The organism is Streptomyces sp. NPDC002513 (genome assembly GCF_053595355.1).
Genome location: NZ_JBSFXK010000014.1, coordinates 57,672 through 112,180, shown reverse-complemented (window position 1 = coordinate 112,180; position 54,509 = coordinate 57,672). Strand labels below are relative to the sequence as shown.

54 protein-coding genes, 2 tRNA genes, 1 other RNA gene and 4 pseudogenes (2 of these 61 cut by a window edge) are annotated in these 54,509 nt (G+C 71.2%); 28 read left to right on the top strand and 33 right to left on the bottom strand.

Going from position 1 to position 54,509, the window contains the following annotated elements; genetic code table 11:
* A protein-coding gene (locus ACWD5Q_RS13040; protein WP_451427048.1) for an NUDIX domain-containing protein crosses the window boundary here: on the top strand, window positions 1-128 show its end. Its footprint begins 343 nt before the window's first position; 128 of the gene's 471 nt are visible here — the last part of the coding sequence; the start codon falls outside the window, past its left edge; its stop codon occupies window positions 126-128.
* 130 nt (window positions 129-258) lie between these two features.
* Here ACWD5Q_RS13040 and ACWD5Q_RS13035 read toward each other — a convergent pair whose 3' ends face one another.
* The 3 genes from ACWD5Q_RS13035 to ACWD5Q_RS13025 are packed head-to-tail and all read right to left on the bottom strand — an operon-like array spanning window position 259 to window position 1,813.
* The gene (locus tag ACWD5Q_RS13035) at window positions 259-681 is read right to left on the bottom strand and encodes an arsenate reductase ArsC (protein ID WP_451427047.1); all 423 of its coding nucleotides are present in this window, start codon (window positions 679-681) and stop codon (window positions 259-261) included.
* 29 nt (window positions 682-710) lie between these two features.
* A complete protein-coding gene (locus ACWD5Q_RS13030) occupies window positions 711-1,445 on the bottom strand; it encodes an aquaporin (protein ID WP_451427046.1) in 735 nt (244 codons plus the stop codon).
* Window positions 1,442-1,813 (bottom strand): ArsR/SmtB family transcription factor, encoded by a 372-nt coding sequence (locus ACWD5Q_RS13025; RefSeq protein ID WP_451427045.1) that lies wholly within the window; start codon window positions 1,811-1,813, stop codon window positions 1,442-1,444. Before ACWD5Q_RS13025 ends, ACWD5Q_RS13030 begins: the two co-directional genes overlap by 4 nt.
* A 105-nt stretch (window positions 1,814-1,918) precedes the next feature.
* Between ACWD5Q_RS13025 and arsM the strand changes: the two genes are divergently transcribed.
* Window positions 1,919-2,809 (top strand): arsenite methyltransferase, encoded by an 891-nt coding sequence (gene arsM / locus ACWD5Q_RS13020; protein WP_451427044.1) that lies wholly within the window; start codon window positions 1,919-1,921, stop codon window positions 2,807-2,809.
* 236 nt (window positions 2,810-3,045) lie between these two features.
* Here the strand turns inward: arsM and ACWD5Q_RS13015 are convergent.
* From ACWD5Q_RS13015 to ACWD5Q_RS13005, 3 genes and pseudogenes are all read right to left on the bottom strand, one after another.
* Window positions 3,046-3,231: pseudogene (locus ACWD5Q_RS13015) on the bottom strand (site-specific integrase); the annotation flags it as partial.
* Window positions 3,231-3,539 (bottom strand): annotated as a pseudogene (locus ACWD5Q_RS13010) (transposase); the annotation flags it as partial. The pseudogenes ACWD5Q_RS13010 and ACWD5Q_RS13015, both read right to left, overlap by 1 nt.
* Window positions 3,540-3,648: 109 nt before the next feature.
* Window positions 3,649-4,188 (bottom strand): hypothetical protein, encoded by a 540-nt coding sequence (locus ACWD5Q_RS13005; protein ID WP_451427043.1) that lies wholly within the window; start codon window positions 4,186-4,188, stop codon window positions 3,649-3,651.
* 195 nt (window positions 4,189-4,383) lie between these two features.
* Here ACWD5Q_RS13005 and ACWD5Q_RS13000 point away from each other — a divergent pair, with 195 nt between their 5' ends.
* Complete coding sequence (locus ACWD5Q_RS13000; RefSeq protein WP_451427042.1) at window positions 4,384-4,857, top strand: transposase domain-containing protein; 474 nt, start codon at window positions 4,384-4,386, stop codon at window positions 4,855-4,857.
* 1 nt (window position 4,858) lies between these two features.
* Here ACWD5Q_RS13000 and ACWD5Q_RS12995 read toward each other — a convergent pair whose 3' ends face one another.
* Window positions 4,859-5,689 (bottom strand): hypothetical protein, encoded by an 831-nt coding sequence (locus ACWD5Q_RS12995; RefSeq protein WP_451427041.1) that lies wholly within the window; start codon window positions 5,687-5,689, stop codon window positions 4,859-4,861.
* A 302-nt stretch (window positions 5,690-5,991) separates the two neighbouring features.
* Between ACWD5Q_RS12995 and ACWD5Q_RS12990 the strand changes: the two genes are divergently transcribed.
* The 5 genes from ACWD5Q_RS12990 (at window position 5,992) to ACWD5Q_RS12970 (ending at window position 13,244) form a co-directional block, all read left to right on the top strand.
* Window positions 5,992-6,858: a DUF2797 domain-containing protein gene (locus ACWD5Q_RS12990; protein WP_451427040.1), complete on the top strand. Its 867-nt coding sequence runs from the start codon at window positions 5,992-5,994 to the stop codon at window positions 6,856-6,858.
* Between the two features lie 245 nt (window positions 6,859-7,103).
* Entirely contained in the window at window positions 7,104-7,844 is a 741-nt protein-coding gene (locus ACWD5Q_RS12985; protein ID WP_451427039.1) for a response regulator transcription factor, read from the top strand.
* The gene (locus tag ACWD5Q_RS12980; RefSeq protein ID WP_451427038.1) at window positions 7,841-9,508 is read left to right on the top strand and encodes a HAMP domain-containing sensor histidine kinase; all 1,668 of its coding nucleotides are present in this window, start codon (window positions 7,841-7,843) and stop codon (window positions 9,506-9,508) included. Before ACWD5Q_RS12985 ends, ACWD5Q_RS12980 begins: the two co-directional genes overlap by 4 nt.
* 14 nt (window positions 9,509-9,522) lie before the next feature.
* Entirely contained in the window at window positions 9,523-11,016 is a 1,494-nt protein-coding gene (locus ACWD5Q_RS12975) for a glycosyltransferase (protein WP_451427037.1), read from the top strand.
* Window positions 11,013-13,244, top strand: a complete 2,232-nt coding sequence (locus tag ACWD5Q_RS12970) for a glycosyltransferase family 39 protein (RefSeq protein WP_451427036.1) — start codon at window positions 11,013-11,015, stop codon at window positions 13,242-13,244. Before ACWD5Q_RS12975 ends, ACWD5Q_RS12970 begins: the two co-directional genes overlap by 4 nt.
* A 121-nt stretch (window positions 13,245-13,365) precedes the next feature.
* On the opposite strand, the gene ACWD5Q_RS12965 is transcribed toward ACWD5Q_RS12970, so the two are convergent.
* The 4 genes from ACWD5Q_RS12965 to ACWD5Q_RS12950 form a co-directional block, all read right to left on the bottom strand.
* The gene (locus ACWD5Q_RS12965) at window positions 13,366-13,839 is read right to left on the bottom strand and encodes a PPOX class F420-dependent oxidoreductase (RefSeq protein WP_451427035.1); all 474 of its coding nucleotides are present in this window, start codon (window positions 13,837-13,839) and stop codon (window positions 13,366-13,368) included.
* A 51-nt stretch (window positions 13,840-13,890) separates the two neighbouring features.
* Window positions 13,891-14,712 carry a YceI family protein gene (locus ACWD5Q_RS12960; RefSeq protein ID WP_451427034.1) on the bottom strand — a complete coding sequence of 274 codons (822 nt, stop codon included), beginning with the start codon at window positions 14,710-14,712 and terminating at the stop codon, window positions 13,891-13,893.
* A gap of 111 nt (window positions 14,713-14,823) precedes the next feature.
* Window positions 14,824-17,373 carry an MFS transporter gene (locus tag ACWD5Q_RS12955; RefSeq protein ID WP_451427033.1) on the bottom strand — a complete coding sequence of 850 codons (2,550 nt, stop codon included), beginning with the start codon at window positions 17,371-17,373 and terminating at the stop codon, window positions 14,824-14,826.
* 22 nt (window positions 17,374-17,395) lie between these two features.
* Window positions 17,396-17,899, bottom strand: coding sequence for a MarR family winged helix-turn-helix transcriptional regulator (locus tag ACWD5Q_RS12950; protein WP_451427032.1), 504 nt, complete (start codon window positions 17,897-17,899; stop codon window positions 17,396-17,398).
* Between the two features lie 246 nt (window positions 17,900-18,145).
* Between ACWD5Q_RS12950 and ACWD5Q_RS12945 the strand changes: the two genes are divergently transcribed.
* Window positions 18,146-18,340 carry a hypothetical protein gene (locus tag ACWD5Q_RS12945; RefSeq protein WP_451427031.1) on the top strand — a complete coding sequence of 65 codons (195 nt, stop codon included), beginning with the start codon at window positions 18,146-18,148 and terminating at the stop codon, window positions 18,338-18,340.
* A 459-nt stretch (window positions 18,341-18,799) separates the two neighbouring features.
* On the opposite strand, the gene ACWD5Q_RS12940 is transcribed toward ACWD5Q_RS12945, so the two are convergent.
* The 8 genes from ACWD5Q_RS12940 to ACWD5Q_RS12905 form a co-directional block, all read right to left on the bottom strand.
* Complete coding sequence (locus tag ACWD5Q_RS12940; protein ID WP_451427030.1) at window positions 18,800-19,711, bottom strand: RNA polymerase sigma factor SigF; 912 nt, start codon at window positions 19,709-19,711, stop codon at window positions 18,800-18,802.
* A 246-nt stretch (window positions 19,712-19,957) separates the two neighbouring features.
* On the bottom strand, window positions 19,958-20,944 hold the full coding sequence (locus ACWD5Q_RS12935) for an RNA polymerase sigma factor SigF (protein WP_451427029.1): 987 nt from the start codon (window positions 20,942-20,944) through the stop codon (window positions 19,958-19,960).
* Window positions 20,945-21,115: 171 nt separating this feature from the next.
* Window positions 21,116-21,409 carry a Dabb family protein gene (locus tag ACWD5Q_RS12930; RefSeq protein ID WP_451427028.1) on the bottom strand — a complete coding sequence of 98 codons (294 nt, stop codon included), beginning with the start codon at window positions 21,407-21,409 and terminating at the stop codon, window positions 21,116-21,118.
* Between the two features lie 46 nt (window positions 21,410-21,455).
* Window positions 21,456-21,632, bottom strand: coding sequence for a hypothetical protein (locus ACWD5Q_RS12925; protein ID WP_451427027.1), 177 nt, complete (start codon window positions 21,630-21,632; stop codon window positions 21,456-21,458).
* A gap of 288 nt (window positions 21,633-21,920) precedes the next feature.
* Window positions 21,921-22,005 (bottom strand) — tRNA-Ser (locus ACWD5Q_RS12920).
* Window positions 22,006-22,074: 69 nt separating this feature from the next.
* Window positions 22,075-22,503, bottom strand: a complete 429-nt coding sequence (gene tadA / locus ACWD5Q_RS12915) for a tRNA adenosine(34) deaminase TadA (RefSeq protein WP_451427066.1) — start codon at window positions 22,501-22,503, stop codon at window positions 22,075-22,077.
* A 65-nt stretch (window positions 22,504-22,568) separates the two neighbouring features.
* A complete protein-coding gene (locus ACWD5Q_RS12910; protein ID WP_451427065.1) occupies window positions 22,569-23,093 on the bottom strand; it encodes a tRNA adenosine deaminase-associated protein in 525 nt (174 codons plus the stop codon).
* Window positions 23,094-23,383: 290 nt separating this feature from the next.
* Window positions 23,384-23,569 carry a hypothetical protein gene (locus ACWD5Q_RS12905; RefSeq protein WP_451427026.1) on the bottom strand — a complete coding sequence of 62 codons (186 nt, stop codon included), beginning with the start codon at window positions 23,567-23,569 and terminating at the stop codon, window positions 23,384-23,386.
* Window positions 23,570-23,745: 176 nt separating this feature from the next.
* Between ACWD5Q_RS12905 and upp the strand changes: the two genes are divergently transcribed.
* Window positions 23,746-24,381, top strand: coding sequence for a uracil phosphoribosyltransferase (upp, locus tag ACWD5Q_RS12900; RefSeq protein ID WP_451427025.1), 636 nt, complete (start codon window positions 23,746-23,748; stop codon window positions 24,379-24,381).
* An 88-nt stretch (window positions 24,382-24,469) separates the two neighbouring features.
* Here the strand turns inward: upp and ACWD5Q_RS12895 are convergent, their stop codons facing one another.
* The 6 genes from ACWD5Q_RS12895 to ACWD5Q_RS12870 form a co-directional block, all read right to left on the bottom strand.
* Entirely contained in the window at window positions 24,470-25,120 is a 651-nt protein-coding gene (locus ACWD5Q_RS12895; protein ID WP_451427024.1) for a LytR C-terminal domain-containing protein, read from the bottom strand.
* A 128-nt stretch (window positions 25,121-25,248) separates the two neighbouring features.
* Entirely contained in the window at window positions 25,249-25,545 is a 297-nt protein-coding gene (locus tag ACWD5Q_RS12890) for a type II toxin-antitoxin system VapB family antitoxin (RefSeq protein ID WP_004943146.1), read from the bottom strand.
* Between the two features lie 342 nt (window positions 25,546-25,887).
* Window positions 25,888-26,034, bottom strand: coding sequence for a hypothetical protein (locus tag ACWD5Q_RS12885; RefSeq protein WP_451427023.1), 147 nt, complete (start codon window positions 26,032-26,034; stop codon window positions 25,888-25,890).
* Window positions 26,035-26,096: 62 nt separating this feature from the next.
* Window positions 26,097-26,447 carry a hypothetical protein gene (locus tag ACWD5Q_RS12880; RefSeq protein ID WP_451427022.1) on the bottom strand — a complete coding sequence of 117 codons (351 nt, stop codon included), beginning with the start codon at window positions 26,445-26,447 and terminating at the stop codon, window positions 26,097-26,099.
* 84 nt (window positions 26,448-26,531) lie between these two features.
* Complete coding sequence (locus tag ACWD5Q_RS12875) at window positions 26,532-27,209, bottom strand: HdeD family acid-resistance protein (RefSeq protein WP_451427021.1); 678 nt, start codon at window positions 27,207-27,209, stop codon at window positions 26,532-26,534.
* A 101-nt stretch (window positions 27,210-27,310) separates the two neighbouring features.
* On the bottom strand, window positions 27,311-27,913 hold the full coding sequence (locus tag ACWD5Q_RS12870; protein WP_451427020.1) for an HhH-GPD-type base excision DNA repair protein: 603 nt from the start codon (window positions 27,911-27,913) through the stop codon (window positions 27,311-27,313).
* Window positions 27,914-28,165: 252 nt separating this feature from the next.
* On the opposite strand from ACWD5Q_RS12870, the gene ACWD5Q_RS12865 reads away from it, so the two are divergent.
* The 4 genes from ACWD5Q_RS12865 to ACWD5Q_RS12850 all read left to right on the top strand — a co-directional run bounded on the left by ACWD5Q_RS12865 (window position 28,166) and on the right by ACWD5Q_RS12850 (window position 33,672).
* Complete coding sequence (locus tag ACWD5Q_RS12865) at window positions 28,166-30,154, top strand: copper resistance CopC/CopD family protein (protein WP_451427019.1); 1,989 nt, start codon at window positions 28,166-28,168, stop codon at window positions 30,152-30,154.
* Between the two features lie 331 nt (window positions 30,155-30,485).
* Window positions 30,486-31,799 (top strand): ABC transporter substrate-binding protein, encoded by a 1,314-nt coding sequence (locus tag ACWD5Q_RS12860; protein WP_451427018.1) that lies wholly within the window; start codon window positions 30,486-30,488, stop codon window positions 31,797-31,799.
* Window positions 31,796-32,776, top strand: coding sequence for a carbohydrate ABC transporter permease (locus tag ACWD5Q_RS12855; RefSeq protein ID WP_451427017.1), 981 nt, complete (start codon window positions 31,796-31,798; stop codon window positions 32,774-32,776). The genes ACWD5Q_RS12860 and ACWD5Q_RS12855 overlap by 4 nt, the downstream gene beginning before the upstream one ends.
* The gene (locus ACWD5Q_RS12850; RefSeq protein WP_451427016.1) at window positions 32,773-33,672 is read left to right on the top strand and encodes a carbohydrate ABC transporter permease; all 900 of its coding nucleotides are present in this window, start codon (window positions 32,773-32,775) and stop codon (window positions 33,670-33,672) included. The genes ACWD5Q_RS12855 and ACWD5Q_RS12850 overlap by 4 nt, the downstream gene beginning before the upstream one ends.
* Before the next feature lie 90 nt (window positions 33,673-33,762).
* Here ACWD5Q_RS12850 and ACWD5Q_RS12845 read toward each other — a convergent pair whose 3' ends face one another.
* From ACWD5Q_RS12845 to ACWD5Q_RS12835, 3 genes are read right to left on the bottom strand one after another with little or no spacing between them, the layout of a single operon-like run.
* Window positions 33,763-35,883, bottom strand: a complete 2,121-nt coding sequence (locus ACWD5Q_RS12845; protein ID WP_451427015.1) for a xanthine dehydrogenase family protein molybdopterin-binding subunit — start codon at window positions 35,881-35,883, stop codon at window positions 33,763-33,765.
* Entirely contained in the window at window positions 35,880-36,869 is a 990-nt protein-coding gene (locus tag ACWD5Q_RS12840) for an FAD binding domain-containing protein (RefSeq protein ID WP_451427014.1), read from the bottom strand. The genes ACWD5Q_RS12845 and ACWD5Q_RS12840 overlap by 4 nt, the downstream gene beginning before the upstream one ends.
* Window positions 36,866-37,375 (bottom strand): (2Fe-2S)-binding protein, encoded by a 510-nt coding sequence (locus ACWD5Q_RS12835; RefSeq protein ID WP_451427013.1) that lies wholly within the window; start codon window positions 37,373-37,375, stop codon window positions 36,866-36,868. Before ACWD5Q_RS12835 ends, ACWD5Q_RS12840 begins: the two co-directional genes overlap by 4 nt.
* A 556-nt stretch (window positions 37,376-37,931) precedes the next feature.
* On the opposite strand from ACWD5Q_RS12835, the gene ACWD5Q_RS12830 reads away from it, so the two are divergent.
* Window positions 37,932-38,072, top strand: coding sequence for a hypothetical protein (locus ACWD5Q_RS12830; protein ID WP_451427012.1), 141 nt, complete (start codon window positions 37,932-37,934; stop codon window positions 38,070-38,072).
* Between the two features lie 6 nt (window positions 38,073-38,078).
* Here ACWD5Q_RS12830 and ACWD5Q_RS12825 read toward each other — a convergent pair whose 3' ends face one another.
* Complete coding sequence (locus ACWD5Q_RS12825) at window positions 38,079-38,477, bottom strand: ArsR/SmtB family transcription factor (protein WP_451427011.1); 399 nt, start codon at window positions 38,475-38,477, stop codon at window positions 38,079-38,081.
* A gap of 97 nt (window positions 38,478-38,574) precedes the next feature.
* On the opposite strand from ACWD5Q_RS12825, the pseudogene ACWD5Q_RS12820 reads away from it, so the two are divergent.
* Together ACWD5Q_RS12820 and ACWD5Q_RS12815 are read left to right on the top strand one after the other, a co-directional pair.
* Window positions 38,575-40,564 (top strand): annotated as a pseudogene (locus ACWD5Q_RS12820) (heavy metal translocating P-type ATPase).
* On the top strand, window positions 40,561-40,971 hold the full coding sequence (locus ACWD5Q_RS12815; protein ID WP_451427010.1) for a (2Fe-2S) ferredoxin domain-containing protein: 411 nt from the start codon (window positions 40,561-40,563) through the stop codon (window positions 40,969-40,971). The pseudogene ACWD5Q_RS12820 and the gene ACWD5Q_RS12815 overlap by 4 nt, the downstream one beginning before the upstream one ends.
* A gap of 113 nt (window positions 40,972-41,084) precedes the next feature.
* On the opposite strand, the gene ACWD5Q_RS12810 is transcribed toward ACWD5Q_RS12815, so the two are convergent.
* The gene (locus tag ACWD5Q_RS12810) at window positions 41,085-41,351 is read right to left on the bottom strand and encodes a hypothetical protein (RefSeq protein ID WP_451427009.1); all 267 of its coding nucleotides are present in this window, start codon (window positions 41,349-41,351) and stop codon (window positions 41,085-41,087) included.
* A gap of 421 nt (window positions 41,352-41,772) precedes the next feature.
* On the opposite strand from ACWD5Q_RS12810, the gene ACWD5Q_RS12805 reads away from it, so the two are divergent.
* The 4 genes from ACWD5Q_RS12805 (at window position 41,773) to ACWD5Q_RS12790 (ending at window position 44,766) form a co-directional block, all read left to right on the top strand.
* A complete protein-coding gene (locus ACWD5Q_RS12805; protein ID WP_451427008.1) occupies window positions 41,773-42,057 on the top strand; it encodes a hypothetical protein in 285 nt (94 codons plus the stop codon).
* Window positions 42,039-42,452 carry a DNA-binding protein gene (locus ACWD5Q_RS12800; RefSeq protein ID WP_451427007.1) on the top strand — a complete coding sequence of 138 codons (414 nt, stop codon included), beginning with the start codon at window positions 42,039-42,041 and terminating at the stop codon, window positions 42,450-42,452. The genes ACWD5Q_RS12805 and ACWD5Q_RS12800 overlap by 19 nt, the downstream gene beginning before the upstream one ends.
* A gap of 214 nt (window positions 42,453-42,666) precedes the next feature.
* Window positions 42,667-43,395 (top strand): hypothetical protein, encoded by a 729-nt coding sequence (locus tag ACWD5Q_RS12795; RefSeq protein WP_451427006.1) that lies wholly within the window; start codon window positions 42,667-42,669, stop codon window positions 43,393-43,395.
* Between the two features lie 39 nt (window positions 43,396-43,434).
* A complete protein-coding gene (locus tag ACWD5Q_RS12790) occupies window positions 43,435-44,766 on the top strand; it encodes a helicase-associated domain-containing protein (protein WP_451427005.1) in 1,332 nt (443 codons plus the stop codon).
* Between the two features lie 716 nt (window positions 44,767-45,482).
* On the opposite strand, the gene ACWD5Q_RS12785 is transcribed toward ACWD5Q_RS12790, so the two are convergent.
* Together ACWD5Q_RS12785 and ACWD5Q_RS12780 are read right to left on the bottom strand one after the other, a co-directional pair.
* Complete coding sequence (locus tag ACWD5Q_RS12785; RefSeq protein WP_451427004.1) at window positions 45,483-45,704, bottom strand: hypothetical protein; 222 nt, start codon at window positions 45,702-45,704, stop codon at window positions 45,483-45,485.
* Window positions 45,701-46,171, bottom strand: a complete 471-nt coding sequence (locus ACWD5Q_RS12780) for a hypothetical protein (RefSeq protein WP_451427003.1) — start codon at window positions 46,169-46,171, stop codon at window positions 45,701-45,703. Before ACWD5Q_RS12780 ends, ACWD5Q_RS12785 begins: the two co-directional genes overlap by 4 nt.
* An 80-nt stretch (window positions 46,172-46,251) precedes the next feature.
* On the opposite strand from ACWD5Q_RS12780, the pseudogene ACWD5Q_RS12775 reads away from it, so the two are divergent.
* Both ACWD5Q_RS12775 and ACWD5Q_RS12770 read left to right on the top strand, forming a co-directional pair.
* A pseudogene (locus ACWD5Q_RS12775) lies at window positions 46,252-46,467 on the top strand (hypothetical protein); the annotation flags it as partial.
* Between the two features lie 50 nt (window positions 46,468-46,517).
* Entirely contained in the window at window positions 46,518-46,868 is a 351-nt protein-coding gene (locus ACWD5Q_RS12770; protein ID WP_451427002.1) for a hypothetical protein, read from the top strand.
* Between the two features lie 64 nt (window positions 46,869-46,932).
* Here ACWD5Q_RS12770 and ACWD5Q_RS12765 read toward each other — a convergent pair.
* Window positions 46,933-47,020, bottom strand: a tRNA-Ser gene (locus ACWD5Q_RS12765).
* 73 nt (window positions 47,021-47,093) lie between these two features.
* Between ACWD5Q_RS12765 and ffs the strand changes: the two genes are divergently transcribed.
* The 5 genes from ffs to ACWD5Q_RS12740 all read left to right on the top strand — a co-directional run.
* Window positions 47,094-47,190, top strand: an RNA gene (gene ffs, locus ACWD5Q_RS12760) — signal recognition particle sRNA small type.
* Between the two features lie 132 nt (window positions 47,191-47,322).
* Window positions 47,323-49,641 (top strand): DNA polymerase III subunit gamma and tau, encoded by a 2,319-nt coding sequence (locus ACWD5Q_RS12755; protein WP_451427001.1) that lies wholly within the window; start codon window positions 47,323-47,325, stop codon window positions 49,639-49,641.
* Between the two features lie 88 nt (window positions 49,642-49,729).
* On the top strand, window positions 49,730-50,992 hold the full coding sequence (gene purD, locus ACWD5Q_RS12750) for a phosphoribosylamine--glycine ligase (RefSeq protein ID WP_451427000.1): 1,263 nt from the start codon (window positions 49,730-49,732) through the stop codon (window positions 50,990-50,992).
* Window positions 50,993-51,553: 561 nt separating this feature from the next.
* Window positions 51,554-53,320 carry a hypothetical protein gene (locus ACWD5Q_RS12745; protein ID WP_451427064.1) on the top strand — a complete coding sequence of 589 codons (1,767 nt, stop codon included), beginning with the start codon at window positions 51,554-51,556 and terminating at the stop codon, window positions 53,318-53,320.
* 333 nt (window positions 53,321-53,653) lie between these two features.
* Window positions 53,654-54,509, top strand: the 5' portion of a protein-coding gene (locus ACWD5Q_RS12740; RefSeq protein ID WP_451426999.1) for a N,N-dimethylformamidase beta subunit family domain-containing protein. The gene runs 644 nt beyond the window's last position; only the first 856 of its 1,500 coding nucleotides appear in the window; it begins with the start codon at window positions 53,654-53,656; its stop codon lies beyond the right edge, outside the window.

Below are 54,509 nucleotides of genomic sequence, written 5' to 3'. Positions count from 1 at the left end.
TTTCGGACGAGTCCACGGAGCTGAGGTTCGTCCAGCCGGAAGAGATCGATCAACTGCCGATGCACCACACGCAGCGGCTGCGGCTTCAGCACTTTCTGGAACATCGCGAGAAGCCGTACCTCGGCTGATGCGTAGACCCTGATGTTGGCAACGCTGAAGGCAGCGGCGGCACACGCCGACCCTGTCTGCGCCTGCCGACGATCACGGTAGGAGAGGGCGGAACTCGCACCTCGCCGAGTGGGCCCACGCAACAGTCCGTCATGCCCGTGTTGGGATCCCAAGTTCTGTGAGCAGGCCGCGCACGCGCTGCTCGATCTGGTCCCGGATGGGCCGCACCGCGTCGATTCCTTGGCCTGCCGGGTCGTTCAGCTGCCAGTCCAGGTACCGCTTGCCGGGAAAGAGCGGGCAGGCGTCCCCGCAGCCCATTGTGATCACCACGTCCGAGGACTGCACCGCCTCGGTGGTGAGGACCTTGGGTGTCTCGGCGGAGATGTCGATGCCGACCTCCGCCATGACCTCGACCACGGCGGGGTTGACCGCATCGGCGGGGGCGGAGCCAGCCGAGCGGACCTGGACCTGGTCACCGCCAAGATGCGTCAGGAACGCGGCGCCCATCTGGGAGCGGCCGGCGTTGTGGACGCAGACGAACAAAACCGAGGGGCGCGGGGCGGGGGTGCTCATGGCAGGCGTCTTTCGGGAGGCGGAGCGGATCAGGAGGAGGCGAGTTCTGGTTCGCCGTGTGGGACGACGGCCTTGTCCCCCGTGGGGGCGGGGCGGCCGTACACAGCGATGACGGCACCCAGCCCGAGCACGGCCCCGGCCAGTTGGGCAGCGATGAACGGGGCGACGGAGGCAGGGGCGATTCCGGCGAAGGTGTCCGTGAAGGCCCGGCCGATGGTCACTGCCGGGTTCGCGAAGGAGGTGGAGGAGGTGAACCAGTAGGCGGCTCCGATGTACGAGGCCACGGCCACCGGTGCGAGGGAGGCATTGCCGATGCGTTCAAGTCCGAAGATCAGCAGGATCAGCCCGGCCGTGGCGACCACCTCACCGAGCCACAGGTGAGAGGCGGACCGGTCGTGCGTGGACCACTGGACCAGCGGCTTGGCGAACATCGCGTCGGCCAGGATTGCCCCGCCAACAGCACCGGCGATCTGTGCAGGCACGTACGCGGCCACGTCCCGCAGGGAGAGGCCGTCAGCCTTGCGGCGGCCGGTGAACCAGGCAGCGAGGGTGACGGCCGGGTTGAAGTGCGCGCCGGAGACCGGCCCGAGCAGGGCGATCAGCACGCCCAGGCCGAAGACGGTGGCGAGGGAGTTGGCGAGCAGTTGCACGCCCACGTCGCGCGACAGCTCGGTGGCCTGGATACCGGAGCCGACCACCACCGCCACCAGCAGCCCGGTTCCAACGGCTTCAGCCGCGAGCCGTCGGCCCAGGGATGCGCTCACGCGGTGGCTCCGGCGGTCTGCGGCGCGGTCAGGAACGCGGCGAGCCGGTCCAGAACACCGGGCAGCACCCAGTAGTACACCCAGGTCCCGCGCCGCTCGCAGTCGATGAGCCCGGCCTGTCGCAGCAGCTTGAGGTGGTGGGAGATCGTCGGCTGGGACAGTTCGAAGGCCGGCGTCAGCTCGCACACGCAGACCTCGCCGCCCTCACCACGCGAGGCGATCATCGACATCAGCCGGAGCCGGACCGGATCGCCCAGAGCCTTGAACACCTTCGCCAGCTCGGCCGCCTGGTCCTCATCCAGCGGCGCGGACAGTCCCGCGCAGCAGGCGGCGTCCTGCCCGATCACCTCAAGCTCTTGTTTCGACATGCCTCTATGTTGACGTTTTTCGATTCAACGCGCAAGGTTGCATCAATGAACGTCAATACAGGCCGTTCCGGGATACCGCCATGCCCCGTCACCTGGGAGTGAGTCATGAGTGAGCAGTCCACTGACCTGCGTGAAACCGTCCGCCAGCGCTACGCCGCGGCGGCCGTGAAGGTGACCGAGGGTGGCGCCGCCTGTTGCGGGCCGGAGCCGGTCGAGGTCGACGAGAACTTCGGTTCGACGCTCTACGCCACCGATGAGCGCGACGCCCTGCCTGCTGAGGCCGTCGCCGCGTCACTTGGCTGCGGCAACCCGACCGCCGTCGCAGAACTGCGTGCGGGTGAACGCGTCCTCGATCTGGGGTCGGGCGGCGGCATCGACGTCCTGCTCTCCGCCCGGCGCGTCGGCCCCACCGGCAAGGCGTACGGGGTGGACATGACCGACGAGATGCTGACCCTGGCCCTGGCCAACGCTGAGAAGGCGGGCGCGACGAACGTCGAGTTCCTGAAGGGCACCATCGAGTCCATCCCGCTGCCCGCGAACACCATCGACGTGGTGATCTCGAACTGTGTGATCAACCTGTCCGTCGACAAGCCCGCCGTGTTCGCCGAGACCTTCCGCGTCCTCAAGCCTGGCGGTCGCATCGGCGTCTCCGACGTCGTCGCCGAAGACAGCCTCACACCCGAGCAGCGAGCCGAGCGCGGTGACTACGTCGGCTGCATCGCCGGTGCCCTGTCGTTCGCCGAATACCGCCAGGGACTGGAGGACGCCGGCTTCACGGAGGTCGAGATCACTTCCACCCATCCGGTTGCCGACGGTATGCACTCCGCGGTTGTCCGCGCCGTCAAGCCCAGCAGTGTGATCGAGGTGAACGGCTCCTCTGCAACCGCCGCCTGCTGCGGCGTGACCGCCTGTTGCACGTCCGGCGAGCAGGCCGCCGATCCATCGACTACCGTCGCCGAGGCGAAGGCCGCAAGCGGCTGCGGCTGCCAGAGCTGACGGCAACCCTGACGGCAACGACGGCACACAGAGACCGTTGATCGCGATCATCAGCGATCATCAGCGATCAGCCGGGAGGAAGGCGGGGCCCCCGCCCATAGCCTGCCCGATCCTACGGATCAGAAGGTTGCAGGTTCGAATCCTGCCGAGTGCACACAGGTCGAAGGCCCCGGAGAAATCCGGGGCCTTCGGCGTTTCAGGGGCGTACAGCAGCGAAGTACAGCAACGGGCCGAGATCAGCCGGTCCCGGCACCACCCATGGCATCGGACAGCTTTCCGAGCGCGGCCCGCACCTCTTCCTCGCTGGCTTCGGCCTAGACCTCCATCGTCATGGCGATCTGCGAGTGCCGCAGGATTCGCTGCGCGACCTTCGGGTGCACCTTCAGGGCGACGAGGAGCGAGCTGCACGTGTGCCGGGTGTGATCTCCACCGGACCCACGTCGGTCAGAACAGTCTTGGACCGGGTCCCGTTACGGCTGCTCCCACTGCCAGCACCGGCCGGGTCGTGCTTCTCGTAGCCGGGGTGGTCGGTGATCTCGCCTTCCAGGGCGGACTCCGGCACGCGCTTGGTCAGCCGCTGCAGCAGCCCGCCGTCGCCGGTCAGCTGCAGGCCGCTCGCGCGGGCTCGGTCGACCAACTGCCCGATCACCTGGTCATCCAGCAGGTCCGCCGGCAACTCGGCCGGCCGGATGTCTTCAACCGCCTCAGCAGAGACAGTCACGTCGCTCATCAGGAATTACTTCCATGATCGGGAGTTACACCGAAGACCGTACAGACCCCCAGCACGCTTTCCATGATCCGCCGGACAGCGTGGCAGCCTTGTCCCTGAGGCCGTGGCTTCAGACACCGCCCTCTGCCGGCACACGAAACACCGGGCCTCGGGCACCCAGCAGCCCGGGCACGGTCTGCCACAGGTCTGCTCCGTTCGCCCGCTCCCATTCCGCGGTCGCCCGGGACTGCGCCCACTGGGCCACGGCCACCGGAATCAGCATGAGGGGCGGCATCAGCTGATGCGATGCCAGGCCGATGAGCATCATCCAGCAGACCGATCCACCCACGAATCCGGCCGTGCGCCGTAGCGACAGCCGCTGCGCCGCGTCCTGGCCGGTATGCGGTTGTTCTCCGGCGCTGTCGATCCGCCCGGCATGCTCGTACGTGCGGCGAAGCCGGGCGGGGAGACGGAAGCGCAGCGGCAGTAGCACCAGGGACACAAGAGCCACCGCAACTGCTCCCACCAGGAGGGTCTCCAACCGGTGAGCCGTACCGATCAAGACCAGCAGCAACCCTTCGGACAGCACCGCGCCCGCGCCCATCATCAGTGCGGACGTCTGCCGGAAGTACACCACCCTTATCAGCCCGGGTCTGGCGTCCTCGGTCATCGTCCCCGCCCTCTGCCCGTACACCCGCGCGGGCGGAGACGATCCAACGCCGTGTGGAACGCGGCGTCAACAGGCCGCGTGTCAGAACGTCGCCAAAACTGTCAGGCCCCAGCTCCTGGGCGCACACAGAGCAGCCGTAGGCGTGGGTGCAGGGACGCTCTTCACGGTTGGCGCGGTCCTCACCGCAGCGGTGAGGTGAAGGCTCCGCTGTCGGGTCAGTCGGTCATTCCCCGCAAGATCGCGGCAGCCGCGGGTGTCCTCGCCCCAGGAGGCCTGGGCGAGTTGACGCGGATCGCGCCGTTCGAGTTGGTCGATGCGGTGCCGGCCGAGTGCGGGGCGGTGCAGCAGCGGCTGCGGAAGCTGCCGGCCCGGGTCGTGGTCCACCTGCTGCTGGCCGCCGCGCTGTTCGAGAAGTGCGGTTACCAGGCGGTCTGGGCCCGGTTGACCACCGCCCAGGGCTCATTGCCGATCCGGGGGTTATCGGCACCGCTCTGTGGCACGAGCGGTGCCGCCTCGGGGTCCGTCCGCTGCGGGCCCTGTTCGAGGCAGGCACGACGAACACGAACTCTCCATCTGGTCACAGAGCGTAGGGAACTCCGTGATCATCCAAGTCGTCTCCGTCGTGCCGTCCATTTCGACGCGTCCATGACCTACTGGCGGACGCTCTGACTCACTTCACGCCGACGTAGACACCCGTGGCGCTGACCGCCGGGGTCGTGGTGATACCGGCGAAGCTGTAGCGCCAGTAGCCGCTGGAGTTCGCGGTCGCGGTGGTCTTCAGGTTGCCGTACGAGTCGGTGGTCACCGTCTTGATGGTGGTGTAGGTGCTGGTGCCCGCCTTGCGGAACTGGAGCTTGACGGGCTGACCGCCGAGGTTGTTGTACGTGTGGTGCTCCCAGTCCGCGCGGGTCAGTTTGCCCGACACCGTGAAGGTCTTGCCCTTGTAGACGGACGTCGAGCTCACGGTGGTCGTCAGCTTGGAGTTGCGCTGGACCAGGGTGGTGCCGAGGCCGCTCTGATCCTTGTAGCCGACCTTGCTCATGTCGGGGTTGTTCGGGTCCTGGCCGTTGAAGGCGACGGCCTCGGCGGCCACGCTCCAGCTGCCGGCCCAGGCGTTCTTCAGGTCGCCGTCGGACGGGTAGATGTCGATGGAGCCCGTGCAGGTGGCCGTCGTCGACGAGGTGGCGGTGCAGGTCGCCGGGTTGTCGCCGTACAGCTCGGGGGCCGTGTCGCTGTAGGTGCCGTGGTAAAGGAAGACGTCCGTGTAGAAGTCCTTCGCGGCGATGTTCACGGTGGAGCCGTGCGTCAGCGTGTACGTGTACTTGACGCTGACCTCGCTGGTGGTCCCGACCTTGATCGACTTGGCGATCGAGACGTTGGAGAAGCTTGCGTTCAGCGTGTACGGCGCGCCCGAGTCGGTGGCGGCCTGCGCGGCCGGGACTGCGAGGGCGGAGAGCGCCAGGGCGCCGGAGACGGCGGCCACGGTGGCACGTATGCGCATGTGTGTTTCCCTGGAGGGAGAAGTGATCGTGGAGTCGGCTGACTCACGCGATCAGATCGGCGAGGGATGCGGCAGGTTGTACGGCCGTTGCCCCCGCGACGCAGATTTTATGCACGACTTACTGATCCATTGCACAAGTGAGAGACAGCGCCCCGGTTGTTTTCTGGCGCGGTGGCAGCAACAAGCGCGCCACGGCACCGGGCGCCCGGAGGCAGGGCCATGACGACCACTGGAACAGAAGGAGATCCGGGGCCTTCGGCGTTCGGGGGCGTTGTCAGTGGGGGCGCCTACTCTCGGTAGTGATGAGTCGGGTGTGGAGATGTACGGGGCTGTCGTGGGGCGACGGCGGGCCGACGCTGCGGTGGGAAGGGGGGCGGCGCAGTGGGCTGGAGCGGGGGAGGCGGGTGGCCTTCGGGGTCGTGGCGGGGAGCGTGCGGACCTGCGTGGGGGCGCGGGGGAACGGGTGCCCGGTGCGGGCCGAGGTCCCGGGGCGGAGCACCGGCGCGCGGTGCGAGGAGTGTGCGCGGCTCGACCGGGCGCACTCCGTGGCCGCAGACACCGTCGCCGATGATCCGCGGCCGTACCGGGTGTATCTGGCCTGGTTCGGGCCCGGCATGGTCAAGGTCGGGATCACCGCGGCCGAGCGCGGCCCGGCACGGCTGCTGGAGCAGGGCGCCGTCTCCTTCAGCTGGCTGGGGCACGGGCCTCTGATGGCGGCGCGCCGCACCGAGGAGCTGCTGCGGGCGGCGCTGGGGGTGCCGGACCGGATCCCGTACGCCGACAAGCGCGCGGTGCGGGCCGCGCTGCCGCCGGCCGGGGTGCGGGCCGCCGAGCTGGCGGAGCTGCATGCGCGGGCGGTGGAGCTCGCCGGCTGGCCGGAGTCGCTGGAGCGGGCACCGTTCTGGGCCGTCGACCACGGCGCGGTGTTCGGGCTGGAGGGGCTTCGGCGGGCGGACGGTGTGGTGAGCGAGCTGGTCGCCGGCGGGGTGGTGAGCGGCGATCTGCTGGCCGCCGCCGGGCCCGATCTCCATCTGGCCACCGGGCGCGGGGTCGTCGTACTCGATACCCGGCTGATCACCGGGTGGGAGCTGGCGGGGGCCGCGGGCGGGGAACTGACCGTGCCGGTCAGGGAGATGGGGGAGACGGGCGTACAGGACGGGCTGTTCTGAGAGAAGGGTTGCCGAGAAAGGGGTGGACGGTGAGGCCCGCTCATCCCCGGTCCGGTCACAGCTGCTTCCCGGTGACGGGTGCTCGTCCCCCGCTTGTCGGCGACCCGGCGCGAGGTCACCGGCCCCCGGAACCAGGCCAAGTCGCGATCTTCCCAGGAGTTTCCTGAGAGGTGCCTGTGTGTTTCTCAGGGAAATCACAGACGGGTGAAAGGGCTCTCTCAGAGGTCCCCGACAAGGTGTCCACCATGACCACGACCTCGCCCCAGGGGCGCACCGAACTGCTGAGGCCGGACGGGAGCCCCGTCCGAGTGCTGGTGGTGGACGACGAGCTGTCGATCACCGAACTGCTGTCCATGGCCCTGCGCTACGAAGGCTGGCAGATCCGCAGCGCGGGGGACGGGCACGGCGCGATCCAGGCCGCGCGCGAGTTCCGGCCCGACGCCGTCGTCCTGGACATGATGCTCCCGGACATGGACGGCCTGAGCGTGCTGGGGCGGCTGCGTCGCGAACTGCCCGACGTGCCCGTGCTCTTCCTGACCGCCAAGGACGCCGTGGAGGAGCGGATCGCCGGTCTGACCGCCGGCGGGGACGACTACGTCACCAAGCCGTTCAGCCTGGAGGAGGTCGTGGCCCGGCTGCGCGGGCTGATCCGGCGCTCCGGCGCCGCGGACCGCCGCTCGGACTCCGTCCTGGTCGTCGGTGACCTCTCCCTGGACGAGGACAGCCATGAGGTGTGGCGGGCCGGGGAGAGCATCCACCTGACCGCGACCGAGTTCGAACTGCTTCGCTTTCTGATGCGCAACCCGCGGCGTGTGCTCAGCAAGGCGCAGATCCTCGACCGTGTGTGGTCGTACGACTTCGGCGGCCAGGCCAATGTGGTCGAGCTGTACATCTCGTATCTGCGGCGCAAGATCGACGCCGGCCGGGAGCCGATGATCCACACCCGGCGCGGTGCCGGTTACCTGATCAAGCCCGCGGTGTCATGAACCGCCGACGACGGCCGCGGACGCAGGGGCGAGTACGACAGCCGCGCACGCTGCGGACACGGCTCGTCGTCTCGGCGGTCACGCTGATCGCCGTGGTGTGCGCGGTGATCGGCACGGTGACGACGATCGCGCTGAGCCAGCATCTGAACCAGCAGAAGAACGCACAGGTCACCGAGGCCGGCCGGCGTGCCGCCGGGCCGCCCCGGGGGATTCCCGGCGCAGGGCCGCCCGGCCCCGTCGGCGGCTCGGAGCCGCCGTCCGGCACCGCGTCCCTGCCGAACTCCCCGGGCCAGGCCCAATCGACGGACGACAAGCTCGACTTCATCGTCACCAAGGGCGGGACGCAGCCCGGTACGGTCGCCGCCGTGGTCGACACGAGCGGCCGGATCGTCGAGGCGGCCGTCGCCAAGTCGAACAACGGCAGCGACGGCGGCTTCCGGGGCATGGTCCCCAGCCGGCTCAGCGCCGCGCAGGCCGCCGCGCTCGCCGCCGTGCCGAAGAAGGGCATGCACAGCGTCGACATCCCGGACCTGGGCGGGTACCGGGTCATGTATGTGGAGGGCACGCACGGCAACTACTACATCGGGCTGCCCACCTCCGATGTCACCGACAACATCGACACGCTCATCGTCGTCGAGGTCAGCGTCACCGCCGCCGGTCTCGTCGCCGCCGGGATCGCCGGATCCGTGCTGGTCGGGCTCGCCCTGCGGCCCCTGCGCAAGGTGGCCGCGACCGCCACCCGGGTCTCCGAACTCCCGCTGCACACCGGCGAGGTCACCCTCAAGGAGCGGGTGCCGGAGTCCGAGACCGATCCGCACACCGAGGTCGGGCAGGTCGGGGCCGCGCTCAACCGGATGCTGGACCACGTCCACGGCGCCCTGCACGCACGGCAGCAGAGCGAGATGCGGGTACGGCAGTTCGTCGCCGACGCCAGCCACGAACTGCGCACGCCGCTCGCCTCCATCCGCGGATACGCCGAGCTGACCAGGCGAGGCCGCGAGGAGATGGGGCCCGACACCCGGCACGCCCTCGCAAGGATCGAGTCCGAGGCCGGGCGCATGACCCTCCTCGTGGAGGACCTGCTGCTGCTCGCCCGGCTGGACGCGGGCCGTCCGCTCCAGTTCGAGCGGACCGACCTCGTCCCGCTCGTCGTGGACGCCGTCAGCGACGCGCGCGCGGCCGGACGGGACCACAACTGGCGGCTCGAGCTGCCGGACGAGCCCGCACTCGTCCTGGCGGACGCCGCCCGCCTCCAGCAGGTGCTCGTCAACCTGCTCGCCAACGCCCGCACCCACACCCCGCCCGGCACGACCGTCACCGCTCGCGTCGAGCGGCGGGGGCCCTGGCTGTGCGTGGACGTCGAGGACGACGGCCAGGGCATTCCGCCCGGCTTGCTGCCGCATGTCTTCGAACGGTTCGCGCGCGGCGACTCGGCGCGCTCCCGGGCCACCGGCTCCACCGGGCTCGGGCTCGCCATCGTGCAGGCCGTGGCGACCGCGCACAGCGGCGCGGTGACCGTCGACAGCGTGCCGGGACGGACGGTGTTCACCGTGCGGGTGCCCGCGCTCACGCCGTACGTGCCCTCGCCCGCTCCCGAGACGAACGGGCAGCCGCACTCACAGGCACACCACAGCGCCACCACACGGGTACGACAGGACGCTTGAGAAGAGTCGGTTCCATGCGAACCGATTCTTCTCCCGGCTCTTCTCCCGGCACCCTGCCGGCCCGGGAGCACCTCCCGGCCGCCGGGGCCGGTACGCCGGTCCTGGACGTAGTGATCCCCGTCTACAACGAGGAGAAGGACCTCCAGCCGTGTGTGCTCAGGCTCCTCGAGCACCTCCGGCGCACGTTCCCGTACGCCTTCCGCATCACGATCGCGGACAACGCGTCCACGGACACCACCCCCGAGGTGGCCGCGCGGCTGGAGGCGCAGGTCACGGAGGTGAGGGCGGTCCGGCTGGAGCAGAAGGGCCGCGGCCGTGCCCTGCGGACCGTCTGGTCGGCCTCGGACGCCCCGATCCTCGCCTATATGGACGTGGACCTCTCGACCGACCTCAACGCGCTGCTGCCCCTGGTGGCGCCGCTGATCTCGGGCCACTCCGACCTGGCGATCGGTTCCCGGCTGGCCCGCACCTCCCGGGTCGTGCGCGGTCCCCGGCGGGAGTTCATCAGCCGCGCCTACAACCTCATCCTGCGCGGTTCGCTGCAGGCCCGGTTCTCGGACGCCCAGTGCGGCTTCAAGGCGATCCGCCGTGATGTGGCCCAGGCGCTGCTGCCGTTGGTGGAGGACACCGGCTGGTTCTTCGACACCGAGCTGCTGGTTCTCGCCGAGCGCGCCGGTCTGCGGATCCACGAGGTCCCGGTCGACTGGGTCGACGACCCCGACTCGACCGTGCACATCGTGCGGACGGCGGCCGACGACCTCAAGGGTGTGTGGCGGATCGGCAAGGCGCTGGCCACCGGCTCGCTGCCGCTGGACCGGCTCGCCCGGCCGTTCGGCGACGACCCGCGCGACCGGGACATCCAGGACGTGCCGCGGGGCCTGGCCCGTCAGCTCGTCGGCTTCTGTGTGGTCGGCGGCCTGTCCACCCTCTTCTACCTGGTGCTCTACAGCCTCTTCCGGCAGTTCTCGGGCGCGCAGATCGCCAACGCGCTGGCCCTGCTGGTCTCGGCGGTCGCCAACACGGCGGCCAACCGCCGGCTCACCTTCGGGGTGCGCGGCCGGGGCGACGCCGTCCGGCACCAGGCGCAGGGCCTGGTCGTCTTCGGTATCGGCCTCGCCCTCACCAGCGGCTCCCTCGCCGCCCTGAACGCGGCGGCCGGCGACCCCGCGCACTCCACGGAACTGGCGGTGCTGATCGTCGCCAACCTCGCGGCGACCGTGCTGCGGTTCCTGCTCTTCCGGGCCTGGGTCTTCCCGGACCGGTGCGACGACGGCCGGATCTCTGCCCGGTCCTTCGCCGCCCACGGCCCGTCCGGGCAGCAGCAGTTCGAGCAGCCTCCCCAGCAGCCGCACCCCCCGCTGCCCCAGCGCCCCGCGGCGCCGCAGTCCTCGTACGACCCCACCCGGGTCCGCGCCGATGGCGACGCGGACCCCACCACCCGGAGGGACGCGACCATGCCGGTGCAGCCGGTGCGTCCGCAGGACACCGACCCCAGGGACTACCGATGACCACCCAGTACGAGCAGCCGGCCCACCACGAGGGCGCGGGTCCACGGCCCTGGGGACCACCCCCCACGGCTCCCGCACCCTCAGCGCCGGCCCCCGGTGCCGGTGAGCCCCGGCAGCCGCTCGCGCGCCGATTCCGGCGCGGCCGGCCCGAGGACCCGCGCTGGGTCCGCCCCGCGTTCCTCGCTCTGCTGCTCGCCACCGGACTGCTGTACCTGTACGACCTGAGCGCCTCGGGCTACGCCAACTCCTTCTACTCGGCCGCGGTCCAGGCCGGCAGCAGGTCGTGGAAGGCGTTCTTCTTCGGCTCGCTGGACGCGGGCAACGCGATCACCGTCGACAAGCCCCCGGCCTCGCTCTGGCCGATGGCCCTGTCGGTGCGGATCTTCGGCCTGAACTCCTGGGCGATCCTCGTCCCCGAGGTCGTCATGGGCGCCCTCACGGTCGCCGTGGTGTACGCGGCCGTCCGGCGCCGGTTCAGCCCCGCGGCCGGCCTGATCGCGGGCGCCGTGCTCGCGCTCACCCCGGTCGCGGCGCTGATGTTCCGGTTCAACAACCCGGACGCACTGCTCGCCCTGCTGATGGCGCTCACCGTCTACCTGGTCCTTAGGGGCCTGGAGGACGGCCGCACCAAGTGGCTGGTGTGGGCGGGGGTGGCGGTCGGCTTCGCCTTCCTGACGAAGACCCTGCAGGCCTTTCTGATCCTGCCCGCCCTGGCGGTCGTGTACGGGGTCTGCGCGCCCGTGAAGCTCAGGAAGAGGCTGGTCCAGCTCGGTCTCGCGACGGTCGCCCTGGTCGTCTCCGGCGGCTGGTGGGTCGCGATCGTGGAGCTGTGGCCCGCGTCCTCGCGCCCGTACATCGGCGGCTCGCAGCACAACTCGTTCCTGGAGCTGACCTTCGGTTACAACGGCCTCGGCCGCATCAACGGCGAGGAGACCGGCAGTGTCGGCGGCATGGGCGGCGGCAACGGCGGCCAGTGGGGCACCACGGGCTGGAACCGGATGTTCAACTCCGAGATCGGCTCCCAGATCTCCTGGCTGCTGCCGGCCGCGCTGATCCTGTTCGTCGCGGGCCTCGTGCTGACGAGGAAGACGCGGCGCACGGACCTGACCCGCAGCGCGTTCCTCGTCTGGGGCGGTTCGCTGCTGATGACCGCGGCCGTCTTCAGCTACATGGCCGGCATCTTCCACCAGTACTACACGGTGGCCCTGGCCCCCTATCTCGCCGCCCTGGTCGGCATGGGCGTCACGGTCCTGTGGGAGGAGCGGTCGAAGACGTGGGCGTCGCTCACGCTCGCGGCCACCGCCACGGCGACCGCGGCCTGGGGATATGTGCTCCTCAACCGCACGCCGGACTACCTGCCCTGGCTGAGGTGGCTGGTTCTCCTCGGCGGTCTGGCCGGCGCCCTCGGCCTGATCTTCGTGGCCCGGCTCGGGCGACGGCTCGTCCTCGCGGCGGTGGGCGTGAGTGTGACGGCCTCTCTCGCGGGCCCGACCGCGTACACCCTGACCACGGTGAACGAGGGCCACACCGGTTCGATCGTGACGGCCGGTCCGGCGGGAGCGAGCAGGATGGGAGGCCGCGGCGGCTTCGGCGGTGGCGGTATGCGCGGCCGCTTCGGCGGCGGCCTGCCGGGCGGGAGCGGGCAGAACGGCAACGGCACCACCCGGAACGGCCCTTCGGGCAACGGCTTCCCGGGCGGAAACGGGGCCGGCGGAGGTGCCGGCGGCATGGGCGGTCTCCCCGGCGGCGGCATGCCGGGCCAGAACGGCTGGAACCAGCGTCAGCAGCCGGGCAACGGCTTCCCCGGCGGCGGCCGGATGGGCGAGGGCGGCATGGGCGGCGGCATGGGCGGCCTGCTGGGCGGCGCCCGGGTCGACTCCGCGGCCAAGGAGCTGCTGCAGAAGGACGCCGGGAACTACACCTGGGTCGCCGCGTCCGTCGGCTCCCAGAACGCCGCGAGCTACCAACTCGCCACCGGCGACCCGGTGATGGCGGTCGGCGGCTTCAACGGCAGCGACCCGTCCCCGACGCTCGCCCAGTTCCAGAAGGACGTGGCGCAGGGCAGGATCCACTACTTCATCTCCGGCGGCGGCTTCGGCGGCCGGGGCGGCAGTGCCGGCGGCTCCGACGACTCCTCGCAGATCAGCGCGTGGGTCGAGAAGAACTTCACGAAGGTGACGGTCGGTTCGGCCACCTTCTACGACCTCACGCGGAAGACCGGCGGCTGACGACCGGTCCCCGCGAGGTGACGGTCGGCCTCCGGGCGGTGGGCCGGGCAGGTGCCCGGCCCACCGCTGTGCGCGGCGACGGAACGGAAGACCCGGGGATGACGGGCGCGGGCCCCTGCGGTCAGGCCTGCGGGGGCGCGAGGCGGGCGGGGAAGCCGCCGGTCGCCACCGGGCCCCACCGCACCGGGGTGATCCGGATGATCGACTTGCCCTGTCTGACCATGGCCTCGCGGTACTCGTCCCAGTCAGGGTGCTCGCCCGCGATGGTGCGGTAGTACTCCACGAGCGGCTCGACGGAGTCCGGCGCGTCGATGACCTCGGCGGTGCCGTCGATCTGGACCCACGGCCCGTCCCAGTCGTCGCTGAGCACGATCAGGCTGACCCGCTCGTCCCGCTTGGCGTTGCGCGTCTTGGCCCGCTCCGGGTACGTGGAGACCACGATGCGTCCCGAGCCGTCGACCCCGCAGGCCAGCGGCGACCCCTGGGGGCTTCCGTCGGCGCGCCGCGTCAGCAGGATCGCACGGTGCCGGGGGCGGACGAAGTCCAGCAGCTCGTCCCGCGATACGGCGGTGTTCGTCGCGATGTTCGGTGCCATGGGACGCAAGCCTAGGCGTTCACCGGGCCGGAGGGGCTGACCCCGCTGTGCCTACGCCTGCGGGAGTGACTCGCCCTGCACCGCCTGGATGTCCAGCTCCACCCGCAGCGTCGTGCCGATCGCGGCGATGCCCGCCTGGAGGACCTGGTTGTAGTTCATCGCGAAGTCCTCGCGGCGCAGTTCCGTCGTGGCGCGGAAGGCCGCACGGGTGCCGCCCCACGGGTCGGCGCCGGTGCCGAGGTAGGCGAGGTTCAGGTCGACCGGGCGGACGATGCCGCGCATGCCCAGCTCACCGTGGACCGTCCAGCGGTCGGAGCCCGCGGGCGTCAGGCCGGTCGAGCGGTAGGTGATCTGCGGATAGGTCTCGACGTCCAGGAAGTCGGCCGACCGCAGATGGGTGTCGCGCATGCCGTTGCCCGTGTCGATGGACGCGGTGCTGATGACCGCCTCGACGCGGGACTTCTGCACCTCGTCCGGGGCGATCTCGATACGCCCGGAGAACTCGGTGAACCGGCCGTGCACGCTGGAGATGCCCAGGTGCTGGGCGACCGCGCCCACCGAGGAGTGCGCCGGGTCGATGGTCCACGGCCCGGGCGGGGGCAGTTCGGCGCCGCCCTGCCGGGCCAGCGTCACGGTGCCGATCTCGGCCCGGCCGCTCGCGGTGACGATCGCGGTGGAGGCGGCGGGCGCGTACCCGACCGCGGTCACGATCACCGTGTACGCGCCCGGTGCCAGTGCGGTCGTGTCCCGGACGGCCCCCTCCGCGTCGGCCTCGGCGCGCAGCACCTGCGAACCGGTCATGTCGGTCACGGTGACGACCGCGTGCGACACGGCCCAGCCGTCCCGCGTACGGATCCGTGCGGTCAGTGCCATCGTGTGGTCTCCCTCTAAATCCTTGAATATCCCCGTAGAAGGCTCAAAAAAATCCGGCCCGTGGGGGCGCACCTCCGCTCAGAGCGCGCCCCCCACGGGCCGGGGTCCGGCCTACTCGCCCGGGTGGGCGAGTTCGATGTCGTGGTCGTCGACGCCGCGGCCGCTCACGTTCACCGCCGTGGCGGCCGGCGGGTAGCCGGTCGCGATGACGGTGTACTCGCCGCCGTTCAGGTCGGTGAAGGCGTACGCGCCGTCCGTGCCGGTCGTGGCCGTGCCGACCACGTTGCCCGCCGCGTCCACCAGGGTCACCCGCGCGTCCGCGAGGGGGCCGTGCGGGGCCCGTACGACACCCTGGATCCGGGCGCCGGAGTCGAGGTCGACCTCGATCCGGGTGACCCCGGTGCCGCCCACCTCGACGGGCAGGGCCCGCGGCCGGAAGCCGAGGGCGTTCACCGCGACGGTGACGGAGCCCGGCACCAGCTCGGCGAAGGAGAAGTCGCCCTGCTCGCCGGTGGTGGCGGTGGCCAGCAGATCACCGCGGACGTCCGTGACGATCACCATGGCGTCCTTGACCGGCAGCGTGGTCTCGGCGGCCCGGACGACACCGGTCAGGCCGCTGGTGCCGCTGAGCAGGATGTCGTACGCCACCGGCTCGTCGTTCACCACGATCGTGGACGCCTGCGGCTGGTAGCCGTCGGCGGAGGCGATCAGGACGTACGAGCCCGTGCCCGGCGCGTCCACGGCGTAGGAGCCGTCGGCCCCCGCGACCGCCCGGCCCAGCTGGCGTCCCCCGAGGGAGATCAGCGTGACGGCGGCCTGCGGGACCGGGGCGCTCTCGGCGCCGCGGACGAAACCGCGCACCGGGGTGCCGCCGGACGGCGTGGACTCGCCGGGTGCGGCGAGGGTGGCGACGGCCGCGTGCCGCTGCTGCGTGGCCGTGGCCGTGCCGCCGGACGGGGTTTCCGTGCTCGCCACGGCCCAGCTGGGAACCTTCTCCTCGGCCGGAGCGGCGATCCCGGCGGTGGCGGTCTCGGTGGCCGCCGGGGCCTGGTCGGCCTCGGTCTCGGCCGCCGCGGCCTGCGCCAGGCCGCCCTGGGTCCGCAGCGGGACCTCCTTGATGAACAGCGTGATCACGAAGGCGAGGAACGCCAGGCACGCGGCGATCAGGAAGACGTCACCGATGGCGTGGCCGTACGAGCTCTCCATGAGGGTGCGCAGCGGCCGGGGCATCTTCGCCAGGTCCGGGATGGCGCCGTCGGAGCCCGAACTGGCCGCCAGCCTCGCGTACTTCGGGCTGAGGTCGGCGAGGCCGTCCGTGAAGTAGTGGGTGATCCGGTGGGCCATGAACGCGCCGAGCGCGGAGACGCCGATCGCACCGCCGAGGGACCGGAAGAAGGTCACCGTGGAGCTGGCCGAGCCGAGGTCGGTCGGTGCCACCTGGTTCTGCGTGGACAGCACCAGGTTCTGCATCATCATGCCGATGCCGAGGCCCATCAGCGCCATGAAGACGGCGGTCTTCCAGTAGTCCGTGTCGTAGCGGAGGGTGCCGAGCAGGCCCAGCCCGGCCGTGATGAGCACGCCACCGCTGACCAGCCAGGCCTTCCACTTGCCGGTCCTGGTGATGATCTGGCCGGAGACGGTGGAGGAGACGAACAGGCCGCCGATCATCGGGATGGTCAGCACACCGGACATCGTCGGGGACTTGTCGCGGGCGAGCTGGAAGTACTGGGCGAAGAACACCGTGCCGGTGAACATCGCGACACCCACGAAGAGCGAGGCGAGCGACGACAGGGTGATGGTGCGGTTGCGGAACAGCCGCAGCGGGATGATCGGCTCGGCGGCCTTGGTCTCGATGAAGACGAAGACCGCGCCGAGGACGATGGAGCCCGCGACCATGGTGTACGTCTGCCACGACAGCCAGTCGTACTTGTCACCGGCGAAGGTGACCCAGACCAGCAGCAGGGAGACGGCGGCGGAGATGAACAGCGCGCCGGCCCAGTCGACCTTGACGTCCCGCTTCACCACGGGCAGGTGCAGGGTCTTCTGCAGCACGATCAGCGCGATCACCGCGAAGGGCACGCCGACGTAGAAGCACCAGCGCCAGCCGAGCCAGGAGGTGTCGGTGATGACGCCGCCGATCAGCGGGCCGCCGACGGTGGCGACGGCGAAGGTGGCGCCGAGGTAGCCCGAGTAACGGCCGCGCTCACGCGGGGAGATCATCGCCGCCATGACGATCTGCGCCAGCGCGGACAGACCGCCGACGCCGATGCCCTGGACGACACGGCAGGCGATGAGCGTGCCGGGGTTCTGCGACAGGCCCGCGGCCATCGAGCCCAGGACATAGATGACCAGGGCTATCTGGACGAGTGCCTTCTTGCTGTAGAGGTCCGCGAGCTTGCCCCACAGCGGGGTGGTCGCGGTCATGGCCAGCAGTGACGCGGTGACGACCCAGGTGTAGGCGGACTGGCCGCCGCCGAGGTCGCCGATGATGTGCGGCAGGGCGTTGGAGACGATCGTGGACGACAGGATCGCCACGAACATGCCGAGCAGGAGCCCGGACAGGGCCTCCATGATCTGCCGGTGTGTCATCGGAGCGCCGTCCGGGGAGCCTCCCCCGTGCTTGGCGTGAGCCCGCACACCGGCTGGTGTGGTCGTTGCCATGGACTTCCTTTTCTTACGTTCCTCATGCGGGTGTACGGGTGGTCCGGTCGGCAACGGATTCCGCCGCGGGGGCGGAGTGCGCGAGCCGGGGTGCGGAGCGGCAGTCGCCGAAGCTCTCCCGCAGCCGTGTCATCAGCTGGGTGAGCAGGCCGATGTCGTCGTCCGACCAGTCGGCGAGCCGCTCGGCCAGCAGTTCGGTGCTGCGCCGGGACAGCTCGTCGAGCTGGGCCCGGCCGGGTTCCGTCAGGCGCAGGATGCGGGAGCGTTTGTCCGCGGGGTCGGGGGAGCGCTCGATCCAGCCGCGCTCCGCGACGTGTGCGACATGGCGGCTGGTGACCGACATGTCCACGGCAAGCAGCTCCGCGAGCTTGCTCATGCGCATGTCGCCTTGACGGCCGAGCAGTGTCAGCACGGCGGCGGAGCCGCCCGGGCAGTCGGGCGGCAGGATCCGCCCCATGTCCCTCTTCACGGCACCGATGGCGCTGAGCTGACGCGCCAGCTCTTCGTACTGGGGTCGCTCGGCCATGGCACCTCCCGTCAATTCGTTGCCTGGAGCAACTTTAGGGAGATTGGTTGCTGCAGGCAAATGAATCAGTGACGTCAGGAGCAAAAACTTGGCAAAGGCAAATATTGGCGCATGTGAACGATGAGGTGGGAGGCGGGGCGGCCGGAGGTTCGCCGGGGTGCGGACCGGGCTGTTCCGGCGGAACCGGGCGGGAGAGCGGATCCCCCCACTTGGGCGGCACCCGCGGATTCGCTAGGGTCTCGGGCCATGGCTAACACCCCGGGCCCCCAGGGCCACCACGACCCCGCCGGCAGCACGCAGATGTTCCGCGCGTTCGTCGACGAGGAGCCGCAGGGCAGGCAGCAGGCGTCCGCTCCGGCAGGGCCGCGCATCGGCCTGATCATCGGTGTCGTCGCCGCCGTGGTGATCGTCGCCGCGGTCGCCTGGCTCGCACTGAAGTAACCGCTCGGCAGCCGGACTCCGGAAGGGGCCGGCCGCCTCCTCCCACCGCTTTGTCTCCGCCGTCGTCTGCCCGCGTGCTCGCGCGGGCTTCGCGACGCGCCCAACGGGCGTCATCTGCCGGGTGTTTGCCGTCGCCCGAAGGCGAACCCGCGCTCATACGGCCGTACTCGGTGACGCCCGGTCGTCGAGAACGCCGTGGACCGGCGCGCCTGCCCGGTGCGGCCTGTTCTCGAACCGATCGGCGCGAGCCGGGCGTTGGAGGTGCGGGCGCCACTCGGAACCGGATGCGCAAGAGCCGGCTCGGCGCACGACGGCAGCACCGGACGACGAGGGACGGCAGCGAACCCGCACGAGCCGCCGAGGCACCCGTCACGGCACCTCGACGCTCCTCACGGCCGGCTCGCACGAAGCGGCGTCTCGCGACGAGCGCCGCCCTGCGCCGACCTCTCGGCGTCGTGCCTAGTCCGAGATCAGGCCTTCCCGCAGCTGCGCCAGCGTGCGCGTGAGCAGCCGGGAGACGTGCATCTGCGAGATGCCGACCTCCTCGCCGATCTGCGACTGCGTCATGTTCGCGAAGAAGCGCAGCATGATGATCCGCCGCTCACGGGGCGGGAGTTTGGCCAGCAGCGGCTTGAGGGACTCGCGGTACTCCACGCCCTCCAGCGCCGTGTCCTCGTAGCCGAGACGGTCCGCGAGCGAGCCCTCGCCGCCGTCGTCCTCGGGGGCCGGCGAGTCCAGCGACGACGCCGTGTACGCGTTGCCGACGGCGAGGCCGTCGACCACGTCCTCCTCCGACACCCCGAGCACGGAGGCGAGTTCGGTGACCGTCGGCGAGCGGTCCAGCTTCTGCGCCAGCTCGTCGCTGGCCTTGGTGAGGGCCAGGCGCAGCTCCTGGAGGCGGCGCGGCACCCGCACCGACCACGAGGTGTCCCGGAAGAACCGCTTGATCTCGCCGACGACCGTCGGCATCGCGAACGTCGGGAACTCCACGCCCCGTTCGCAGTCGAACCGGTCGATCGCCTTGATCAGCCCGATCGTGCCGACCTGGACGATGTCCTCCATCGGCTCGTTGCGGCTGCGGAAGCGGGCGGCCGCGTAGCGCACGAGGGGCAGGTTCAGCTCGATGAGGGTGTCCCGGACGTAGGCGCGTTCCGGGCTGTTGTCGTCGAGGGTGGCGAGCCGCAGGAAGAGGGAGCGGGACAGGGTGCGGGTGTCGATGGCCTCCGTGGACGGAAGGTCCGGTGCCTGAGGAGCCGGGAGGATCTCGGCACCCGGGAGGTCCTGAGGGGCCTGAAGGTCCTGGAGCACGTCGGGCGCGGAGTCGCTCTGCATGAGCGTGAGCACCTTCGAGCTGCCCTGGTCTGCGGACATGCCACCCCCTTTGGGTCGCGAGACGGTCGCGGCGGACGCTCCCGTCGTAAGGAACGCAGCCTCCACCTGAATACCGGGCACGAGGCTGCGGCAAACGCGCTCCCGGAAGAATGTCACATGTCGGCAACACGCTGTAGCGACATGTCGACATGTGGGAGGTGAAAACGCCCTGGTAGGAGGGGTTCTGATGGTCTTTTGGCAAAGAACTGCCGGGAAGAACCCTTCCCGGTGATTCGCGCGCGTGAGTTAGGCGTCGATCCTGTTTGCGGATCTCAGCCGTGCGAAGCTCCTGGCGAGGAGTCTTGACACATGCATCTGCGAGACACCCAGTTCGGCACTGATCTGCGACTGGGTCAGATTGCTGTAGTAGCGCAGCAGCAGGATCCGCTGCTCGCGCTCCGGCAACTGGACGAGCAGATGCCGTACGAGGTCGCGGTGCTCGACCCCGTCGAGCGCCGGGTCCTCGTAGCCGAGCCGGTCGAGGAGGCCCGGCAGTCCGTCGCCCTCCTGGGCGGCTTCCAGCGAGGTGGCGTGGTACGAGCGCCCCGCCTCGATACAGGCCGCCACCTCCTCCTCGGAGATGCGCAGCCGCTCGGCGATCTCGGCGGTGGTCGGGGAGCGCCCGTGCGTCGTGGTGAGGTCCTCGGTGGCGCTGTTGACCTGCACCCACAGCTCGTGCAGCCGGCGCGGGACGTGGACCGTGCGGACGTTGTCGCGGAAGTAGCGCTTGATCTCACCGACGACGGTCGGCATCGCGAAGGTCGGGAACTGCACGCCCCGGTCGGGATCGAAGCGGTCGATGGCGTTGATCAGGCCGATGGTGCCGACCTGGACGACGTCCTCCATGGGCTCGTTGCGGGAGCGGAAGCGGGCGGCGGCGTAGCGCACGAGAGGGAGGTTCGCCTCGATGAGCGCCCCGCGTACGCGGTGGTGCTCCGGCGTGCCCGGCTCCAAGTCCTTGAGCTGGGCGAAGAGCACCTGGGTGAGGGCGCGGGTGTCGGCGCCGCGGCGCTTTTGGGGGGTGGTCGCCGAGGCGGCGTCCTCGGGGTCCGGGGGAGCGGAAGGGTCGCTGTCGGGTGGCTGGGGCGGGGAGGGGGTGCTGTCGGGTGGCTGGGCGGCGGAAGGGGCGGAGTCGGATTCCTGGGACCGTGCGGGAGCCGTGGCGGGTGTCCGGTGCGGGCCAGGACTCGGGCTCGGAGCCTCGTCCTGAGGCGGCGCAGTACTGGCCGACACGGTCAACGCCACCTCTTCATCCGTCAACGCACCGTCAAAAGCGGTCATAGCATCACAAGAAATGGACACTGTGTGCAAGCACCGCATAACGCCGTGTTGAGGGAGAGTTGGGGCATACGACACAGGAGAGCCCCCCACCGTTCCGGTGGAGGGCTCCGCGGGGGGTGTCGCTCAGATTTCGTAGTCGGCGATCACCCATGTGGCGAACTCGCGCCACAGCGCGACGCCCGCCTGGTGTGCCGGGTGCTCCAGGTAGCGCCGCAGCGCGTCCGTGTCGTCGAGCGCCGAGTTGATCGCGAAGTCGTAGGCGATGGGCCGGTCGGTGATGTTCCAGGCACACTCCCAGAAGCGCAGCTCGTCGATCTGGTCGCCGAGGGCCTCGAAGGCGCGCACCCCCTCCACGACGCGCGGCTCGTCGCGCCGGACGCCCTCGTTGAGCTTGAAGAGGACCAGATGGCGGATCACGGGCGCTCCCAGGGGTGTGACGGTGGCCGCCCGGCCGGCCGGAGCCTCACTTGGCTCCGGCGGCGATCCAGGACATGAAGTGGCCGATGGCCTTGGCGGCACTGGAGATGCCCTCGAACCCTATCTGGACATAGTCGGCGGCCTTGGCGGGGTCGGTGATGACCACGTAGAGCACGAAGACCACGAGCGCGTACAGCGCGATCTTCTTTCCCTGTACCGCCACCGCGGCCTCCCCCGTCTGCTGCGCCTCGCGGGCCCGTTCGCCGCCGGTGAGTGTATCCCGGCCGGGTGTTCGGCACCCGCAAAAGATCACGAATTGCATCAGGTCCTCACCCGGACTTCTCCCGCGTGCTCCCCGTCCGCGCCCCCCGGCTTCCGGACGCACGAAGGGCCCCGTACGGGTGGACGGGGCCAACAGGATGGCGCCGTCCCACGCCCCGACGGAGACGGAAAACGAGACGGAGCAGCACGAGGGGCCCGGTCCAAACGGACCGGGCCCCTCGTGTATCTGCGGTAGCGGAGGGATTTGAACCCTCGGTGACTTGCGCCACACTCGCTTTCGAGGCGAGCTCCTTCGGCCGCTCGGACACGCTACCGAGGGAGACCCTACCCCACAGCGGGCCGTGGTCTGAAATCCGTTTCCGGGTATCGCCCGGGCCGGGACCTCAGCGGGCCCGGAAGAAGTCCGTCAGAAGTTGTGCGCACCGGTCGGCGAGCACGCCGTCGATGACCTCGGGTCGGTGGTTGAGGCGCCGGTCGCGCACCAGGTCCCACAGCGACCCGGCCGCGCCGGCCTTGTCGTCGCGGGCGCCGTAGACCAGCCGGTCCACCCGGGACTGCTGCAGCGCGCCCGCGCACATCGTGCAGGGCTCCAGTGTGACGACGAGCGTGCAGCCGGACAGCCGCCACTCGCCGAGCGCGCGCGCGGCCCGGCGGAGCGCGAGGATCTCCGCATGGGCCGTCGGATCGCCCGTCGCCTCGCGTTCGTTGTGACCGGCGGCGAGTACCGAGCCGTCCGCGGACAGCACGACGGCACCAACGGGCACGTCACCACTGCGGACGGCCTGGCCGGCCTCGTCCAGGGCGAGCCGCATCGCGGCCCGCCACCGGTCGCGCACCGGATCGGGGGCCGGCGTCCCGTCCTCGGTCACCCGGGCTCCTAGCGGACGGTCTCCAGGACCTCCGAGGCACCCAGGGCCTCGGCGATCGAACTGAGCGCGTCCTCGGCGTCCAGGATGCGCAGCTCCTTCTCGCCGACGCCGAGGTCGTCGAGGATCTCGCTGTCGCCCACGGGGCCGTGCGGCACGGCGGTGTCCGAGCCCGCTCCGTCCTCGTCGTCCTCGGGCTCACCGTCCTCCGTGCCGTCGAGGTCGAGGGAGTCCAGGTCGGCGTCGTCGCCGGGCTCCCTTCCGAGCAGTTCGTCGGTGAGCAGGATCTCGCCGTACGAGCTACGGGCGGCGGCGGAGGCGTCCGAGACGTAGATACGAGGGTCCTCCTCGCCGTCCACGCGGACGACGCCGAACCACGCGTCCTCCTGCTCGATGAGTACGAGCACCGTGTCCTCGTCGACCGAGGCGTCGCGGGCCAGGTCGGTCAGATCCGACAGGGTCTCCACATCGTCGAGCTCTGTGTCGCTCGCTTCCCACCCGTCTTCGGTGCGCGCGAGCAGTGCGGCGAAGTACACCGTGACTCTCCCACTGGTCATAGGCGTGCCGGTTGGGGTTCCCCCCGGCGGAGGTTGTTGTGGGCGGGGAGTGTTCTCTCCGAGCCCCACCCACTCGGAATCGTGGCAGAAACAAGGCGTTCAGGGGATGTCTTCGACCCCCTGTGTCTGGCCGTTTCGATCGCGGATGCTCCGATCGAACACCCCGGCCGAAGCGGACCACTCGCCAGCGCACTCATTGCCGCCACCAGCGGATCGTACGCGGCCCGGGGCGGTGTGACCGCACGGCCACCCCCAAGGCGGCCGCGTCGCTACCAGCGGAAGGTACGCATACGCAGGGCGTGACGTAGGCGCGCGGCCTTGGCGCGGCGGGGCTGGACGCGGTCGCGCAGCTCCCGGGCCTCCGCGAGTTCGCGCAGGAACAGGGCCCGGCGCCGTCTGCGCTCGGCGTCCGGCTCCTGCGCTTCGGGCTCCTCGGGGGATTCCCGGTCGGGCATTGGCTCACCACCCCAGTTCCGTTCTTCCCACTTTCCCCCTGATGGGGGGTTCGATGCCTTCGATACCAGGGTGGGACGGCGGGCGGGAGCGCTCCGCGGACGAGCCGGGGCCGGGCGGCGGGGCCGTGGCCGTACGCCGCGCGGGGGCCGGGAGAAGCCCGGTTACTGTTAGGGGCATGCGTCTCCACGTCGTCGACCACCCCCTGGTCGCCCACAAGCTCACCACGTTGCGCGACCGCCGCACCGACTCCGCGACCTTCCGTCGGCTGGCCGACGAGCTCGTCACCCTGCTCGCCTACGAGGCCACGCGGGACGTGCGCACCGAGCAGATCGACATCGAGACCCCGGTCGCCGCCACCACCGGCGTCAAGCTGTCCCGCCCCCGCCCGCTGGTCGTGCCGATCCTGCGGGCCGGTCTCGGCATGCTCGACGGCATGGTCCGGCTGCTGCCGACCGCCGAGGTGGGCTTCCTGGGCATGATCCGCAACGAGGAGACGCTCGAGGCCTCCACGTACGCGACGCGCATGCCGGAGGATCTGTCGGGGCGCCAGGTGTACGTCCTGGACCCGATGCTCGCGACCGGCGGCACCCTGGTGGCGGCGATCCGGGAGCTGATCAGGCGCGGGGCGCGCGATGTGACGGCCGTGGTGCTGCTCGCCGCCCCGGAGGGCGTCGAGGTGATGGAGCGCGAACTGGCGGGTACGCCGGTCACGGTGGTCACGGCCGCCGTCGACGACCACCTCAACGAGCTGGGCTACATCGTGCCGGGACTCGGCGACGCGGGGGACCGGCTGTACGGGGCGGCGGAGTAGCACCCCGCCGGGCCCGCAGGGGTTCGTCGGCGGCAGCCGGGTGGGCACGTTCCGCCGGGTGTCCGGGGCCGGCCCCGCAGCCTGCGGCTCAGCAGCTCTTCTTGCCGTCCTTGCCCGGTGACGGCGACGATGACGCGGCCGGGGCGGTCAGCGCCGCCAGGGCCTTGTCCGCGGCCGGCTTGTCCGTCAGGGCCTTGAACCCGTCGCCCAGGATGAGGTCGACGGACCCTCCCGCGCGGGCGTCGGTGCGCCGTTCGGCGTCGGCGAGCTGGGTGCCGACGACCGGCAGGGCGGTGTCGAGGGCGCTCTTGGCGCCGAGCAGGACTCCGGTGCCCTTGACCTTCTTGTCGTAGTCCTGGGTCGCGTTGCCCACGGTGCCGATGTGGAAGCCGCGCTTCTTCAGCTCGTCCGCGGTCTCCTTGGCGAGGCCGCCGCGGGCCGTGGCGTTGAGGACGTTGACGGTGATGCGGCCGGGCTCGGGCAGGGCCCCGGCGGTGGCCGCAGGCGACGGGCTCGCCTTGGCCGCGCAGCCCGCCTTGGCGCCGACGGCGAGCGTCCTGCCGCCGGTGAAGATGTCGATGAGCTGCAGGGTTCCCCAGCCGATCAGTCCGACGGCGGCCACCGACGCGACGACGGCGGCCACGAGCCTGCCGCGGCGTCGGGGCCGGCGCATCCTCGGGTACTTGCCCCCCGTGATCCGGTACTGGCCACCCATGCCGGGGGGAGTCAGCATGCTCATGGGCGCAGCGTAGTGCGCCCGGGCGGCAATGCCTACTAGATGATCATTGGGCGCCCCTCAGTCCAACCCGAACGGGTCATCGGGGCGGACGAACCCCTGGGGACGGGAGGCGGACGGACGCCCCGGGATCAGTCGAGTTCGAGCACTCTCGCGTGCAGGACCTGACGCTGCTGCAGCGCCGCGCGCACCGCGCGGTGGAGGCCGTCCTCCAGGTACAGGTCGCCCTGCCACTTCACGACATGCGCGAAGAGGTCGCCGTAGAACGTCGAGTCCTCGGCGAGGAGGGTCTCCAGGTCGAGTTGCTGCTTGGTCGTCACGAGCTGATCGAGGCGGACCGGGCGCGGCGCGACGTCCGCCCACTGCCGGGTGCTCTCCCGGCCGTGGTCGGGGTAGGGCCGGCCGTTTCCGATGCGCTTGAAGATCACACGGAAAGCCTACCGGGCCCGACGTTCCGGGCGCAGCCATGGCGACGGAGTGCGGTGCTGGGAAAGATGCGGTAAAAGGATGCAAAACGGAATGGATGTGTGGAGATGAGTGACGGTCGGCCGGCGCCCGGGGCCGCCACGCCCGAGGGCCGCGGACAACGTTGTCCGGCCGGTTCTCCTCTCCGAACCGGCGCGCCATGCAGGGGTTCGCGCATCTCACCCCGGGTGAACGGGGACAGGGGGATCAGGATCACCGACGTGGCGGTCGAGGAGTCTTGGGGCCGGCGAGTCACGGATACGGGCTGCGGTGGGCGGCCGCCCGGTGCGGGCGGCCGCTGTGTGCTACTCGTGGTCACCCTCCCGTGGGACGGGCGGCGCGGGCTCCTCCCCGGTGTCGGGTTCGGGTTCGGGTTTCGGTCGCTGCTTGGTGCTGCGGACGGCCTCGGCGCGCAGCAGGGCGAGCAGGGCCGCGTACGGATCTCCGGGCATGACTTCGTCCTCGCGTTGCTGACGGCGGATGACGGCGGATGACGGTGCGGAGGCCGGACCGGTCAGCAGCGCAGGACGACGGTGCGCAGGGCGCACAGGACGGGGGAGAGCGGTTCTCGCGCGGGTGCCGGGGCGGGGCCCTGTGGTGCGGTGGGTCCGCTGGTCCCCCGTGGCGCCGGCCGCGGCGGTGCGGGGGCGCGGGGTCCCTGGGGGGTCACCGGCCGCAGGACCGCGACGAGCACCTCGTGCTCCGCGTCGCAGGCCTGGGCCGCGGACACCTCGTCGGTTTCGTCCGTCACGGCCTCGGCGTGCGCACCGGTCGCGAGCAGCGCGATGAGCACCAGGAGCACCCGCAGCCAGGCATACCGACGAGCGGTACGAGGGAGGTGCGGGGTGGTGCTCACAGGGGTCATGTGCCCGTCGACACGGCGTCGTTCATCGCATCGGCCGCCAGAATCGCTCGCTTGAGTGATGTGCGCGGTACGTGGTTGACGTGATCACACGGTGCGCGGGATCCGCTCGGCACGGCCGCGGATCCGCAACGCCGTGATCAGTTCGACGACGCCGACCACGATCAGCCACCAGCCGGTGACCAGTGCGAGGACGGGGATCGACTTGAACGGCGAGACGATCAGCACGACCCCGGCGGCGAAGGTGACGACCCCGAGGGCGATCTGCCAGCCGCGCGCGGGCACCGCCGGGTCGTGAGCGGCCGCCACGGTCTGGGAGATCCCGCGGAACAGCCAGCCGATGCCGATCCACAGCGCGAGCAGCAGGATCGACTCCAGGGGGCCCCGGAAGCAGAACAGCCCCAGCACGATCGACAGGGCGCCGCTGAGGAACGCGAGGACCCGCAGCGAGGTGGCCCGGTGCGTGCCGAAGGCGGACGCCACCTGGAGCACGCCGCTGACGATGAGGTAGATCCCGAAGAGGATCCCGGCGACGAGCAGGGACGGGCCCGGCCAGACCAGGATCAGGATCCCGAGGATCAGCGACGCGACACCGGTGGTCAGGACGACCTGCCAGGCGGTGCGGGAGAGCAGGTGCAGGAGCCCCTCGACGGGTGGCTCCAGGCCGTCCGACGCCGGTCTCGGCGCGTGCGGGTCGTGGGTGGCGTGGACGTGGCGGTCGTCGTACTCGGATCCCCACGGGGAACCGCTCGGTGCGTCGGTCATGTTCCATGCTTGGACCGGCCCGCAGGGCCTCGCCACCCGGGCGGTCCGATCGACTGACAACCGGGCCGAGCGGCGGCCGTGTGCCCGGCCCGGCCCGGCCCCTAGGCGCGTGCCGACCTGGCCGTCTTCGCCGTCTTCGCCGCCGCCTTCAGTTCCTGCTTGTGCGCCCGGACCTTCGCCAGCGAGTCGGGACCGGTGATGTCGGCGACCGAACGGAAGGACTCGACCGCGCCGTACGACCCCGCGGCCTCGCGCCACCCCGGAGGCCGGACACCCAACTGCTTGCCGAGCAGGGCGAGGAAGATCTGCGCCTTCTGCTTGCCGAACCCGGGCAGCCCCTGGAGCCGCTTCAGCAGCTCCGGTCCGCTCTCGACGCCCCTCCAGAGGGCCTCGGCATCGCCGTCGTAGTGCTCGACGAGATAACGGCACACCTGCTGGATGCGCCCCGCCATCGATCCCGGGTAGCGGTGCACCGCGGGCTTCTCGGACAGCAGCGCGGCGAACGCCTCCGGGTCGTACGCCGCGATCTCGTGCGCGTCCAGGTCGTCGGCGCCGAGCCGCTGCGCGATGGTCCACGGCCCCTTGAACGCCCACTCCATCGGGACCTGCTGGTCCAGCAGCATCCCGGTCAGCGCGGCGAGCGCACTGCGCCCGAGGAGCGCGTCGGCGTCGGGGTCCTGGGCGAGGTGCAGCGTGACGTCCATGTCCCCATGATCGCCCCGCCGGGCCTCGTCCGCACCCTTCGTCGGACGCCGGCAGCACGGGCGCGGCGGCGTACGCGGCGGTGCGCGACGCGGCCGTACGGCGGCTGGCGGCGCGTCACCGGCATGATGGCTGGCGGCGTCACCCTCGTACGGGCGGGCGGCGTTGCCCCGACGCTGAGCACAGCGCACGCGGCGTCCGTACTAACCGGGACCCGGGAACGGCGGATACGTAAGACACGCGGGAGACATGACGTGGGCGCAGCACACGTGAGCGGGAGGAGTCCGGGGACGGGCGGGCGCGGCGGGGGCCTTCGGCACCTGGCCTTCCTGCTGGTCGTCGTCCCCCTGATCCTCCTTACGGGAACCGGTTCCGCGTCCGCGCACGCCGCGCTGAAGGGCACCGATCCGGCGGACGGCAGTGTGCTGAAGACGGCCCCGAAGGCGGTGACCCTCACCTTCAGCGAGGCGGTCGGCCTGCTGGACAACTCCCTCCGCGTCCTCGACCCCGGCAACCGCCGGGTGCACACGGGCAGGCCGGAGCACGCGGACGGCCGGGCCGACACCGCGCGGGTCACGCTCCCGCACCTTCCCGACGGCACCTACATCGTGGCGTGGCGGGTGGTGTCGGCCGACAGCCACCCGGTGAACGGCGCCCTCACGTTCTCCGTCGGCGAGCCTTCCGTGACGACGGCCGTCGTGCCCGGCGACGAGGCCCAGGACGTCGCCTCGGCCGCGCTCTACGACATCGCCCGCTACCTCGCCTACGGCGGACTGGCCCTGCTGCTCGGCAGCACCGTGTTCGCGAGGGTGACCGGGGTGGGCGGGGCCCGCGGCCTGATGGCGGGCGGCTGGTGGACGCTGCTGGGCGCCACCTGCGCGCTGCTGTTGCTCCGGGGCCCGTACGAGCGGGGCAGCGGGCCGGCGGCGGCCTTCGACCCCGCGGTCCTGTGGGACACGGTGACAAGCCGCCCCGGCCTCGCGCTGCTCGCGCGGCTGGTCCTGCTGGCGTCGGCGGCGGTGGTCGCCGGCCGGGCGGAGGGGGCGCCGCGCGGCCGGCTCCGGTGCGCGATCGTGAGCGTGCTGTCGGTCGCCCTGCCCCTCACCTGGGCGGTGTCCGAGCACGCCGCCGCCGGGATCCAGGTGCCGGTGGCGATGACCTCGGCGGTGCTGCATCTGCTGGCGATGGCGGTGTGGCTGGGCGGTCTCACGGCCCTGCTCACGGCGCTGTACCGGGCGCCCGGGGAACTCCCGGCCCGCGCGGTCGCCCGATTCTCCCGGCTGGCCTTCACCGCGGTCGCCGTCCTGGTCGCCACCGGCGTCTACCAGTCCTGGCGCGGCCTCGGCTCCCTCGACGCGCTCACCTCCACGGTGTACGGCAGGCTGCTGACCGCCAAACTGGTCGCGGTGGTGTGCCTGCTGACGGCGGCGGCGTACTCGCGCCGCTGGACGGCACGGCTCGCGGTGCCCGCGGCCGTGGTGCCGGCGCCGGAGCGGGCGCGGGAACCGGTGGCGGCCGGGAGGGGACCGGCCCGGTCGGCGGCGCCGCACGAGGACGGTGACGGCACGCCGGGCACGGGCCGCGACCGGCGACCGGGCACCGTACCCGCGGACGGCGACGCCGTAGCCGTGGCCGTGACGGCGGACCGGGACGGGGACGACGACGCCGCAAGGGCGGACGGGGGCGCGGACGGCGTGCGCACGGGCCGGGACCGGGACCAGGACGGCGTGCACCCGGACGGCGTGCGCACAGACCCGGACCCGGCTCCGCTGCGGCGTGCCCTGCGCCGCTCGGTGCTGGCGGAGATCACGGTCGGGATCGTGGTGCTGGTGCTCACGACACTGCTCACCGGCACACAGCCGGGCCGGGCGGCGGCGGAGGCGGCGGCCTCGGCCGAACAGCCCCTCGGCTCCGCCACGGTGCTCCCCTTCGACGTGGGCACGCCCGGCGGGCACGGCAAGGTGCAGATCGAGCTGACGCCGGGCCGGGCGGGCGAGAACGCCGTCCAGGCGGTCGTCTACGGTCCGGACGGCGGGATCGCCACCGTTCCGGAGCTGCGCCTGACCTTCACGTTCACGGCGCGTCACCTCGGCCCCCTGGACGCGGGGCTCACCGACCGGGGCGGCTACTGGGCCGCGGACGCGCTGAACCTCCCGCTGCGGGGCGCCTGGACCATGAAGGCGACCATCCGCACGACCGACATCGACCAGGTCACCGTGTCCAAGACGGTGACGATCGGTTAGCGCGAGCGGAGCGGAACATGATGTTCCGTCAGCGGTGGACGACGCGCGGAACCGTGCGGTCCCGGGCCCCGACTGTGCCCCTGACCACGGGTGACGTCCCGTCGGACACAGGGGTGGCGCTGCTCCAATACCGTTTCTCCGCTGCCAGGTTGTCAGTGGACGTGATCAAGGTCGTGACGATTACGTTTCCAAAACGGCTCGGGGGGACTCTTGACGCATGCCCGGACATGCGAGTGGGATGACGCCCACAATGTTCGGTCAAGTTGGTTTCTGATTGATTCTGACCCGCTCACAGAGCCGGCCACGACCGACCCTGCCCCCAGGAGCCGTCATGCACCACACTCCGTCCGGTCCCTCCCTCCCGAGCCCGAACCGCCGCTCCCTGCTGCGTGGTATCGGTGGTGCCGCTGTCCTCGCCGGAGCCGGCATACCCCTGCTCAGCGCCTGCGGCGGCAGCGGTACGTCCTCCGACCCGAAGACCGTCACCGTCGGCTCCAACGCGTCGGACGCCGTGCCGAAGAAGGCCTTCGAAGATGTCTACGCGGCCTTCAAGAAGCAGTCCGGCATCACGGTCGACGTGAACACGAAGGACCACAACACCTTCCAGGAGCAGATCAACTCCTACCTCCAGGGCACGCCGGACGACGTGTTCAACTGGTTCGCCGGCTACCGCATGCAGTTCTTCGCCGCCAAGAAGCTCGCCTCGCCGATCGACGACGTGTGGCAGAAGATCGGGGGCAACTTCCCCGAGGCGATGAAGAAGCTCAGCAAGGGCGAGGACGGCAAGTACTACTTCCTGCCGATGACCTCGTACCCCTGGGCGGTCTTCTACCGCAAGAGCGTCTTCCAGCAGCACGGCTACCAGGTCCCCACCACCTGGGACCAGTTGATGGCCCTGTGCAAGCAGATGAAGAAGGACGGACTGGTCCCGATCGCCTTCGGCGACAAGGACGCGTGGCCGGCGATGGGCACCTTCGACCAGATCAACTTCCGCCTCAACGGCTACGACTTCCACGTCCAGCTCATGGCGGGCAAGGCGTCCTGGACCGACGCCAAGGTCAAGGCCGTCTTCGACCACTGGACCGAGCTCCTCCCGTACCACCAGGACGGTGCCATGGGCCGCACCTGGCAGGACGCCGCGCAGACGCTGGTGGCGAAGAAGGCCGGCATGTACCTCCTGGGCAGCTTTGTGGCGCAGCAGTTCACCAACAAGGCCGACCTGGACGACCTCGACTTCTTCCCCTTCCCGGAGATCAACTCCGCGTACGGCCAGGAGACCGTCGAGGCCCCGACCGACGGCTTCATGGTCAGCAAGGCCCCGAAGAACCACGCGGGTGTCGTGAAGCTGCTGGAGTACCTGGGCTCCCCGGAGGCCGAGGAGCTCTACCTCAAGGCCGACCCGAGCGTGGTGGCCGCCTCCACCAAGGCCGACACCTCCTCGTACTCCCCGCTGCAGAAGAAGGCGTTCACGATGATCAGCGGCGCCAAGAGCCTCACCCAGTTCATGGACCGCGACAGCCGGCCGGACTTCACCGCCACCGTGATGCAGCCCTCACTGCAGAAGTTCATCCAGGACCCCAAGGGCATCGACACCCTGCTGTCCTCGATCGAGCGCCAGAAGAAGACGATCTTCGCATCCGCATGAGCAACGACACGACCACGAAGACCCCGGAGGCGGCCGCCGAGCCGCCTTTGGGCGCGTCATCGGACACCAAGGCGGCTCGGCGGGGGCACCGTCGCCTGCTCACCCGTCGTGACCGGTTCACGCTCGCCCTGATGGCGGGCGTGCCCACGGTCCTGCACGTGGCCCTCGTCTGGGTCACCGCTCTCGCCTCCATCGCCCTCGCCTTCACCACCTGGGACGGCATCGGGTTCGACTCGATCAAGTGGGTGGGCCTGGAGAACTTCAAGCAACTCTTCACCGACAACCCGCAGTTCTGGCCGGCCGTCGAGCACAACGTCGTCTGGTTCGTGGTGCTGATCCTGATCCCGACGCCGTTCGGCCTGTTCCTGGCCGTGCAGCTGGACAAGAAGATCCGGTTCAGCAGGGTCTACCAGACCGCGTTCTTCCTGCCGGTCGTCATCTCGATGGCGTGCATCGGTTTCGTCTGGCAGCTCGTCTACAACCCGGACACGGGCCTGATCAACAGCATCATCGGCGCAAACAAGCCCGGCCACTACATCGACTGGATCGGCAACCCGAATCTCAACCTGTGGGCTGTCCTCATCGCCGCGTCCTGGCGGCACACCGGCTACATGATGATCCTGTACCTGGCCGGTCTGAAGGGCGTGGACCCGTCGCTGCGCGAGGCCTCGGCCCTGGACGGAGCCAACGAGTGGCAGACGTTCAAGAGCGTCATCTTCCCGACGCTGCGCCCGACCAACACAGTCGTGCTGGTCGTCACCATCATCGAGGCCCTGCGCGCCTTCGACCTGGTCTTCGTCTTCAACAAGGGCGCCCAGGGCACCGAGCTGCTGTCGATCCTCGTGACCAACAACATCATCGGTGAGTCCAGCCGCATCGGTTACGGGTCGGCGATCGCCGTCGTCCTGCTGGTGATCTCGCTGGTCGTGATCATCCCGTATCTGGTGGCCACCTTCCGGAAGGAGCGGCGAGCGTGAGCGCCTCCGCCCTCGCGACCGGCGCGCCGACGAAGAAGCGCGCGCCCGTCCGCCCCGCCCGCGTCCTGCTGCACGTCTTCCTCGCCGGTACGGCCCTGGCGTGGCTCGCCCCGCTGCTGTGGGCGGTCTTCTCGGCCCTGCGCCCGTACAGCGAGACCAGCGCCAAGGGGTATGTGTCCTGGCCCGACAAGCTGAGCCTGGACAACTTCACCAACGCGTTCGAACAGTCGGGCATGCTGCACTACTTCGGCAACACCCTGCTGATCGCGGTGCCGGCCGTGCTGCTGACGCTGTTCCTGTCGTCGATGGTCGCCTTCTACGTCAGCCGCTTCGACTTCCGCCTCAACCTCGCGCTGCTGCTCGTCTTCACGGCGGGCAACCTGCTGCCGCAACAGGTCATCATCACCCCGCTGTACCGGCTGTACCTGCTCACCGACCTGCCGGGCATCACGGAGAGCGGCAAGCTGTACGACTCCGCGCTCGGCCTGGTCCTCATCCATGTGGCGTTCCAGTCCGGTTTCTGCGCCTTCGTGCTGAGCAACTACATGCGCTCGCTGCCGCACGAGCTGACCGAGGCCGCGCTCGTCGACGGCGCCTCGGTGTGGCGGCTGTACTGGCAGATCACGCTGCCACTGTGCAAACCGGCGATGGCGGCCCTGGCGACCCTGCTGTCCATCTGGATCTACAACGACTTCTTCTGGGCCCTCGTCCTGATCTCGACCGGCGAGAAGATGCCGATCACCTCGGCCCTGAACAACCTCTCCGGCCAGTACTTCACGGACCCCAACCTGGTCGCCGCCGGCGCCCTGCTCACCGCGATCCCGACCCTGATCGTGTACTTCGCGCTGCAACGCCAGTTCGTGAGCGGCCTGACCCTGGGCTCCAACAAGGGCTGACCCACGCGGGGGAGACGGCGGTGGTGCGGGGGCCCGGCCCGGGCTCCGGCACCCCGTGGCTCCGTGGCTCCGTGGCTCTCCGGCGACGGCCTAGTGCAGGAGCTTGTCCAGGGTGATCGGCAGGTCCCGGACGCGGATGCCGGTGGCGTGGTGCACGGCGTTGGCGATGGCCGCGGCGGTGCCGACGATGCCGATCTCGCCGGCGCCCTTGGAGCCCATCGGGTTGGTGTACGGGTCCGCCGCCTCCACCCAGTACGCCTCGACCGCGCCGACATCGGCGTCGGAGGCGATGTGGTACCCGGCGAAGTCGTGGTTGACCACATGCCCGAACCGCGGGTCGACCACGCTGTGCTCGTGCAGCGCCATCGACAGGCCCATGGTCATACCCCCGATCAACTGCGAGCGGGCGGTCTTGGGATTGATCACCCGGCCCAGGTCGAACACCCCGAGCAGGCGCGGCACCCGCACCTCGCCGGTGTCCGCGTGCACCCGGACCTCGGCGAACTGGGCTCCGAAGCTGTGCATCGCGTAGCGCGCGGCGTCCGGGTTGTCGGGCATGTCGGCGGTGACCTCCAGCCCTTCTCGCGGCACGAAGCCGCCGTGCTCGGACTCCAGGACCTCGTGCAGCCGGCGGGCCGTCTCGACGATGGACGTGCCCCAGCTGTTGATCCCGGACGAGTTGCCGGCGACCGAGGCGTGGGGCAGCGCGGTGTCCCCGATCCGCAGCTCCACGTCCTCGACGGTGACGCCCAGCGCGTCCGCCGCGATCTGGGTGAGCGCCGTCCAGGTGCCGGTGCCGATGTCGGCGGCGGCGATCAGCACCGTGCAGCGCCCGTCGGGACCGACCCGGATCGTCGTGGCGTTGCCCGGGAAGCGGGGCGAGGGAAAGGCCGAGGCGGCCACCCCGGTCCCGACCAGCCAGCTTCCGTCGCGCCGCGCCCGGGGGACGGGGTTGCGCCGCTCCCACCCGATCCGGCGGGCGCCCTCGCGCAGGCACTCCGCCAGATGGCGGCTGGAGTACGGCAGGCCGGACTCGGGGTGGACGCCGGGCTCGTTGCGGATCCGGAACTGGACGGGGTCCAGGCCGCAGGCGGCGGCCATCTCGTCCATGGCCGACTCCAGCGCGAACATGCCCTGGGCGTCTCCCGGTGCCCGCATGATCGTCGGCACCGGCAGGTCCAGGGGCGCCACCCGGTGGGTGGTGCGCCGGTGGGGCGCGGCATACATCGACCGGGTGCACACCGCGACCTGCTCGGCGTATCCCTTGGCCTTGGCGGTCTGCTGGATCACGTCGTGGGCGACGGCGGTGAGCCGCCCATCCGCGTCGGCGCCGAGCTGGACGCGCTGAAGGGTGGCGGGACGGTAGCCGACCAGGGAGAACATCTGCTGTCGGGTGAGCGTGAACTTGACGGGCCGGTTCACGACCCGAGCGGCCATCGCGGCGAGAACGGCATACGTGTGGGGGTAGACCTTCGATCCGAACGCGCCCCCGACATGGGGGGAGATCACGCGGACCCGCCGCGGGTCGAGCCCCAGCACGGCCGCCATCAGATCCCGGCTCATGGTCACGCCCTGGGTGGAGCAGTAGAGCGTGAGCCCGTCGTCGGTCCAGACGGCCACGGCGGTGTGCGGCTCCATCGGGTTGTGGTGGACCATCGGCGTGCTGTACGCCGCGTCCAGCCTGACCTCCGCCGAGGCCAGAGCGGCAGCGGCATCGCCCAGGGAACTGTCGGCCGGCGAGCCGTCCAACAGCTCCCCGCCGCCCTTCCCGAAGAAGGCCGCGTTCAGCGGCTTGTAGAGATCGTCGCGGTCCGGCCGCAGCTCGACGTCGAAGGCCCGCTCCTCGTAGTCCAGGCGGACGAGCTGCGCGGCGTGGCGGGCGACCTCGGACGTCTCGGCGATCACCCCGCCCACGAGCTGGCCGCGGTAGGCGATCTCGTCGGTTTGCAGCACCGCCAGTTCGGGGTCCTCGGCCAGGGCCAGCCGGGGCGCGTTGTGAGGGGTGAGCACGGCCAGCACGCCCGGCTCGGCGTTCGCCGCGGCCGTGTCGAGGCCGGTGACGCGTCCGGCGGCGATCGTGGCCTGCACCGCGTACAGGTAGGCGGGCCGGTCGACCGGCTGCTCGAAGGCGTAGGGGGCCGCGCCCCTGACCTTGTCCGGTCCGTCCAGGCGGTCGAGCGGTGCGCCGACGGCGCGGGCGATGACACTCATCGTGGCCCGCCTGCCAGGGCGAGCAGGGTCGCGACGAGGGTGTTGCGCGCGAGCGGCACCTTGAACGCGTTGCCCGCCAGCGGCCGGGCAGCGGCGAGTTCGGCCTCGGCGGCGGCGCGGAAGCGCTCGGCGGTCGCGGGCGCGCCCCGCAGCGCCTGCTCGGCCGCGCCGGCCCGCCACGGCTTGTGCGCCACACCGCCCAGCGCGATCCGCACCTCGCGTACGGTGCCGTCGGCGACCTCCAGCACGGCGGCCACCGAGACCAGCGCGAACGCGTACGAGGCGCGGTCGCGCACCTTGCGGTAGCCGGACCTGGCCGCCTCCGGGAGCGGCGGCACGTCCACAGCCGTGATCAGCTCGCCGTGGCGCAGCACGGTGTCGCGCTCGGGCTCGTCGCCGGGCAGCCGGTGCAGCTCGGTCAGCGGGATGGCCCGCTCCCCGTCCGGCCCGCGGGTGCGGACGACCGCGTCGAGGGCGGCCAGTGCGACGGCCATGTCCGACGGGTGGGTCGCGACGCACGCCGGTGACCAGCCGAGGATCGCGAGTTCCCGGTGGTGTCCCTCCCGCGCCGGGCAGCCCGTCCCCGGTTCGCGCTTGTTGCACGGGGTGGTGAGGTCCTGGAAGTACGCGCAGCGGGTGCGCTGAAGCAGGTTCCCGCCGGTGGTGGCGAGGTTGCGCAACTGCCCGGAGGCACCCGACAGCACCGCCTGGGAGAGCACGGGAGCGCGCCGCCGGATCCTGCGGTCGGCGGCCAGGTCGCTGTTGGTCACCGTGGCGCCGATCCGCAGGGTGCCGTCGGGGAGTTCCTCGATCCGGTCGCAGGCCAGTCGCCGGACGTCGACGAGCAGGTCCGGTGTGGCCACGCCCAGCTTCATCAGGTCGACGAGGTTCGTACCGCCGGCGAGGAACGCCCCGTGCGGTGCCCGGGCGAGCAGCGTGACCGCCTCCGGCACGTCCTCGGCGCGCTGGTAGCGAAACGGTTTCATCGGCGGGCCACCTCCGCGATGGCCGGGCGGATGTGGGCGTAGGCGCCGCAGCGGCACAGGTTGCCGCTCATCCGCTCGGCGATCTCCGCGTCGTCCAGGACGACCTCGTCCGCGTCAGGGTCGGCGCTCACCGCGCTCGGCCAGCCCGCCTCCGCCTCCGCCAGCATCCCGGCCGCCGAGACGATCTGGCCCGGTGTGCAGTACCCGCACTGGAACGCGTCGTGGTCGATGAAGGCACGCTGCAGGGGGTGCAGTCCGTCACCTCCGGCCAGTCCGGCGGCCGTGACGATCTCCGTGTCCTCGTACGCCACCGCCAGCGCCAGGCAGCCGAGCGCGCGCCGCCCGTCGAGCAGAACCGTGCAGGCGCCGCACTGCCCGTGGTCACACCCCTTCTTCGGGCTGGTGATCCGGAGACGTTCACGCAGGGCGTCCAGCAGGCTGGTGCGGGTGTCGACGACGACCTGGTGCTCCTGCCCGTCCACCCGCAGCGTGATCTCCCTGTCCACGGGACACACCCCCGCACTCGATCTCGGGATTACGGCGAACACTGCATGATCCAGCCTTCCCGAGAGCCTCTCCCGTGAAACGAAATGTTGCTATTTGTCCCTCTGTGTCCCTTCCCTGGCTCTGCCGGCGGGGGTACCGACGGGGGTGCCGGCCATACGGCGATCACGGCGAGCACGGGACGCCGCAGCTACGGCCGTCCTCGGCAGGACTGTGGGCCGGCGGCTGGAGCACGGGAGCACAGGGGGCACTTACGGCGGAGCGATCCCCGTATGCTTGGCGCATCGTCAGTTGAGACTAGGGGCAGGAGTTTGGGGTTCGATTCCCCTTGCGCCCTTCCTCGTACTCGCTTCGGCCGCGTTGGCACTGAGGTTCGTTGCACTGGTCCTAGGAAGCACTACGTCAGGTAACGCAACTGCCCGCGCTACTCGGAGGGAGAGCACCATGAGCACAATGCGAAAGTCACTTGAGGCCGTTCTGATGGCGGCCGCGGCGGTCGCAGAAGGTTCCGCGGCTGGTCTGCTGCTTCCTGTCTGAGCTGACGACCGGAGGGCCTTGATGCCGTCGGCCGGCATCGAGGCCCTCGCTGTGCCCGAGGCGACGCAGCTCGGGGGTCGGGGCTACCGGCTGATGCTCGGTGCCACTGCGGTCCTCGTCACCCTCGTCTACCTGGTCTTCACCGAGAAGCGCTGGCTGTGACCGGCGTCAGTGCGTGACGTCGAGCGCGACCTCGTCGGCCGCATCCGCGTCGGATGTGTCGCTCAGGCAGAGGCGCAGGTGCTCGATGTGGTAGACGGCCTGGTCGAGGAGTTCGGCGACGTGGTTGTCGTAGAGCGCGTAGATCACCGAACGGCCCTGGCGTCGGCCGACGACCAGGCCGAGGTTGCGCAGCAGCCGCAGCTGGTGGGAGCAGGCCGACTGCTCCATGCCGACTTCGGTGGCGAGTTCTGTGGCCGCGCACGGGCCCTCCCTGAGGCGGGAGAGGATCAGCAGCCGTGACGGGGTGGCGAGGGCCTGGAGGGTGGTCGCCACCCGCGCGGCGCTGTCCGCGTCCAGGCGGGTGCGCGGCACGGCGTTCTTCGCGGGAGCAGCTCCATGGCCCATGGGAGCCATCATACAAGTGATACTTGAAAATCTATTCATATGTACCTGTATCGTGGACGGGTAAGTGCCTCCTGCCCTGCCGAAGGGTTCTTTCGCCATGCTCTCCACCCTGACCGAGCGGCCCGCGCCTGCCGCGACCGCGCGCCCCGAGGCCGCCCCACGGCGGCGGACCCGGGTGTTCGCGCTGCCCGAGGCCCGCTGGGCCGGCGCGGCCACGGTGCTGTTCCTGCTCGCCCTGCCGCTACAGCTGACCGGCGGGCCCGCCTGGGTCTGGGGTTCGCTTGTACGCGCTCGCCTACGCCGCCGGCGGCTGGGAGCCCGCGCTCGCCGGGCTCCAGGCCCTCCGGGAGAAGACCCTCGACGTCGATCTGCTGATGATCGTGGCCGCGCTGGGCGCGGCGGCCGTTGGTCAGGTGATGGACGGCGCTCTGCTGATCGTCATCTTCGCGACCTCCGGTGCGCTGGAGGCGCTGGCCACCGCGCGCACCGCCGACTCGGTGCGCGGCCTGCTCGACCTGGCTCCGGCCATGGCCGCCCGGCTGACGTCGGATGGTTCCGAAGAGGCCGTTCCCGTCGAGGAGTTGGCGGTCGGCGACACCATCCTCGTACGGCCCGGCGAGCGGGTCGGCGCCGACGGCCGTGTCCTGGACGGGGCGAGCGAGGTCGACCAGGCCACCATCACGGGCGAGCCGCTTCCCGTCGCGAAGGAGCCGGGCGACGAGGTCTTCGCCGGCACCCTCAACGCCACCGGCGCCCTGCGCGTGAGGGTCGAGCGGGACGCCTCCGACTCGGTGATCGCTCGCATCGTGCGGATGGTCGAGGAAGCCTCCGAGACCAAGGCGCCGACCCAGCTGTTCATCGAGAAGGTCGAACAGCGGTACTCGCTCGGCATGGTGGCGGCGACGCTCGCCGTGTTCGCCGTGCCGCTCGCGTTCGGCGCCGCGCTGACCGGGTCGCTGCTGCGGGCCATGACCTTCATGATCGTCGCCTCACCGTGCGCGGTGGTGCTGGCGACCATGCCGCCGCTGCTGACGGCGATCGCGAACGCCGGGCGGCACGGCGTACTGGTGAAGTCCACCGTCGTGATGGAGCGCCTCGGCCAGGTCGACGCGGTCGCCCTGGACAAGACCGGCACCCTCACCGAGGGCACCCCGCGCGTGACCGACATCCGCCCGCTGACCGGGTCCGGTCTCACCGAAGACGATCTGCTGGTGCTCGCCGCGACGGCCGAGCACCCCAGCGAGCACCCGCTGGCCCGCGCCGTCGTGGACGCCGCCCGCACCCGCGGTCTCACCCTGCCCGCCGCGGAGGACTTCAGGTCCACCCCCGGCGTCGGAGTGACCGCGGCCGTCGACGGCCGCAAGGTCGCGGTCGGCGCCCCCGCTCGGTTGCTGGCCGACGCCGAGGGCCCGCAGGCCGCTCGCGCCACGGCCGTGGCCTCGGGGCTGGAAGACGGAGGACGTACCGCGGTGCTGGTGCTGGCCGACGGCGTCCCGACCGGGGTGCTGGGCATCGCCGACCGGCTACGGCCGGACGCCGCCGCCACCGTGGCCTCCCTCACCGCGCTCACCGGTACCGCGCCGATGCTGGTGACCGGCGACAACCCGCGCGCCGCCGCCCGCCTGGCCGCCGAGGTCGGCATCACCGACGTCCACGCCGGGCTGCTGCCCCAGGACAAGGTGACAGCGGTCCGGGAGCAGGAGCGGGCCGGCCGCAAGGTGCTCGTGGTCGGCGACGGGGTCAACGACGCGCCTGCCCTGGCCGCCGCCCACACCGGCCTCGCGATGGGCCGGGCCGGCTCCGACCTGGCTCTGGAGACCGCCGACGCGGTCGTCGTCCGCGACGAACTGGCCACCGTGCCCGCCGTGGTGGCCCTCTCCCGCCGGGCCCGCCGCCTGGTGGTGCAGAACCTGGTCATCGCCGCCGTGTTCATCTCCGGCCTGGTCGTCTGGGACCTCGTCGGCACCCTGCCGCTGCCGCTCGGTGTCCTGGGCCATGAGGGCTCGACCGTCATCGTCGGCCTCAACGGCCTGCGGCTGCTGCGCGAGGCAGCCTGGACCAGGGCCCGCGCGGAGGGCGGCCGGTGACCCGCCGCACCCGACGGTCCTCCGCATCCGGCGCGGGTGCGGAAGACCGCTGCACGGTGACCGTCTGCCGGGGCTGCTGCTGCGGCACACCCAAGATCCCGAGCCTGGACCACACCGCCCAACTCGCGGAGTTGCGCACTTCGTTGTCCGGCGTGGCGAACGTACGGCCCTCCTCCTGCCTGGACGCCTGCGAACAGGCCAACGTGATCGTCATCCAGCCCTCCGCCGTCGGCCGCCGGGCGGGCGGACGCCCAGTCTGGCTCGGCCTGGTCAACGACCCCGACGCGACCGCTGACATCACCGCCTGGGTCAGGGACGGCGGACCGGGAATGGCCGACCCGCCTGCCATCCTCGGCCTCTACGCCTACAGCCCCTCCCGCCGCGTCCGCGGCCAGATCGAGGACTGAGCACAGCCGGGGCGCCGTCGAGCCCCCCGCTGTTGACTCTCACCAGGCCGTTCACCGTCCCCTGGCGCAGTGTCCGGATCCGACGGTCCGGTGAAGGCGGCCTTGAAAGTGGCTCACAGGCTGTCGCCCAAGGCCGTCGACGAGTGCGTCACGGCGGCCGTTGTGCCGTCGGCGAGGACGCCGGTGATCCGGAAGTACGTCGTCTCGCCGCGCGTCAGCCTCACGGAGGCCTTGTAGAGGGGGCCGGGGACGCCCACGACGGACCTGACCCGCTCGTAGGTCCCGGTGATCGCGTTCCAGCGGTCCGCGTGGTACTCGGTGATGCTCGCACAGACCGTCTCGTCCGAGCAGGACCACTCCAGGTATCCGAGGTTGGCCACGGCGTCGGGGTTGACGACGGTGAGCGGGCCGGTGTCCTCGCCGCGGCGTCGTCGGGCCTGTTGTCGAGCTCGGTAGTGGTGACGGTGGAGGCCTGATGTCAGCGCCGGTCAACGCGACCCCCACCGCGGTCGCGGCGGCCAGACGGGATCTTGCGAGACTGCGCGCAGTGTCCCCTTCTCAGCGCATGACTGTCCGTCAGGAAGTCGTATGAGGTGTGAGATTCATGAGAGCGGCCTGTGGTTGTACGGCCACGCGATGTCCGGTCGCCGCCGGTGACTAGTGTCCCGACCGTGCAGGACGGCGTGGTGGCTGTCGCCACCTCCGCCCATCCGAACGGTGCTGCTGGGTGCGGAGAGGGCTGCGTCGTTCGGCGGATGCTGCACCCGGGCTAGATTCCTACTCATTTGATAATGTCAGGCCATGAACGAGATTTCTTACAGCGTCGGCGAAGGGCCAGCCACCAGGGTCAGCCTCTCCCTCCCCGAGGGGACGGCGGAGGCGATCCGTCGACGGGTCGGCAAGCGTGAGTTCTCCGCGTTCATCACCGAAGCGGTGGAGCGCGAGCTACGCGGTCAGATCCTGGATGAGTACCTGGCCGACTACGAACGCCGCCGGGGGCCGATCTCCGAGCAAGAGCAGGAGCGGGCACGCCGGGCCTTCGACGAGGTGTTCGCCGAGGAGGGGCAGTGGCCCGCCGCAGGCTGAGCCACGAAGGCACCCTCGTTCTCGACTGTGAGGGCCTGTCGAAGTTCGTCAGTGATCATGAGCCCGTCGTCGCCCTCATTGCCGAAGCCCGCAAGCGGGGCATGGAGGTGGTCATCAGCGCACTCACCATCATCGAAGCGGTGCATCGTCGGACCGAGAAGGCGCGGCTCGCCTGGATCCTGTCCGGCGTGCGGATCATCCACGTCGGCGACGAGGAGGCAAAGGCCGCTTCGGCCATGCTGATCAATGTTGGGCTTCATGGTCACAAATACGCCATCGACGCCGCCGTGGCCGAGATGGCGCTGCGGCAGCGCCGCCCGGTCGTCATGCTCACCTCGGACATCGACGACATGACGAAGCTCTGCGGCGACAGAGTGCGCCTCGTCGCCGTGTAGTCGAGGCCCAAGACCTGAACATCGGGGATGTGAGGTGGGCCCGTACGTCTTGTCTGAGCGCGACGTAGCGGGATCGGTGGACCAATCGACAGTGAACGGTGGCGTGGCCGGACGGCTGGACCTTCATGGTGCCGTGAGGCGCAGCAGCCGAGTGTCGGCCTCGTCCGGCGCGAAACGGTCGGGGGCGAATGGGGCGACACGAAGGTGTCAGACTGTGACGGTGACAACACGCGACGAGGAACTGCTGGCCCGAGTCCGGGAGATGAGGGAGCGCGGCAGCGCGCCGAAGCAGATCGCGAAGGCGCTGGGGCTGCGACCGGCCCAGGCCACCGCGCTGGTCAGGCGGGTTGCCGAGGCGGCACTGGCGAATATCGCGCCTGATGAGAGGCCGGTGGTGGGCTGCTGGGTCAACGCGGGCTGGAGCGCGGGACTGGACATGGCCAAAGCCCCGGACTGGGCGGCGGCCGACCCTCTCGGCCAGGAGCCGGACCCGGGCACGGGCGGCTTCGCCCAGATTCTCCTGGCACGCCAGGAACGTGCCAGCAGGGTGACCGTCACCGGGTTCCTGGTGGACGTGTACTGCCTGGGAGTCAAGAACGTCACCGACCCTGAGGTGATGGGGTCCGGATCCCTGACCACGTACGTACCGATGTACTACTCGGCCTTCGATCACCGGCCGCTGCCGATCGGCGTGGAGCAGGCGCAGACGATCGTGCACGATGCGGTCGCCTACGCCCGCGGTCTTGGCTTCGAGCCCGCGGGCGGCCTCGCCGACGCCGCAGTGCACCTGGGTGCCCCGCCTGGCGGCCGGCCCGTCATCGGCTTCGGCCGGGACGGCAAGCCGTTCTACCTCTCCGGCCCCTACGACAACCCGCGCGAAGTGGTCCAGATCCTCGAACGTACCTGCGGTCCGGGCAACTACGACTACGTTGTTCATCTGTAGGAACGGGACGCGAGCGGCATGAAGCGGGAAACGCAAGCAGTGATACCGGTTGAACAGCAACAGGAGCCCACTGGAACTCCGAGGGTCCGGCACACCGAGCACGAGGCGCAGGTCAACCTGCTGACCGTGCTCCGCCTGTGTCTGACGGGGAAACTGCGGTGCAGTGAAAAGACCCGCCGCCCCGGCGCCGCCACCGTCGCGGCGGTCGCCGAAGTCCTGGACGGTGGCGACTTCTCTCCGGACGAGGCCATCGCCGCCTTCGCCTGGCCGATGCTGCTCCAGGCAGGCGGCCTCGCCCAGCTCACCGGTGGTCGGCTGGTGCTGACCACGCGCGGACAGACCGCGCTGACCCGGCCCCCGCACCTGACCATTGCCCAGCTATGGCAACGCTGGCTGAACAACAGCCTCCTGGACGAGTTCTCCCGCGTCGAGGAGATCAAGGGCCAGCGCTCCGCGAACGTTCTGACCGCCGCCAAACCGCGCCGCAAGCTCGTCGGCCAAGCGCTGGCCGGTCTCGTCCCGGGCGAGTGGACGTCCGTCGACGGCCTGTTCACGGATATGCGCGCGGCCGGCCTGAATCCGGTCGTCCACCGCAGTGAACGCGCCCTGTGGAAGCTGTACCTGGAGGATCCGCAGTACGGCAGCCTCGGCTACGACGGCCACCACGACTGGTCCCTCCTCCAGGGCCGTTACACCCTGGCGGTGCTCTTCGAGTACGCCGCCACGCTCGGCCTCATCGATATCGAGCACGTCCCCCCGGCGGGCGCCCGCGACGATTACCAGGAGAACTGGGGCGGCGACTACCTCGACCGGCTCAGCCGCTACGACGGCCTGTCCGCGCTCCGCCTCAACCCGCTGGGCGCCCACGCCGTCGGCCTCACGGGCGACTACACCCCTGCCCAGGCCCCCGCCCCGGCCGTCCCGAAGGGCAGGGTCACCGTTCTGGCGAACTTCGACATCGTCGCCCTCGACGGGCTGCCCGCCGCCGACACCCTTCTCCTGGACGCCTTCTCCGACCGGAAGACCGACCGGGTCTGGACGCTCACCACCGCTTCTCTTCTGCGCGCCCTCGACCGCGGGCACGCCCTCGACGAGCTCCGTGGCTACCTGAACCAGGCGGCCTCGCACCCCGTGCCCCAGACCGTCACCACCCTGCTCGACGACACTGGCCGCCGCACCGGCCGACTCCGCGATACAGGGCAGACCCATCTCATCGAGTGCGCGGACGAGGCACTGGCAGCCCTCATCGTCAGCGACCGCCGCCTGCGCGTGCTGTGCACCCGAGTCGGTGAGCGTCACCTTGCGGTCTCCCCAGACCGTCTGCCGGCGTTCCGCAAGGCCGCCCTGGCCCTGGGCTACCCGCTGGTCTGATGGCACGAGGAGAGCCGCTTCGGGGCGCCTCGGTCGGCCGAGGCGCCCCTCGGCGCGTGTCCGCTGGTCATCGGCAGGGACGCGTTCGCCGTATGAGGGAGATGTCCCGAATGTCGGGAATGAATGAGACCAAAACTGAGACCAGGGCACACCAGAGCGTCGGACCGCGGGCTACGGTCCGACGCTCCGTTTCGCCTGTTCAGGCGGCTGCGGAGGATACGAGATTCGAGCTCGTGAGGGGTTGCCCCCCACTCGCTTTCCACGTCTGCTGGTGCCTAGTCGGGGCGCGTACAGGGCCGTTCGCCTGCGGTCATGGGTGGCCTGGCTACAGGAAGGACCTGGCATACGGTCTCGTCCGAACGACGGTGAACGGGGCTGAACGAGACGGAAACTGAGACGGCCGCACTCCTCACCGCGGCACGGGAGATGTCCCCGGCCGGTTGCCGGAGCCACCATCATCGGTGGAGCTAGGCTGCCTTGGGTCGCGCCGCCCGCATGCCGGAGGCGGGCTCCTGTGCGTTCTCAAGCGGCAAGGTCTCGTCTTCCCCGAAATCAGGGGCCTGGAAGGGGTTGGTCGCCGGAGGTGGCGATGCTGCAGTGGAGCAGCGGGGTTGCCCTTCCAGGGCGGAGAACAGCGACGTCAGATCGATGAGAGGACTCTCTTTCGTTACAGGTCCCTGAAGGGGCCTGGTGTGCCGTGGCCGGGCGCAGCGGTCCTACAGCTTGGTCATCTTGGCGTACGGGCTCAAAATCCGCATGTGCGCCGAGCCGAAATCCACGAGCGCCGCGACCCCGTCCTCGATGCCGATTACTCGGCCGAGGCCGTACATGTCGTGCGTGACCTGGTCGCCCAAGGCGAAGTGCTTGGGAGCCGGTGTCACCGGGGCCCTGAAGGGGCTGGTAGGCAAATGACGCTTCGGCGCAGCAGGCTTTGTCATGACTCAGTATGCGCCCTCATCCGTCCCGTTCGCTGTGGTCGTCGGCACAGATCACGGACGGCAACAACCGCTTCATGCCTCTGACGCGTAAAGAGAGCCTGGTCAGAGGGGGCGTGAGCAGTTGCCCGGTGGTCGATGAAGGCCGCCGGGTGTCCGGGTCTGCTGGTCAGGCGGCGGTCTCCCTCGGGTTCGGCGGTGGCCTGGTTGATGCCGGGGATGGTGTCGAGCAGGTCGAGGGCGCCACGAAAGGGTGCCATCGCCGCTTCGATGCGTCCGGTGAGCTGGCCGATCACGGTGGTGAGCTGGTCGTACTGGTCCAGATACAGGCGGGCCAGGAACGCGTGGTGCTCGCGGAAGCGTCCGGTCAGGGCCTCGGTGGGTTCGGGGATCCTGTTGCGGAGTTTGCGTTTGGCCGGGTCCGTGAGGACCTGCGGGTCGGCTTCGCCGCGGATGAGGGCTTCGAGCATGGCCCGCCCGGAGACGCCCATGACGTCGGAGGCGACCGCGGAGAGCTTGATGCCGGTGTCCTCCGAACGCGAGGGTGTGAGACGGCCGGCTTCATGACGCTCGTCACACCGCTGCGACTGTTCTCCTGATCCTCGGGGTCCCGGACGTCGTGGTCGACGCGATCATGGGATGGGAGCCCGGGGGAGCGGCCCGCATGCGGGCCCGGTACATGCATGTCACCGGGACAGTGTTGAAAAGGACCGCTCAGCAGGTCGGAGAGACCCCTCGGGGCGCCGATGGACGGCATCTGCCATGATCCGGGATCGCCTGTCTCCCGTCCGGGAGGGGACAGCTGGGGGAGGAACCATGGACAAGCGGACGGACCCTGTCGAGATCGTCGCGCGCGTGGGTGGCGTGACGCCCTACTCGGATCACGAGCGGGCGTTCGGTACCTGGGTGTATCTCGCCTCGAAGGCCGGCTGGCAGGTGGTCGAAGCTGAAAGGTTCGCCGCCGACAGCGACCGGGGCGAAATCGGCGCGGTGGACGTCGAGGGTGTTCGGTACGTGATCCGGCTCGGGCCGAGAGTGCGGCGGCTGCTTTACGAGGTTGTCGACGGGCACATGGTGAAGCGAGACGTCCTCGCGGTCGCGGCCTGGGCTGAACCGGTCGTCACCAAGGAGAGCGCCCCTGGTTGGTACTCCGCAGAGGCCGACTGAGACGGAAACTGAGACGGGTGAACGCCGGAGGGCCGGACCGCTTTCGCGGTCCGGCCCTCTGAGCTGGCGGAGGATACGAGATTCGAACTCGTGAGGGGTTGCCCCCAACACGCTTTCCAAGCGTGCGCCCTAGGCCTCTAGGCGAATCCTCCGCCGGAAACATTACATGACGCTGGGGAGTGCTAGCGAACTCGTTCGGGGCCCGGGCGATCGGGTAGGCTGGGGCTCAGCCCCTCACGCGGCGCTATCTGACTGAACTCCCCCAGGGCCGGAAGGCAGCAAGGGTAGGTCGGCTCTGGCGGGTGCGTGGGGGGTCTTCTCTGTCTACGGGTTTATGGGCGGGGCGGGGCCTCCGCGCGGGGAGAGCGGTTTCCCGGGAGGGCCCGGACAGGCCTCGCGGGGGAGCGGCTCGGGGCGGGGCGTGTTGTCGGTGGGCGCCTATAACCTCGTAAGCGTGTCGTCTCTCGCGCTGTACCGCCGCTATCGCCCGGAGTCCTTTGCCGAGGTCATCGGGCAGGAGCATGTCACTGACCCGCTGCAGCAGGCGCTGCGGAACAACCGGGTCAATCACGCGTACCTGTTCAGCGGGCCCCGCGGCTGCGGCAAGACGACCAGCGCCCGCATCCTGGCGCGCTGCCTGAACTGCGAGAAGGGCCCCACGCCGACTCCGTGCGGCGAGTGCCAGTCCTGCCGTGACCTCGCGCGGAACGGACCGGGGTCCATCGACGTCATCGAGATCGACGCCGCGTCGCACGGCGGTGTGGACGACGCCCGTGACCTGCGCGAGAAGGCCTTCTTCGGACCCGCGAGCAGCAGGTACAAGATCTACATCATCGACGAGGCCCACATGGTCACGTCGGCCGGTTTCAACGCGCTGCTGAAGGTTGTCGAGGAGCCGCCCGAGCACCTCAAGTTCATCTTCGCGACCACCGAGCCGGAGAAGGTCATCGGGACCATCCGCTCGCGCACCCACCACTACCCCTTCCGGCTCGTGCCGCCGGCGACCCTGCGGAACTACCTCGCCGAGGTCTGCCGGAAAGAGGCCATCCCCGTCGAGGACGGGGTCCTTCCCCTCGTCGTGCGCGCGGGCGCGGGGTCCGTGCGTGACTCCATGTCCGTCATGGACCAGTTGCTGGCGGGCGCGGGTGCCGACGGTGTGACGTATGCCATGGCCACCTCGCTGCTCGGGTACACGGAGAGTTCGCTCCTCGACTCCGTGGTCGAGGCCTTCGCCTCCGGGGACGGGGCCGCCGCCTTCGAGGTCGTGGACCGGGTCATCGAGGGGGGCAACGACCCCCGTCGGTTCGTCGCCGACCTGCTGGAGCGGCTGCGGGACCTGGTGATCCTCGCCGCCGTGCCCGACGCCGTCGAGAAGGGACTCATCGACGCCCCGGCCGACGTACTGGAGCGGATGCAGGCCCAGGCGGGCGTGTTCGGCCCGGCCGAGCTGAGCCGCGCCGCCGACCTCGTCAACGAGGGGCTCACCGAGATGCGGGGCGCGACCTCGCCCCGGCTCCAGCTCGAACTGATCTGCGCGCGCGTGCTGCTGCCCGCCGCGTACGGGGACGAGCGGGCGGTCATGGCCCGCCTCGACCGGCTGGAGCGGGGTGTCCACGTCTCCGGCGGCGGCGCCGGCCCCGCCATGGGCTATGTCCCGGGGCCCGGGGCGCACGACGTGATGGCCGGGGGGCCGGTGGTGCAGGACGCGGCGCCCGTTCCGCCGGGCGGCGGTGCCGCGGCGGCGCGGGCCGCGGTGCGGACCGGCGGAACCGGGCCCGGGGGGGCGCCGGGGCACGGCGCGGGCACGGGTGCGTACGCGGCTGGTGGGCCCGGTGGCCACGGCGGTGGGGCGATGCCTGCCGCGGCTTCGGCGTCCGCACCCCAGGAGACGGTTCCTGCCGCCCCGGCTCAGCCCCAGGCCGCCGCCTCCTCCGCTCAGCCCCAGGCCCCCGCCGCCGCTCCGGGGCCCGCCGCTCCCGGCGCATGGCCCACCGCCACCGCGGCCGGCAGCGGCCGACGGCCCGGCGGGTGGCCCACGGCGACGCCCGCGGGCGGGGGCCAGACCCCGGCCGCGCCCACGCCACCGGCCGGCCCTGCCGCCGCCCCGGCCCCCGCGGCGCCCCCCGCTCCCGCCGCCGCCCCGGCCGCGGCTGCCGCCGCTGCTCCCGGCGGTCTCGACCCCCGCACGCTCTGGCCGAACGTCCTGGAGGCGGTGAAGAACCGCCGCCGCTTCACCTGGATCCTGCTGAGCCAGAACGCCCAGGTGACGGGCTTCGACGGCACGACGCTGCAACTCGGCTTCGTGAACGCGGGCGCGCGGGACAACTTCCTGAGCAGCGGCAGCGAGGACGTACTGCGACAGGCCCTGGCCGAGCAGTTCAACGTGCAGTGGAAGATCGAGGCGATCGTCGACCCCTCGGGCGGTTCGGGCCCGCCGGCCTCCGGGGGCTCCGGCTTCGGCGGCGGCTTCAACGCCGGTGGCGGCGGCTACGGCGCAGGGGCACCGGCCGCGCCGCGCCCCGCACCCCAGCAGCCCGCACCCGCAGCGCGTCCGGCCGCACCGGCGGCCCCGTCCCCGGCAGCGGCGCCGGCCGGCCCTGCCGCCGCCCCGGCCCCCGCGGCGCCTCCCGCCCCGGCGCGGCAACCGGTCGCCCCGGAGGACGACATGCCGGAGGACGACGACCCCGACCTCGACGAGTCGGCCCTCTCGGGCCATGAACTGATCGTCCGGGAGCTGGGCGCCACCGTCGTGGAGGAGGTCTCCAACGAGTGACGGATTGGATAAAGCCACAAACCCCCGCCCCGCCGCCCCTCGGCGGCCCCCACAAGGCCACCGCCTCGCGCCCGTTAGGCTTCACCCCGTGAAGGTCCTCGTCATCGGCAGCGGTGCCCGCGAACACGCCCTGTGCCGTTCCCTCTCCCTCGACCCCGACGTCACCGCGCTGCACTGCGCCCCCGGCAACGCCGGCATCGCCGAGGTGGCCCAGCTGCACCAGGTCGACGCCCTCGACGGAGCCGCCGTGGCCGCGCTGGCCACGGAGCTCGGCGTCGGGCTCGTCGTCGTCGGTCCGGAGGCACCGCTCGTCGCGGGTGTCGCGGACGCCGTGCGCGAGGCCGGGATCCCCGTCTTCGGCCCCTCCAAGGAGGCCGCGCAGCTGGAGGGCTCCAAGGCGTTCGCCAAGGACGTGATGGCGGAGGCGGGCGTGCCCACCGCCCGTTCGTACGTCTGCACCGGCGCCGACGAGGCCGAGGAGGCGCTCGACGCCTTCGGCGCCCCGTACGTCGTGAAGGACGACGGTCTCGCCGCCGGAAAGGGCGTCGTCGTCACCGCCGACCTCAACACCGCGCGAGCGCACGCGGCCCGCTGCGAGCGCGTCGTCATCGAGGAGTTCCTGGACGGCCCCGAGGTGTCCCTGTTCGCCATCACCGACGGCGAGACGGTCCTCCCGCTCCAGCCCGCGCAGGACTTCAAGCGCGCGCTGGACGGCGACGAGGGGCCGAACACCGGCGGCATGGGCGCGTACTCGCCGCTTCCGTGGGCCGATCCGAAGCTGGTCGACGACATCCTGCGGACCGTTCTGCAGCCCACGGTCGACGAGATGCGCCGCCGCGGCACCCCGTTCTCCGGCCTGCTGTACGCGGGCCTGGCGATCACCTCGCGCGGTGTGCGGGTCATCGAGTTCAACGCCCGCTTCGGCGACCCGGAGACCCAGGTCGTCCTCGCCCGGCTGAAGACCCCGCTCGCCGGAGTGCTGCTCGCCGCGGCGAACGGCACCCTCGCCGATGTCGAACCCCTGCGCTGGAGCGACGACGCGGCCGTCACCGTGGTCGTGGCCTCGCACAACTACCCGGGCACCCCGCGCACGGGCGACCCGATCACCGGCCTCGACGAGGTGGCGGCCAAGGACGCCCCGTACGCGTACGTCCTGCACGCGGGCACCCGGCGCGAGGGCGACGCGGTGGTGAGCGCGGGCGGCCGCGTGCTGTCCGTCACGGCGACCGGTGCGGACCTCGCCGAGGCGCGCCGGCGGGCCTACGCGGCGGTGGGCCGCATCGGGCTGGAGGGCTCCCAACACCGTACGGACATCGCGGCGAAGGCCGCGGATGCCCACGCCCGGGCCTGAGCCCCTGCGCGACGCCTGGGGCCTGTGCCCCTCTGCCCGGCGTCCGGGCCTGAACCCCGCCCGGCACCCGAGGCGGACCAGTCCCGCCGCCCACGCCGAGCGCCCAGGGAAGACCACCCAGGGCCGAGGAGACCCGGTGGCCGATGAACCTGGTCGGCGAGGAACCCCACGGGCCCCGACATCCGTCTCCGGATGCGGGGCCCGTGTCGTGTGCACGGGGGGTCACGTCGTGGTCGCACGGCGATCGCGAACTGGGGCCCGGTCCTCGCTCTGCGTCATCCACCTTTCCCCAAAGCCATTCCATCGAGTGATCGGGTGACCTATCCGGCTGACGACGGCCGGGGCCCCAACTAGGGTGCGGCGCAAGCGGTTCCGGCACTTGGCCCACCGGCATTGCGATGTCGGTGGCGGGTGCCACAGTGGGGGAGTGAGCAACGCACGGGTGTCCGGCGACGACTTCAGCGACGGACACGACGGAGACCGTCACGGCGCATGCCGCGCCGGACGGAGGCGGGCTGTGCAGAGGCGGGATGGAGGGGGTGACGTCCGGTCGTGACCGGTATGGGTGTGGAGGCGGGCGCGCACGCCGCGCGCTCACGGGCCCTTGCCGTGCTGCGGATCCGCAGCAGGGCACTGGCGGTCGCCCTGCTGCCCGCCGCCGTCGCCGTCGTGCTCCTGGCCGGCGAGTCCACCGGCCACATCAGCGGCCGGGACTGGGGGACCGCCCGCTGGGTGGTGGCCGCCGTCGCCGCTGTCGCCCTGCTCTCCGCCGTCGGTATCGCCCTCGTCGTCGCCCGCGCCCGCCCCGCCGTCAGCCCCACGGTCCCGATCGCGGAGGACGCGGCCCCCGATCTGTACCGGATGGTCCGGGACCTGGCCGACCGCCTGGACGTCCCCGCCCCGTCCGCGATAGCGCTCACGCCCGACTGTGACAGCTGGCTGGAGGACCGCACACACCGCGCCCACGGCCCGCCGGCGCGCGCCGGCGAGGAGACAGCCGCGGCCGGGGGGACACGCGGCCTGTCGTCCTCCCGGCCCCACCACCGGGCCCCGACCGCGCCCGTGCTCGTCATAGGCTCGCCTTTCCTGTGGTGGATGCGGGTGGGCGAGCTGCGCGCGGTCCTCGCCCCGGTCGTGGCCGGTACGGGCCCGTCGGCGCACCCGGACATAGCGGCGGCCCGCCGTTTCGTACGAGGGCTGGACGCCGCCGTGGCCGTGACGTCCGCACCCGCGCGCGGCCCTCTGATACGCACGCTGCTCGCCGGTGCCGGCTGGGTGGCCCGCGTGCTGCTGCGGAGCTGCCGGGGGCATGCGGCGGAGATGGAGCGGGGGGTGGCGGCGGCCGCGGCCGAGCGTGCACAGGCTGTGGACTACGGTCTGCGGATCGTCGCACAGGAGCAGGTGGGGCTGGCGTACGCGGGCTGGGACCGCCTGCTGACCCGGGTCGCCCTGCCGGCCTGGCGGATGGGCCGCTGGCCCTCGCGGCTGGACGCGGGGGTGGTCGCGGCGCTGACGGAGCTGTCGCGCCGGGACCGGCTGGCCGAGGGCTTCGCCTCCCGGCTGGGCGAGCGGCCGGCCTGTGACCTGCTGGAGGAGCCCGGTCTCATCGACGAGGCGGCCTCGCTGCTCGCGGCCCGCCTCTTCCACGGTGGTCCGGCCGAGCCCGGCCCCCAGTGGGCTCCGGTGGACTGGCGCGACTATCCGGAGGAGGTCGTCGACCGCAAGTGGCGCACGGACGCGGCCCGCCTCCAACGCGTCCTGGACGCCCTGGGCGTCCACCGGCCGGCACCCAGGGCGGTGCCCGGTGCGGACGGCCCGACGCTGGATCGGGTGCTGGAGTATCTGACGGTCCGGGCGCCGGGCTCCGAGCGCGAGGCGCCGGCCCCCACGGCCCCCGACGACGACGGCGTGGTCGCCAGTGTGCGCGCCGCCGCCCTCGTGGCCGGGCTCAGCGCCGCGATGGCGCGGGAGGAGGCGTCCGTCGGCGGGACACCGGGCGGCGGCGAGGCGGGGCGGACACCGGGCCCGGACCCGGCGCTGTGGGACGAGGGAGTGCTTCCGCTGTTCCCGCTCCAGCCGCCCCGCACCGGCCGGGAACTGCTGGTGGACCACGTCAGCGCGATGGTGTGCTGCGCCGCGATGGACACGGCGGGGGCGGTGCCGGGGCTCGACTGGCTGGACGGGCCGTCCCTCCTGGTCAGGGGCGAACGCGCGGCCGACCTGGCCCCCCGGGTCCTCACCCTGGTCGAGGAAGGCGACCCGGCCCCGCTGCGCACCTGGCTGCTGAACCTGGGCGTGCGCGCCGAGAAGCCGGTCCGGTTGGTCTGACCTCCGGCCGGACGGCACCCGCGACCCACGGGCCCGAGCCGACCCGGGCCCGCTCCCGCGGGCACTCGTCACTCCCATCGGCACCCCACCCTCGCCCACCTGCAAAGACGCAGGGACCTCGATTCCGCGACACCGACCCCTGGCCGCAGAATCCCATTCCGTTCACGCCAATTCGCGACGAAGGGTGACGGAGTGCGTGCGTAATGTGATGTGCTGGGACCGATCGCGCACGCGGCACATGCCGGAGCGAGCGCGGAACATGCCAGGGCAGGAGAGGCACGTACCAGAGCAAGAGCCGGCGATGGCTCACGGGGACGAGGGAGGGGACATCACATGGGGTCGGAGCACATCCGCCGCTGGGAGTCGGGCGCTCTCGCACATGCCGTGACGGATCCTTTCGGCCAGGGCCCCGTTCCCTGGCTCCGGGGAAGTGAGACGTACTTCGACGACACGGGACACGTGGTCCCCTGGTACGTGGATCCGGCACCGGCCCACATCCCGTCCCAGGGTTCCAAGGGCGCCCGTATCCCGGCGCCCCGCACCAGCGGCCCGCGCTCCGCCGACGACGTCCACCGCCAGATCAAGGGCTTCACCTCGACGGGCGCGGTGGCGCCGGGCGACGCCCTCGACTTCCGCATCACCGTCGACCCGCCCCAGGAGTTCGCCGTCGACGTGTACCGGATCGGGCACTACGACGGCGACGGGGCATCCAAGATCACCACCAGCCCCCGCCTCTCCGGCATCGTCCAGCCGCCCCCGCTCATCGCCGACCGCACGGTCTCCTGCCACCACTGGTGGCTCTCCTGGCGGCTGCAGATCCCCTCGTACTGGAGCATCGGCGCGTATGTCGCCGTCCTCACCACCGCCGACGGCTACCGCTCCCACGTGCCCTTCACCGTCCGCGACGGCCGCCCGGCGGACCTGCTCCTGCTGCTGCCCGACATCACGTGGCAGGCGTACAACCTCTACCCGGAGGACGGGCACACCGGCGCCAGCCTCTACCACGCCTGGGATGCGAACGGCCGGCTGCTCGGCGAGGCCGACGCCGCCACCACGGTCTCCTTCGACCGCCCGTACGCGGGCGCGGGCCTGCCCCTGCACGTCGGCCACGCCTACGACTTCATCCGCTGGGCCGAGCGCTACGGCTACGACCTCGCCTACGCCGACGCCCGCGATCTGCACGCGGGCC

Coding starts and splice junctions, on each gene's coding strand:
- ACWD5Q_RS12780 (WP_451427003.1), bottom strand. CDS start 46,171: ATGCTCGAAGCCCTCATCCGCGGCGAAGCCGACCCGCAGGTCCTCACG.
- ACWD5Q_RS12955 (WP_451427033.1), bottom strand. CDS start 17,373: ATGGCAACGACCACACCAGCCGGTGTGCGGGCTCACGCCAAGCACGGG.
- ACWD5Q_RS12845 (WP_451427015.1), bottom strand. CDS start 35,883: ATGAGTGTCATCGCCCGCGCCGTCGGCGCACCGCTCGACCGCCTGGAC.
- ACWD5Q_RS12905 (WP_451427026.1), bottom strand. CDS start 23,569: ATGCCCGACCGGGAATCCCCCGAGGAGCCCGAAGCGCAGGAGCCGGAC.
- ACWD5Q_RS12805 (WP_451427008.1), top strand. CDS start 41,773: ATGAACGAGATTTCTTACAGCGTCGGCGAAGGGCCAGCCACCAGGGTC.
- ACWD5Q_RS12995 (WP_451427041.1), bottom strand. CDS start 5,689: ATGCGCATACGTGCCACCGTGGCCGCCGTCTCCGGCGCCCTGGCGCTC.
- ACWD5Q_RS12975 (WP_451427037.1), top strand. CDS start 9,523: ATGCGAACCGATTCTTCTCCCGGCTCTTCTCCCGGCACCCTGCCGGCC.
- ACWD5Q_RS12990 (WP_451427040.1), top strand. CDS start 5,992: ATGAGTCGGGTGTGGAGATGTACGGGGCTGTCGTGGGGCGACGGCGGG.
- ACWD5Q_RS12875 (WP_451427021.1), bottom strand. CDS start 27,209: ATGACCGACGCACCGAGCGGTTCCCCGTGGGGATCCGAGTACGACGAC.
- tadA (WP_451427066.1), bottom strand. CDS start 22,503: ATGCGGCTCGCCCTGGACGAGGCCGGCCAGGCCGTCCGCAGTGGTGAC.
- ACWD5Q_RS12970 (WP_451427036.1), top strand. CDS start 11,013: ATGACCACCCAGTACGAGCAGCCGGCCCACCACGAGGGCGCGGGTCCA.
- ACWD5Q_RS12950 (WP_451427032.1), bottom strand. CDS start 17,899: ATGGCCGAGCGACCCCAGTACGAAGAGCTGGCGCGTCAGCTCAGCGCC.
- ACWD5Q_RS12825 (WP_451427011.1), bottom strand. CDS start 38,477: ATGGGCCATGGAGCTGCTCCCGCGAAGAACGCCGTGCCGCGCACCCGC.
- ACWD5Q_RS12885 (WP_451427023.1), bottom strand. CDS start 26,034: ATGCCCGGAGATCCGTACGCGGCCCTGCTCGCCCTGCTGCGCGCCGAG.
- ACWD5Q_RS12960 (WP_451427034.1), bottom strand. CDS start 14,712: ATGGCACTGACCGCACGGATCCGTACGCGGGACGGCTGGGCCGTGTCG.
- ACWD5Q_RS12880 (WP_451427022.1), bottom strand. CDS start 26,447: ATGACCCCTGTGAGCACCACCCCGCACCTCCCTCGTACCGCTCGTCGG.
- ACWD5Q_RS13005 (WP_451427043.1), bottom strand. CDS start 4,188: ATGACCGAGGACGCCAGACCCGGGCTGATAAGGGTGGTGTACTTCCGG.
- upp (WP_451427025.1), top strand. CDS start 23,746: ATGCGTCTCCACGTCGTCGACCACCCCCTGGTCGCCCACAAGCTCACC.
- ACWD5Q_RS12940 (WP_451427030.1), bottom strand. CDS start 19,711: ATGTCCGCAGACCAGGGCAGCTCGAAGGTGCTCACGCTCATGCAGAGC.
- ACWD5Q_RS12895 (WP_451427024.1), bottom strand. CDS start 25,120: ATGAGCATGCTGACTCCCCCCGGCATGGGTGGCCAGTACCGGATCACG.
- ACWD5Q_RS13025 (WP_451427045.1), bottom strand. CDS start 1,813: ATGTCGAAACAAGAGCTTGAGGTGATCGGGCAGGACGCCGCCTGCTGC.
- ACWD5Q_RS12980 (WP_451427038.1), top strand. CDS start 7,841: ATGAACCGCCGACGACGGCCGCGGACGCAGGGGCGAGTACGACAGCCG.
- ACWD5Q_RS12860 (WP_451427018.1), top strand. CDS start 30,486: ATGCACCACACTCCGTCCGGTCCCTCCCTCCCGAGCCCGAACCGCCGC.
- ACWD5Q_RS12770 (WP_451427002.1), top strand. CDS start 46,518: ATGGACAAGCGGACGGACCCTGTCGAGATCGTCGCGCGCGTGGGTGGC.
- ACWD5Q_RS12985 (WP_451427039.1), top strand. CDS start 7,104: ATGACCACGACCTCGCCCCAGGGGCGCACCGAACTGCTGAGGCCGGAC.
- ACWD5Q_RS13035 (WP_451427047.1), bottom strand. CDS start 681: ATGAGCACCCCCGCCCCGCGCCCCTCGGTTTTGTTCGTCTGCGTCCAC.
- ACWD5Q_RS12965 (WP_451427035.1), bottom strand. CDS start 13,839: ATGGCACCGAACATCGCGACGAACACCGCCGTATCGCGGGACGAGCTG.
- arsM (WP_451427044.1), top strand. CDS start 1,919: ATGAGTGAGCAGTCCACTGACCTGCGTGAAACCGTCCGCCAGCGCTAC.
- ACWD5Q_RS12855 (WP_451427017.1), top strand. CDS start 31,796: ATGAGCAACGACACGACCACGAAGACCCCGGAGGCGGCCGCCGAGCCG.
- ACWD5Q_RS12745 (WP_451427064.1), top strand. CDS start 51,554: ATGGGTGTGGAGGCGGGCGCGCACGCCGCGCGCTCACGGGCCCTTGCC.
- ACWD5Q_RS12870 (WP_451427020.1), bottom strand. CDS start 27,913: ATGGACGTCACGCTGCACCTCGCCCAGGACCCCGACGCCGACGCGCTC.
- ACWD5Q_RS12840 (WP_451427014.1), bottom strand. CDS start 36,869: ATGAAACCGTTTCGCTACCAGCGCGCCGAGGACGTGCCGGAGGCGGTC.
- ACWD5Q_RS12785 (WP_451427004.1), bottom strand. CDS start 45,704: ATGACAAAGCCTGCTGCGCCGAAGCGTCATTTGCCTACCAGCCCCTTC.
- ACWD5Q_RS12945 (WP_451427031.1), top strand. CDS start 18,146: ATGGCTAACACCCCGGGCCCCCAGGGCCACCACGACCCCGCCGGCAGC.
- ACWD5Q_RS12830 (WP_451427012.1), top strand. CDS start 37,932: ATGCCGTCGGCCGGCATCGAGGCCCTCGCTGTGCCCGAGGCGACGCAG.